This is a genomic window from Candidatus Clostridium helianthi (assembly GCF_045310795.1).
GTDB lineage: Bacteria > Bacillota > Clostridia > Clostridiales > Clostridiaceae > Clostridium > Clostridium helianthi.
On the sequence record NZ_JBJIAB010000023.1, the window covers coordinates 1 to 57,671 of the forward strand.

Below are 57,671 nucleotides of genomic sequence, written 5' to 3' on the forward strand. Positions count from 1 at the left end.
AATATAGAATTTTCGGATATATATAATTAAAAGTATAGATTTTAATATATATTGCAAAAATAATCCTTTATCATAATCCTAAAAATATTACAAGAAATTTAACAGTAATTGTGAATTATACATTGTACATTGTAAATTGCAACATATATATGCTTATGAAATATTTCTTTTATAATGTAAGTATATGTGAAAAAAAGTTAAGATAATATAGTAAAAAGATATTTTTACTTACTTTTTTTAAGAATTTTAAACAAATGTTGAATATAAAATTGATATTTGTTACTATATTAATGTGTTTAATAGGTTGGAGATAATGGGGTTTCAAACAATTAATGGGACTTTATTTATCTCTTTTTGATTGTTATAGGCAGTGAGAAATAAGAATTTAAACTATTTGCCCCCAAAAGGAATGTTTCTAGAGTGCGAGGAATAATTTGCTATTGCATATCTAATTATTCAAGTAATATAGTTTCCACACTTTATATGCTATGTTATTAGAAATATTACCTTTTAATAATATATGAACCTCTGTATTTATATAGCTTCATAAATACAGAGGCTTTTTAATTCAGTTCTTTATGTTATAATTTAAGCAAAAGAAATAAAATATAATGTGGAGGAAAAAGATGGGTAATAATAGGGATTTAATTAGATATTTAAAGATATTATTAAGCGCATACTTAATTATAGGACTAATTTTAATTTTTAGTAGTTCTATGGTTTTAGATTTAAGTCTTAATGTTTTAACAATAACAGGGATATTTGTGGCGTGTACACTGGTATATGGAGTATTAATTAGAAATAAAAAATATATATCTACGGCAATTATTGTTGCATTGTTATATGTTGTTGCAATTATCATATATAGTCCATTAATTAGCTATAATGCTCATAGAAATCTAATAGGAAATATAGAAGAAATGGATTTTTCTAGCCAAATAGAATATATTGATATAAATCAGTTGCCTATTATTGATAAAGAACTTGCATATAAGTTAGCTGATAAGAAATTAGGTGAAATTACGAGTCTCGGGAGTCAAGTGAGTGTTGGTCAATTGACATTACAAAGTGTAAATGGTCAACTGTGTTATGTTGGACCACTTGAGCATTCTTCTTTTCTTAAATGGATTAGTAATAGAGAGGGAACAATAGGGTATATTAAGGTAAGTGCTACAAATCAAAATGATGTAGAGTTGGTTACGCAGCTTGATGGAAAAGATATTAGGCTTAAATATTTAAATTCTGCATATTTTCTTAGTGATTTAAATAGAGCGGCTTACTTTAGAGATATGAAAGCAGGGCACACAGATTATACTTTTGAATTAGATGATAGCGGCAGACCATATTGGGTCATTACAAGATATGATACTGGCGTGGGCATTACAGAAGAGAAGGCCATAGGTGCATTAGTAATGGATGCTCAGACAGGTGAATCAACTATTTATAATACTGATAATCTACCAGAATGGGTAGATAGAATACAGCCAATGAAATATATTAATAGGTATATTAACAAATGGGGAGAATTAGTTCATGGTGTTTTGAATTTTACGGATAAAGATAAGCTTAAGACAACAACGGATGGTATGAACATTATATACAATAAGGGCGTATGCTACTATTATACAGGTATAACTTCAGTAGGAAGTGATGAATCACTTGTAGGATTTATGCTTACTAATACAAGGACAGGAGAAACTAAAATGTATAAAACTGCTGGTGCTACAGAAGAAGCAAGCATGAGATCAGCAGAAGGAAAGGTACAACAGTATGGGTACAAAGCTACTTTTCCATATCTGATCAACATACAAAATGAGCCGACATATTTTATGACGCTGAAAGATTCCAATGGATTAGTTAAGCAATATGCTATGGTGAATGTAAAAAAATATAACACTGTAGGAGTTGGAGATACTCTTCAAGCTACTCTAAATAAATATTTAGAGGGATTAACCAATACTAACATTTCTCTCGAAAGTGGAAACCAGGAAGAAGTTATAAGAGGAGAAGTAGAGAGGATAGGTCTAGTTATTAAAGAAGGTACGAGTATTTATGACATTAAGTTAAAAAATAATGAGAATATTTTCTCGGTTTCAACGGAGACATCTAGAGAGGTTGCATTAACTCAGGTTAACGACTCAGTGGAAATGAAGTTTATTAAAGTTGGAGATAATAGATATATTATAACTAATTCATTTAGTAATCTTTCTTTTGGTAACAGTGAGAAACAGAAAAAGGAATAGGAAGAAAATAATTAAAATTAAGTATTGCAATTAAAAGGGAGCTATGATATACTAAAATAGTTCCTAAAGGGAATAAAAAATATATCAAAGATTTAATTATATTAAAATTTCTCCTTATGAGAAAGTATTATTTAACTAAGTCTTTAAATTTGGAGGAATTGAAAATGGAAGATAAAACATTAGTATGTAAAGATTGTGGAAAAGAATTTATATTCACAGTTGGAGAACAAGAATTCTACAAAGAAAAAGGATTCGAAAATGATCCTGTAAGATGTGCAGATTGTAGAAGAGCTAGAAAGCAACAAAACAACAGAAGATAGTTTCTGTTTGCAAAGATAAGCTATAAGATATTATTCTTATAGCTTTTTTATTATATATTAGTATAATTAATGTTTTTGTGGTATATATAGGATATTATTAATTGACAAACCATACACTAATTTATATGGTCATTTTGAACCCCTTCTCTTTTAACTGAATGTCTTTTTCTGTTTGGATTGTGGTTCATATTTTCTTGAGTTATAGGAGTTTGATGATTGCATTTTTCCATTCTAGCATGTTTGTTATCAGGTTGACTATCTTTTGGCATAATAAAAACCTCCCTTAAACAATAAATTTACATATTAATTTTTTGCTAAGTGGTACAATATTATTCGTAAGCTGTAGAAAAAATAATAACAATATTGGTTATATTATTAATTAAATAGAAAATAAATAAACCTGCTAAATAATATATTAATTATACCTATATTATTTAGCAGGTTTATTCAAATCTATTTTCGGTATATAAATTATTTTGTAATAGTTAATGTAAACAAAAACTTAGTTAAGATTCAAATTTAAAAAATTTGTAGCTTCAACTTCGCTAATATTTTTTATAACTGAAACTTCTTCAACTAAAAATTTGTAAGCAGTATTAAATAATTGTTTTTCACTTGAACTAAGTGATTTTTTCTTATTCATAAGAATCAGATCGTAAACTACTTCTGCACTATCTTTAAGTAATCCAGATCTTATTTTTTTTGCATTAGCCTGATATCTTTCCTTGGATGATGCAAGTTCAAATTCACTACTTTTATTTTCAAGAGTGAGTAATATATGATCTAAGGTAGAGTTATCACAAACTTTTCGTAAATTTGAGTTAGATGCCTTATCACTTGGAATCATAATTTCTAAATTATTTGACATGATCTTTACGATTATGTATTCCTTGGTATTTCCTGAAAAAATCTTATTTTCTATTCTTTCAACAGTGCCTATGCCTTGCATTGGATAAACAACTTTATCTCCTATCAAAAACAAAAAACACACCTCCTTAAATGGTTGTTCTATTATTATAACACATTATTAAAAAAAATAAAACTTAAATATATCATATCTATTATTCTATGTCAATAATATTTGCAGTTTTTAAAATGTAATACTAATTCCTTGATAACTATGTTGTGTAAAAATTTATATGACAATTAAATGTAAATAATAAATTGAAAAATACATATTTAAAGAAATTATGACAAGTAATAATAATACAAAAAATAAAATAAATGTAAAAAATGTAAAAAAATATAGAAGCATGAGTGAAACAACAACTTGATAATAAATAATATGTGATGTAAAATTAAGGAAATGATTACAGAAAAGAGGGGGTTGCTGGCGTGGGGATTCATAATAAAAAAGTTATAAAAAGTGAAAGAAAAATAAAACGGAAAAATAAGAATTTGCTTGCTGATAAGATTTTGGCTTATAATCCCGAGTTGTTGGAGGGAATTGGAGTATATAAAGATGCAAGCAGAAACTTTATATTTTTAATATTTCTTGGAGCTTTGTTAATCGATTTTCCGATAATATCAGTGCCTTGTTGTATATTATCTATGTTTTTTATCATTAGAATGTTACAGTTTATAAAGTATAAAAGCATAAATAATATAGTAAATGAAATTGCGAAGGATTTATCTTTTAAAGGGATATATAATAAAGGTAAAGTGGATGATATGTTAAATGATTTTAAAGTTAAATATGGAGAAGATATTGTTGAGTATGAACAATTGGTAAGTATGTTGGATAAATACGAAGCTTTAGTAACAAATATTGAATTTGCTTTAAAAAGTATAACTGTCAAGGATAAAACAAATACAGATAACAAAGAAGAACTTATAATAGATAATAATGAAATTACTTTCTTTGAAAATGATAATAATATAAAATGTGAAATATATAATAGAGATGAGTATAAAAATAAGAGAGCAAATAATTATTATAGAAGTTTTAATGAAAAATTTTCTGTGCTTTATAAAAATGGTGATAGAGAGATTAAGAGAGTTAACAAAGCAATTGAGTTCTTTGACGATGGAGATAATGAAAACATTAACGAAAATGCCGTTGTCCTAAAAAATGTTAATAAAGAAAATAAAAATCTTACAGTATATTTATATAAAAAGTCATCGCCACTACAAAAAAATGTATTGTAATGAGCTATCATTTATAATAAATTTAGTAAAAAGTAAACTTCTATTGACTGTATTATATGATTTGAAATCGCAGTTATAGGAGTTGTCTTTTTTTTTATTTTGTAATAAAATCTAATGAGTGTAGTAATATGTATTTATTAAAATTAATTATAAGTATAATTATATTAGATTACTTATGGAGGAAAAAATGCAAGATATAATGATAATAGGTATAGCTGGAGGAAGCGGATCAGGTAAAACTACGTTGGCTCAAAATATAAGAGAAGCTTTTAGTGATGATATAGTAATTCTTTGTCATGATTACTATTATAAATCTAATGAGGGAATTTCTTTGGAAGAAAGAAAAAAACTTAACTATGATCATCCTAATTCTTTTGATACAGATCTACTAATAGAACAGCTTAGACAATTAAAAGCGGGAAATACCATATATCATCCGGTATATTCTTTTGTTGAACATACAAGATTAAACGAAACTGTAGAAGTAAAACCAGCTAAAGTTGTAATAGTTGAAGGTATATTAATATTTGAAAATGAAGAACTTTGCGATTTGATGGATATTAAAGTTTTTGTAGATACAGCTGGTGATGTTAGAATAATAAGAAGATTGTTAAGAGATGTAAAAGAAAGAGGAAGAGATTTAGACTCTGTGATCAATCAATATTTAGGCACAGTGAAACCTATGCATGAGGAGTTCGTTGATCCAAGTAAGAGAAGGGCGGACATAATAATTCCAGAGGGTGGTTGTAATGCAGTTGCTTTAAGCATGCTACTGGAAAGAGTAAGAAATTTTATATATAAAGAATAGCAGTACATAATTTTTAAGTAGTATTAAATAAAGTGTGTCTTTTTAAGTTTTAGTAAATTTAAAAAGGCATTTATTAATTATTATAGACAAGTGTGAGTAGTAATTTATAAAAAGGAGAAGATACGTATGAAAAAGGTGGATGCAGTAATATTTGATATGGATGGCGTATTAATAGATTCAGAAAGAATATCGCTCAAGTGTTATCAAGAAGTTTTGAAGGATTATGAGTATGAAATGGATGAAGAAATTTACGTAAAATTCATAGGAAGAAATGTTGAGGGGATAAAAGAGGCGTTGCAAGAGGAGTTTGGAAAAGACTTTCCTTTCGATGAGATATATAAGAAAAAATCTAAATTAGCATTGGAATTTACTGATAAAAATGGTGTTAAAATTAAGCCTGGAGTACATGAATTATTAGATTATCTAAATAGTGAAAATTATAAAATAGCAGTGGCTACTTCAACAAGAAGACAAAGGGCGCTTGAATTATTGGAAAGAGCAAAAATAAAGGAAAAAGTTAATTATATAGTTTGTGGAGATCAAGTTGAAAATTCTAAACCTGATCCAGAAATATTTTTAAGAGCAGCGGAAGGGCTGAATGTTAAACCACACAACTGCTTAGTTGTTGAAGATTCGGATGCTGGAATAACAGCCGCCCATGCAGCGAGTATGACAGGGGTTCATGTTCCAGATATGAAGATATTAGATGATAAGACAAAGAAGCTAGCGTTTAAAATATGTAAGGAATTGGTTGATGTTAAGAGTGTTTTAGAAGAAATCAAGGAGAATTGAATTTAATTAAGATTGAGAAAGGAACACTAAAATTATGAGTGGAGGATTAATAGGTTCTTATTGGGGAGTTAATTTAGAAAGTAAAGTAATAAGCCAATCTAGTACGACACTAGCTGTTTTGATGCCAGGAATTGGCTATACCTTAGATAGGCCTCTTTTAGATTATTCGAAGAAATTAGCTTTAGAGTTAGGTTATGATGTTCTTTCTTTAGAATATGGTTTTCAAATTGCAAGAAAAAACTTGCTTGTAGAAAAGGAGCTTAAGCACTTAATAAACGAATCTATATGTATCTTTAAATCAGCATTAAAAGGTAATTACACCAAGATAGTATTCATATCTAAAAGCATAGGAACTATTGTACATACTCTGCTTTGTGATGAGATTAGTGGTTATGAAGTTAAGCATATTTACTTAACTCCTATAGATAATACTTTAAAAGTTGGAATAAAGGAAAAGTCATTGGTGATAACTGGAACGGACGATCCGTTAATAAATAAAGAATCTATTGAAGAAATAAAAAGAATTAATGGTGTAGAGATGATTGAAATAGAAGGGGCCGATCATTCGCTAAATATAAGTAATGATATATTGAGAAGTATAGATGTTATTCATAAAGTAATTGAGGCTGAAAAGAAATACTTAATATAATAAAAAACATTTAAAGAATGTATTCTTTAAATGTTTTTTATTCTTTAGAAAATTATAATGTCAGATTTAAAGAACGGATGTGTGAAATCCATGACTCAACCACAGTCATCTGTAATTTCTGTGAATTTTATTGATAAATCATTTTAGGTTGAATAACTTTAGGATCATATCCGTTATCTTTGAGAGCTCTAATGATTGCTTCTTTGTGATCATGTCCGAAGGTTTCCATTGTGATATCAAGTTCAACTGCACTGTTACGATTAATGCTTACAAATTGATTGTGATCAAGTTTGATTATATTACCATGAGCTTCTGCAATTACCTTAGATACATTGGTTAACTCTCCAGGTTTATCTGGAAGTAAAACAGAAACTGTACAAATACGTTCTCTTTCTATTAAACCATGCTGCACTAGGGATGCAAAGGTAATTACATCCATATTACCACCGCTTATAATTGATACAATCTTTTTATCTTTTACATCTAAATGTTTTAAAGCTGCTACTGTTAATAAGCCTGAGTTTTCAGCAAGCATTTTGTGATTTTCGAGCATATCTAGGAATGCTCCTATAAGTTCGTGATCTTCAATGGTTATGATATCATCTAGATTTTGTTGTATATATGGAAAAATCTTAGAACCAGGGGTTTTAACGGCAGTACCATCGGCTATTGTATCTACTGAAGGAAGAGTAGTTACATCTCCATTCTTTAAAGAAACTTGCATGCAGTTTGCGCCAGCAGGCTCTACCCCTATAACTCTTATATTAGGGTTTAGAAGTTTTGCAAGTGTAGAAACACCTGTAGCAAGTCCGCCGCCACCTATTGGAACTAAGATTATATCAACAGTTGGCAATTCTTTTATGATCTCCATTGCTATTGAGCCCTGACCAGTTGCTACGTCTAAGTCATCAAAAGGATGAATAAAAGTATAACCTTCTTCTTCAGCAAGTTTTAAAGCGTAATTGCAAGCCTCATCATAAACATCTCCATGTAAAATAACTTCTGCTCCATAGGCTTTTGTACGATTAACTTTCATTAGAGGAGTAGTGGTTGGCATTACAATTATTGCTTTTGTGTTATAGGCTTTGGCAGCATAAGCTACCCCTTGAGCATGATTGCCAGCAGAAGCTGTCACAAGACCTTTGTTTCTATCTTCTTCTGAAAGCGTGCTAATTTTATAGTATGCCCCTCTGATTTTATACGCCCCTGTTTTTTGCATATTTTCAGGCTTAAAGTAGACTTTATTTCCTGTAATATCTGAATAATAGTCGCTAAATACTAACTTGGTTTTTAAGATTACCTTTTGCACGATTTCATATGCTTCTTCAAATTTATCAAGTGTCATCATTTTTGTAATATCCCCTTTATATGTATATTGCTTTTAGCTAATAGTTTTATGATAACATGTTAGCATTTTATGTCAAGTAAGAGTTTTAAGACAATAAGTTTTGTAAATTAAAAGGCAACTCTAGAGATAAGGAATAATAAAAAAATAACAAGTTAAGATAATGCTGCAATACTATAATGAAATAAATATATTTATCAAAAAGATATTTTTATTAGTATTAAAGTGTTAATAGCATTTTTAACTTGTTATTTCTGAGCATTTTAGATAGGAAAAAATTCATAACATATAGTTAAGACATATGATTTACATAAAGAACTTTTATTATTAATGTCCTTTATGCTTTTCAAGCTTTTTCTTTTTTCTTAACTCGAACTTTCTTTGTTCTTCTTGCTCCTTTTGTTCTTTTGATTTTTGTTTGCGTACAATTTTGCTTTGTTCATGCTGTAATTGTATTGCTATTTGGGCTTTGGTTCCTATGCCTTTAACATTAACCTCTTTTCTAATACTTCGTTGAAGCCTTTTAGGATTAGGTTTTGCTGGTGATTTAAAGTCATCAGACAATACTGGCAAACTAAAATTTAGACGATAGAATTTTTTCAGTATGAGCTCGTAAACTTCCTCGTCTTTTGGCTCTGAGCCGAAGGTAACTTTGCATACCTTATATTCGCCGTTTTCAATACTTTCAAAGACACCAATCCAAAATGGATCATCAAAAAGAACTGTTAATTTAATTATTGTTATCATAATTAAATCCTCCTGTAGTATATAAATTCACAGAGAATGGACAACCCCAGGAGGGCAGGTTACTGCTATATTATAATATAGGTTCTGACTACCAACAGAAACTGTGTTTTTATCTCTTAAATATTATTATAGTAGAAGAGTATACTAATGAAAAGAGAGGTTACTATTAATTATGCTTATATTATGTTTTCTATAAATTAGCAGATAATCTAGATAAAGCCTATAAAAATAGAATCATTGATAGATTTTTATAGAGAAATGTATGTTGAAACATAAAAAAATAGCCAGTTTTAATAAACTGACTACATTTTTTATTAACTGACTATATTATCTTAGTTGTCCAATCCTCATATACCTTTCCACACGTTTTAAACTTATTTTCAGATAGTCCATCTTCATAAGTTCCACACAAAAATAGCAAAAAAAATTAACAATATTCAACAATGAATTTATTTCCCTTATCAATTTTTATGAACTTAACCTTATCCATCAACTGATCTCTAGTTAGTTCTGCTGTATCAAGTGCTTTTAATTCATTTTTAATCTCTTTAATTTTGTTTTCTATTTCTAATTTATCACTATTAATATTATTTTTAGTTCTCTCAAGTTTTAATAACTCATTATTATTTTGTTCAATGCTGGCTTCTAAAACTTTTATTTTCTTATCAATTACCTTTTTCATAACATCAGAACACTCTAAAAAATTATCAATTAATTTGCTTAGTTGTTCTTCAATCTTCACAATATTAGCCATAATATCATCAATTTGTTTATTAATATCAACTACAGATTTTGTTTTAGCTTGCTTTAATTCATATTGCAGCTTGACCAATCTAGCTTTATTACTTAATCTAATATTTTTATAATAATTCTTGCATAGATTATCTATAAATAAATCTACTTTATTTAGTTTGATATTATCATTATCACAAACACTTTTTCCCTCTTTTTTCTTTGTAGCACATATATAATATGGATGTGAATTTATTGCACTACCTTTTTTTCTACTATGACAAATATAAAAGCTTTTACCACAACAATTACAAATAAGTTTCCCTTGTGTATCTCTTTTCTCTGTTGTTCCACCAGTATTTTGATGAAGTAGCCTTTTATTAATTTGTTCATGAGCTAAATTCCAAGTTTCCTCACTAATTATAGGTTCAATTCTATCATTCTTTTGAATAATCCAATTTTCTTTTTTTGTTCTTACATTAGTATGATTTTCAGAAAATAAATTTTTACTCTGCCATTGATTTCGAACATTAAATCCAGCGTATTTCTTATTATGTATCATATTTTTTATAGTAGACATAGCAAATGGTTGTCCATCATTATTAAATATCCCTTCACTAGCAAGTATTTCAGAAATTTTAACATATCCATTTCCTTGAATACATAGCTCAAACATTCTTCTAACAACGTCAGCTTCATCTTCTTTGATAATTAATGAATTACTTTCTCTAATAAAAGTGTAGCCATATAAAGAATTATTTCTTATTTTATTAGCTTTTGCAGTAGCCATATTACCAAATTTAGTTCTTTCACTAATATTTGCACTTTCTTCTTGTCCTAATGTTAATGATAAATTTAATACAAAGCTATCTGTTTTGCTTGAAGTATCTTTGTTTATATCTGTAAAATGAACATAAACACCTTTTTGCTCTAGCTCTTTCCAAATAGCTAATATATCAGTATTTCTTGCAAATCTAGTAACCGATTTAGTAACGATTTTATCAAAAATAGGATCTTTGTTTTCATCTGCAACAAAAATAAATTTTTTCTTAGTGATAAAATGTTGCTTTAATCCCGCATCTATCATCATTTGAATGAAGCTATCTCGTCCTGTTATCTTTGTTCCACTAATGCCAAAATCTTGATATACTATAATTTCATCATCTGGATATAAGGATTTTATATATTCCTTTTGATTTATAAGTGAACTTTCTTGCTCTTCTGTTGACACTCTTACGTATAATGCTATTTTCATGTTATGCAACCTCCTGTGTGGAAAGGCTGATATTAACAGTATATAAAATTCTATTTAGTAATTCAACTTCCCAAAGATCATTATTATTTTTAAGTAATGTAGTGGATATTTCTTTAATTTCTTCTAAACTTATACCTTCAATTATTAAAATTCCATCATTATATATTTCAATTTTATTTGTAGTTTGTAATATTTCCATTTTATTTTTCCTCCAAAAATTTATTTTTGAAGTTTTCTAGCTAAAAACCTTCTGATTATCTTTTGTGGTTATATTTTATAATTGTTATTTCTAGAGTAAACTTTCGAGCGATATGTAATTAATTCCATATAAAAAAAGCCAGTATCTTATTTGATACTAGCCATTGATTTACTTCGCAAATTAAATTATAATTTTAGTAATCACTTGGATATGTACTTTTCAAATAATCCAAGAGACTATCAACATATTGAGAAGGCTTGCTTTCGTCATTCGTGTCTAGTGGTATAGTGTGAATGATTGGTGTAGCTTTCTCTTTTGTTTTTGTACCATATTTACGTTGTACATATATATATTTCTTTTCTTCTAAAGAGATTATTAATTTTCTTAATGTAGGTCTTGTTATGCCTAATTCATTGCAAATAATCTCTTGACCCTGAAAACACTTTTCTCCAAATCCTCTGAGATAAATATAAAACGCTTTCTCTTGCAAGCTTAATTTACTTTTTCTCATAAATTTATTTGTTACTGGTGTGTAAAAAGTTTCTTTGGTATAATCTTTCTTTTTTTTCTGTCTTTCTGCTTCTAAGTCATAGAGTAACATTTTTTCACTTCCTTTCATTTATATTAATCATTATGTCGTGTATTCTATGAGTTGTAAGCAGATTTTTTCTTACCTCTGAAAAAACTTTTACTACGTATGAAAATAATTTTCCAACCTATGAAGTAAATCTTCGAACCTTAGAAAGAAAGTTTCAAAATAAAAATATAACATTAAAAATAAAATATTAAAAATATAAAACTATAACTATAAAATAAAATGATATGCCCCTATCTATTCTATTTTAAACAAAAAAAGAACTTAGGTTTTTCTAAGCTCTTTAAAACATATTGTATAAATTTCTTTAAGATAATCTAATCCTAACTTGTAAATAAAATATTATTTTTATTTTGAATTAGTTATCAGTAACTACTATAAAACTTTACGCAGTTTTATAGTATTGTTCATTAGATTAAACTTATGTTTTGAATATATTATTAACCTTAGCGCACATATTCTTTAAATGGTAATTGAATAATTCTTCCACTTTCATCACATTTGTATTCTTGTGTACAATCAAGACGTGTTTTACTAATCAGGTGTATTACAATTTTATAAAATGTTTCTGCCATAACATCAGGATACTGTAAAACAGTTCCTAACATATACCCTTTTTTTATGAAATCTAATGATTTTGGTATTGCATCCATTCCAACAACTGGTATAGTTTTTGTATTATCACCTTTATTATATCCATATTTTTGTAGTGCTTTTACAGCACCTACAGCCATAACATCATTATTAGCAATTATAATTTCAATTCTACCGTCATAATGTACAAACAAACCTTCTGTTTTCTCCCTTGCCAAATCTTCATCCCAATTGCAAAATTCTGATGCGAGTTGTTCTACTTTTATTCCCGTATCTTTAATTGTCATAATAGAGTATTTAGTTCTATCATTGGTTCCCGTACTACTAACTCCACCTTGTAACACAACATATTGGATAACGTCATCCTTATTTGTATCTATAGCGCTTTTATTTTTATTCCATATATCGGATATCATTTTTCCTTGCAATCTTTCTCCCTGCTCTGAATCTGGTAAGATATAATATGCCTTATCATAGGATTCAACAATGTTTTCATCTATTTTAAGTATTCGCTTACTAGCAAAAATTACTGGAATGTTTTTTTCTTTAACTTTATTAATAATTTCTTTTGGATCATTTACCAAATCCACTAAACTTAATACGAGAACGTCAACATTTCCACTTTCTAGTAGTGAATTAATATTTTGATTTTGTATAGCTTTATCATTTTTACTATCATAGAAACTAAATTTAATTTTTCCTTCATACTTTTTTTCGATATTTTCTAAACTTTGCTTTAATACAACAACATAAGGATCATCAAACCGATAAAAGACTACACCTACATTAATTGGATTCATTGAACTATAAGGAATATCGTTTGGAACAGCTTCTATTAATATTTCACTTACTGCAACTACAACTATAATAATTATTATCATTTTTTTTAACAATTTCATCATAAGACCTCCTATAGTATTCTATAAATTATAGGATTGTGTTTTAAAAATAAAATTATTCTAAATTAATTTTTTATCCAGAAGATTATGTCAGTATTTCTTTAAAATCTTTATCTTAAAATCTGCTACACTATATTCTCTACAGATTATGCATTAGCTATATATAATAATTATTTGATCCTTTTATTTTCTTCATATGCTTCATATCCTGAAAAGACCTTCATTCCAAAAATATTTGAAATCGCTACTCTTGCATGTACAGCTTCCCAACATTTATGACCAAGTCTTTTTCCTATTTTAAGAGCATCTATTTCGTTATCATAAAAACTTAAATATCTTTCCTTGATAGTACCAGGATATTCTAGTAATACGTACTTATCCTCAAGCACCTCATATGGAAAATCAGCCATATCTAATAATTGATTAGGATCATCTGGGTTATAATAGTCAGGTACTTTAGTTGGATCATATTCATAAGACATTTTATCACTCCAATTATTTAATTTTTTCAATCTCTTCATATTCTATTATCATTGGTATTGAACCAACAGCCGTTAAAACAACTTTTGCTTTGATTACACATTTATTATTATGGGGAATTGCTTTGTATTTCTTAAAAGCTTCAAGTTCTGAATTTCCTCTATAACGAACTTTTTCATTAAGAAATTGATTTTCTATTACTAATAGAGCTTCTTCTTCATATGGTTCTAAAAAATCTATATCCATATCTCCAAATACTTCTTTAATTTTATCTTCATAATTCATTTGTACACCTCATAGTGAATATAATATGTTTATTATACTACTGTATATGGCTCATAGACAAGCCGTAGGACTTATTTAACGGCTAAGTAGATAAATATGCTTAGATATGTCATCTTACTTGATACGGTTTGAATTTGGATTTCTTATAGATAACAATATTATATAACTTACTTTTGAAAAAACAATTATATAATATAAATACAAAAGATTGTGAGGTGATGTAAACAATAGGTCACTCCTACCTAAGAGGTCAATTTTAAATTGACTAAATAAAAAGGAGATTGATTAACTTGAAAAAATTTAAACCAGTAAAGTTTATAGATAAGGTTAATAGAAAGACTTTTTCAGCTGAACAGATGATAGTAGAATATGCAGTTGTTGAAAATAGCAAACCATCATATGGAGATTTTAAAAAATGGAATAATTTCATGAGTGAAAATCTAGGATATTATTTTCACTTACTATATGGAGATATTTTATGCTTAAATCTAGAACCACAAATGCTAGTAAGATTTTTAAAGCTATGCAGCTATCTAAATTATCAAAGTATTTTAGTTGTAGGAGAAACAAAAGGCCAAAAAAAGATTACTGAAAAAGAACTACAAACAATCTTAAATTTAAGCAGAAATGAAGCTTCAAGAACCAAAAGCTATCTAATACAAAATAACCTTATAAAAATAGAAAGAGATAATATTAAAATTTGTAGCAAGTTTATTAAACGTGGACAATTAAAAGGAGATGTAAAGAATATGAAGGTTGCTAGAATATTTAATGATGGAATACAGCAATTATATGATAGTGTAAAGCCAAATCAACATAAAAAACTAGCATCATTTATTCGATTACTTCCATATATAAATACTAGGTTTAATGTTATAGCTCATAATATAAATGCTATAAATTTTGATGAAAGTGAACCTATGAAAAGTACTGAAATAGCCGCAATATGTAATTATGAAAAGCCATCAAGATTTATAAAAGAATTAATGTCATTAAAAATAAATAATCAATTTGCTATAGTAAGAATAGTAAGAGGAGACAGAGATTTTTTTGTTGTAAATCCAAGATTATTTTATAAGTGTAACAATATAGAAGATTTAAAATATATAATGAACTTTTTTGATTATAAATAACAAACACCGTTAATTCGGTGTTTTATTTTTATTTAAAACTATAAAATCAGAGGACAAAATGGGTGCAAAAAGCTATAAAAAAGGGACAAAATGAGTGCAGAGAAACTAGCCTAAAGTATTAGTATATCTAACCCTATCAATTTTTTTACTTATAATATATGATACATTTCCTCTAACAATTAATATATAAATTTGTATTCATATATAGATATTTCGTAAAACTAAAAAAACTATCATTATGGACATGAACGAAGTGAATGGACATAGGTGTGGTCAACGTTAGTGACCATACCTAATATATAAATATTTATTAGTAATCTATTAAAGAAAAGTATTTAACTTCTAATCTTCTATTAATATAAATCTATAAAAAGTTATATAATAATAAATAATAATTTGGTAAAGTTATTCAAATGCACCATTTAAATTTGATTGTGAACAGTTTGTTAGCGTGATATAGTTTTTATGAAATTATAATTAGGGGGACAACTTAATGAGTAAAATGACAAATTGTAAAGCGTGTAGCAAAGAAATTGCAAAAGGTGTAAAGAAATGTGTTCACTGTGGTAAAGACCAAAGAAATTTTTTTATGAAACATAAAATATTAACTGGAATTATTGTATTGATTATTATAGGTAGTCTTGGTTCGGCTATGGGTGGTAATAAAGCTACTAAAGTAGGTGAAAATGCTAGTACAAATAGTACGGCTTCATCAAGTGAATCAAAAGCATTTAAAGTTGGAGATGTTATTCAATTAAAGGATTATAAAATAACTGTTAATAAGGTATATAATGTGCCAGGTGATGATTTTTCTAAGCCAAAAGATGGTAACGAATTTATGGCTATAGATTGTACTGTAGAAAATATATCAAAGGATGAAAAAGCACTTTCTTCAATCATGATGTTTAAAGTTGTAGACCAAGATGGTAGACAATGTGAATATTCAATGATGGGACAAACTGCAGCCAAGGCAGGACAATTAGATGGTACAATTGGAGCAGGAAGAAAAATAACAGGAGTATATGTAGTTGAAGTTCCTAAGGGTAAAACAGGATTAGAATTAGAATTTGATAGTTCATTACTTACTGGTGGTCAAGTTGTTGTTAATCTTAATTAAAAACAATATTAATGTATTTAAGCCCTTAGGGGCTTTTTATTTTTACTAAATTATTAGAAAATAAAAAGTGGCCTGTTAAAAGCCACTAAAATCTTATATATTTATTATCTAATGTTTTTTTGGCTACTATTAATGCTTTAGCCATTATGGTTTCTGGTGTATCTTCTTCAGTAGTTTTAATATATCCACCTGTCATTCTTATTTGAGGTAATACTTCATCAAATACCCATGTTTCAAATCTTTCAGCTCCAGGTAATTTACTTCTTACTATTAATCTATAAATATCACCTTCGGGTATTACCAACATTTCTTGTGAATTTCTTGCCTTAGTATCTGACATACCGTTTTGGGATGCCACATTTGTTCTTAAATAATTCTTACAGTGGGTTGTTATTGCTCTGTTAGTATTACTGTAACCAAGGGCTCTTGCAACATCTGAACCTACTGCATAAGGTTTTCCATTAATTTCTACAAATCTCACTTGGTCAAATAGTTCATTGTTAAAACTTTTAATTTGATTGGCATTATTTGTAGTTGTAATTACTTCTTGTGGTGCAGGATCTTGTATTATTTCTACTGGGTTAATATTATATATTGACAATTCATATTTCATGTTTATTTTCTCCTTTTCCATTTTATTTGTTTTACAGTGATATTATATAATCCTAAAATGGACAGTAAACTCGAGCTATAAATTTTTTTAAAATTATTATTCAAAACATGCAAACTTATGTTCTGCAACTGTATATTATATATTGTAGGGGTATAGATATTTTAGTACGTCTTGTCTTCTAAGATATTGTTCAATTCCTCTTATTTCTAAGTCGATTTTTTTCTATTTTAAGTTTTTATGAGCTAATGACGCTTTCACATTAGCTCTATTTTTTTTGCTAATAAAGTGTGAAAAAAGCACTTAAATATATAAATTCAGGAGGTTTAAATGAATAGAGAATATATAAAAAGTCAAATTTTAAAGCACACCTCAGAAACAAGGATAAAGGTCGCATGTGAGAAATTATCAAATGAAATAAATATCCCAGATTACATAATTTATAATTTCACAAGAGCATCGATTCCTAGAGAAAAAGATCTCGCGAAACTGATCACGATCTTAAAACTTGATTTGAAAATTTTATTTAATATTTAGAAATCCAATTATCAAAAAACGATAGTTGGATTTTTTTATGCCCAAATTTAATGATTGTAAAACAAATGGAGGATAACAAATGACAAATAAAGCTTTGAGGGAAAGAAAATGGGAACTCACAGAACAAATAGAAGCACTTCTAAATGCTTGTGAGAAGGAAACTAGAGATTTTTCACAAGAAGAGAACACTCAATACCTGGAATTTGAAAAAGAATTACGTGCTGTAATTGAGCAGCTTAACACAAATGAAAAAAATTTAGAAGAAAACAAAGGAGAAAAGAATATGGATAAGTTTGAAAAAAGAGAGTTTGGAATGGGATTAGCTAAAGGAGAAGTTAGAGCTGATACAACTACTCACAGTAACATTATTCCATCTGAAATGTATAATGAAGTTATTCAAAAGTTAAGTGAAATGTCTACCGTTGTAGCTGATGCACAAATGGTGAAGGCTACTGGAAAACTAGAATTTTTAGTTGAAAAAGAAGATGTTCTTGCAGAAGTTTTAGGCGAAACTGATGAAATTTCTCCAGTTGATTTAAAAGCTTTTGATAAAGTAGTTTTAGCTGATAAAAGGATTGGGACACTTGTATTAGTGAGTAAACAGTTGCTTCATAATAATCCAGTAATCGGAGTAGATTATATTACAAATACATTGGCAAAAAGAGTTTCTAGAAAGTTAGAGGAACAAGCATTTAAAGCTACTGGACAGGAAAGGGAATTTACATCTGGTATATTAACAGCTCCATCGCTTGCGTTAAAAACGGCTGGCACATTAGATATTGATGATGTTCAAAATCTTATATTAGATATGAATCCAGTATTATTAAATGGTGCAAAGATATACATAAATAGAGATACGTTCAAAAAATTATCATCTCTTAAAGATGGTCAAGGCCGATACTATGTTGTAAGAGATTATATAGCAGATAAACCTGTGTATAAGGTATTAGGTGTAGAAATTCAAATAACAGAAGCGATTATTGGATTACAAATAGTTTTAGCCAACGTAAATGAAGCATTAAAATTTAAATTAGCTGAAAATACAAATGTTCAAGTATTAACTGAAAAATTTTCGCTCAGTTCTCAAGTAGGTGTACTGGTAGAATTTTACGGAGACTGTGCACTTGTGAACGCTGCTGCTGCAAGAGTTTTGAAATAAAACCAATATAAATCTGGATAGGTGGATAAAAGTCCATCTATCTTTTTTATTTTGATAACTAAGGAGGAGAAAATGGGGCTATTCAATAGAAACAAAATAATTGAAGAACGTTCTATAAACATTGGCTTAGTAGAAATGTTTAAAACGAATGGAATATACATATCTGAAAAAGTAGTAGATAAAATTCCTGTAGTTGCTGAAAGTGTAGCTAAAATAGCTGGATCTATTGCTCAAATGCCAATTCTTTTATATGGTGAATCTAATTTAAGAGTTGAAAGACAATATAATGATTATAGAGAATTTATACTGAACCAAGAAATTAATGAGCAAGAAACCGCTTTTAAATTTAAATACGAATTAGTAAAAGACTTATTATATTATGGAAAATCCTATCACTATATAGAAAGGCAAGGAAATAAGATCAAAGCGCTTCATAGAATTGATCCAAGAGTGGTAACTGTTAAAGATTTTGTTGATGAAAAGGGAATCATTAAAGATATTGAGATACATTATACTCTTAATAACAAAGCTCTTATAGCAAATGTTTTTGATTTTATGATTATAGAAAAAGGTAATGGAATATTAAATTCTTCAGATTTATTAGAGCTTATGCTGCAACATAATCAAACATTAAAATATGCTTTAGAAAATTCAACATTACCATTAGGAATACTACAATCCAAAAGTAGATTGACTAAAGATGCTATAGATAGGTTAAGAGTTAGTTGGCAGAATTTATATTCAGGAACATCTAATGCGGGTAAGACGGTAATTCTTGAGGAAGGTTTGGAATATAAGTCTATGGACATTAATATAGAACAGCTTCAAATGATAGAGCAAAAAGAACAATTTATTGCTGATGTTCAAAGGTTATTTAATCTATATAATGTAACATCTGATGATGAATTTCTTAAAAGAACTTTAGCTCCAATAATTTGCTGCATTGAAAACTCTATAGATAAGAATTTGCTGCTTGAGCGTGAAAAGAAAGACAATTATTTTTATCGCTTTGATACGAAAGAACTTCTTAGACCATCAACTAAAGAACAATATGAAATTGGTGCTTTAGCAGTATCTAAAGGATTAATGACAATCAACGAAGTTCGCCAATATTTGGATTTGCCAATATTCTTTAATCAAAACAAAGACAAACTTATATTATCTCTAGGAAATTGCTTAACTGATAGAGATTTAAATATAGATATATTAAACATGGGATTGTCAGTAAACACTGAAAGCAATAAGAAACAGAATTATAAAACAGAAGATAATAAAGAATAGATAGATGATACGGATTAGGTGCAGCTTAAATTGGCTCATATGCTCGTCATATCATCTTTTTTATGTTTGTTAGGTGTAAATCTTAATAATTATATTATTGAGCTGTATGAGAGATTGTGGTGAGTTTTAAGAAGTGTATTTAGTATCCCCCCTATTAGAAGGGATGCGGAAAAAGAAGCTATGAGCGGAACAGTTGCAGATCTATATATAGCAGCCGCTACTTTATTTCATTTTTTTATATAAAAAAGACCCACTAACCATTTTTGTTAGTGAGTATTATTAACCAGCTGACATTTATTATTATATCGTCAATAAATCAGTTCGTAAGCCCCTTTTTTGAAAAAACTTTAAAAATTTTTAAGGAGTCGATATATATGAGTAGAAGAAATATGCCTGTTTCATTACTTGCAGATTCAACCAAAAGAAAATATTCAAAAGAAGAGTTAGAAATGAAGGGAAAAGATCAAGAAATGATTAAAAATAACTTTAATAATGCTACAAAATTAGAGAAAAAAGTAATAAAAGATTTAGATAAAATAGAAAAAATATTCTTTAATGAGATAAAACATATCATGGAGACAACAGGAACTTATACCTCTATGGATGGTATTACTGTTAGTTCTCTTGCTAACACTATGGCTATATTGCTTGAAGCAAGATTAATAGTGAAAAGAGATGGTTTAATGGTAGATTTTAAGCCACACCCACTATTAAAAACTATAACTCAGTACACATCACAACAAAATCAATTATTTAAAGAGCTTAGTTTAAGCATTTCAGAGAGAAATAAACTTGCAACAATGACTGCTGATGGAGATTTTGAAACTACCGACCTCAATAATTTAGATGCATTACTAGATGGATTTTTTAAGGAAGGTGCTTAATTATGTTAGAAATATATGAACAAATAAAAAGCATTGATAATGAAAGAGAGCGATTAAAATTTGCAGTAATACTATCTGAAAAAGGAATAGTCTTAGATCCATTATTGTGTGTATTGAATGATATAAACTGGACCTTTTACTATAAGCTATTCAAGGAAGTAAATAGAAAAAAGGCTCGTTTAATTAATGAACTAGAAGATAATTTTCAATATATTAATATAGATTAAACAAAGGAGAAATGCAACATATGGAAAAGCAAATTAATCAAGCTAAAATTGAAGTAAGGGAACTCGATAGTGGAAGACTGCAACTAGAAATTTTAGTTAATGATTTCAGAGAAAGCAGAATGCTACAAGGTAAAAATGGCAAATTCATTGAAAATATTAAACCAGAAGCATTTAAAAAAGCTATCGAATCTAATTCCAATATTGAACTCTATGTGGATCATGAAAACTATGTTAATTTAGCTGATAATATGATGTTAGAAGTCAGGGAAGATGGATTATATGCTATTGTAGATTTAATACCACAAGCTAGAAGCTTATATAATACCATAAAAGAAAAAGGTGCTAATGGTATATCTTTTGGCTTTGAGTGTTTAAAAGATGTTTGGAATGGTTGTAAGAGGACAGTTGAAGAGCTTAGATTATTTGAAATAAGTATATTACTTAGCAAATCACCTGCGTATTGGGGTGGATATGCTGAAATTCGTTCAATGGTGGAAGTTCCTCATAATCCACTTTATGATTTAAGAAAAAAACAATTGGATTTATATAAATTAATATAGAAAAAAGATACCGCAACTACATATTTTAAGTAATTTGCGGTATCCTCATCAACTAATATCTTTGGACTACTATAAATCTATCTGTTAATTGGTGTGACCCTGAACCTATATTTTCTATAGTTAAATTTCCACATTCAAAGCTTCTCATTAATTTATTCCAGTCTATATAATCTTCTAAGTGCTCTGGAATGTAATTATATAACAAAAGAGAATAGCCATTACAGCTATTCCAAAATAAAATGTTGATTTTAATTTTATAGAACAAAGAATGGTTGTGATTAATATAAGATTAAAATAACAAAGGCAGTCTTGAATAGCTGCCTTTGGTTTGTTGTATAAGAAAATTGGTCAAACTTAAATTCCATCTAATCGCTTAGAAATATTGGAATCTTCGCATTCACATTCTTACATTCGGATTTGTATATTGTCCATGATTCTTCGTCTTTTTTCCATATTGAATTGAAAACTTCGGACATCTATGCAAACATCCCAGGCACAACACGCATTTATCCTTAACCCATACAGGTTTTCCATTCTGTATCTGAATAGCTTTCACCGGACATTTTTTTTCACATAATCCGCATCCAACACAGTTGTCTTCTACTTGAAAATGGTCTGTTGTTCTTTTCTTTTCATAAGTCGGATAATATACTTTATACAAAAATTTAGGAATTTTATTCTTCATAAAATCTCCCAACTCTTTATTTTTAATTTTCTTAATCACTTCATCTATTATCGGTTCTGCATTGGAATTAATTTTACTCACTTTATTAGAATCAGATAAATCAAATGTCGGTGTCCATGTATCAGGCATTTTTACACTAAATCTAGCACTCAGTGAATATCCTTTTTCATTGATATATTTATCTGCCATGTAGCCTGTCTGACCACATGTTGTACCATAAGTTGCAATAAAATACACATATGGATTCTTTTCTGAAGATAGCTCCAGCTTACTAAAAAAATCACATACTATCGTTGGCAATCCAAAATCATAGGTAGGCGAGATAATTCCTATGCCTTCCCCTTCTCTTATAGTAAAGTAATAGGATTCACTTTTTATACAATCTGAGATAGATACGATTTCCTCTTTTGTTACCTTAGCAATTCTTGATGCAACATATTTACAATTTCCCGTTGCTGAAAAATAAAATATCATAACTAAATCCCTCCATTCATATGCCACCAAGTAAATATTTCAAGTAAGAAATCGCTTTCTCCTTGGGACTACATTTATTTTTTAGGAAACTCCATTCAATCAATAACAGAATCGTATTGCTGTAGTGTTCGGCAACCAATTTATAAGAAATAGGATATCTACTCGTGCAGGGACATTTTTCCATAACTGTATAAATCTGATTGCGAAAATACTGCTGAAAAGAATTGAACATTTTCCCATCTATTGTGTTCAGCCTTACAATGGCGTTTAGTGTTTCTTTTTGCAAATCCATGAAATCATATAGTCTTCCAAACAGAACATAAAGCCTTTCCTCTGGCTGCATATCTGCATAATCTTCTAACATGATTTCCTTTGATAGACAATACCAGCAATAATTAAGTAAATCAAAGATATCCTCAAAATAATTATAAAATGTCGCTCTGGGATAATTGCTTATCTTACACAGCTCATTGACGGTTATCTCTTCAAAGGGTTTCTTTGCAAGCATGGAAAATAGTGCATTCGATAAATCCAACAATGTTCTTTGTGCAAAACGATTGGATTTATTGTTCAAATCATACTTCATATTTTAGATCATCCTCTTTCGTATACAAAATTGCTAATTAGCACTGAAAAAATTCTTTGTTAATTTCATCATAAATGATGTCGGGAACACCTTTCCGAGTAGTCGATAAATCTTATAGAATGTACCCGGTGTATAAACAGACTTGCCGGACTCTGCTTTTTGCAATGCCTTGACTGTAAGCTTTTTCATGTCGAGATATGGCAGTCTACTGACCTTTGTCTTTTGCATTTTTGCTTCACTTCGGATATTCATTTCTGTGTCTATATTTCCCGGACACAGTAGACAAACATTTATACCTTTTTCTTTCACTTCCTCCCGAAGCGCTCGTGTGAGGAACTTGACATATACCTTGCTGCTACTGTAAACCGCCTGAGACGGAACCGGAACAAAGGAAGAAACTGATCCAGTTATAATTGCAAAGCTGCCTTTCTTCATATACGGAAAACAAAGCCTGTTCACAACAGTCATACCTTTGATATTAATATTGACCATATTTATAATATCTCCAACTTCCATTGCGTCAAAACGACCGTTTATATCTAAGCCGGCATTATTGATAAGAATTTTGATTTCCGGCTTTGCCTCAATTAAAATTCTATTCAATACATCATAAGAAGTATCATCAGATAAGTCAATGGGAATCACACGAATTTTGATATTTGGATAACTCTGTGCTATCTTTTCAAGACGTTCCTTGCGCCTCGCAACAATCCAAATTTCATCGAGCTTTTGGTATTTTGCAATAATTGCTTTAGTAAATTCCACACCAAGTCCAGAAGAAGCTCCAGTAATAATTGCTATTTTCATATGCCACCTCCATATTTTCAAGTGTTTGTACTTAGACGACTGTCTAACACATATGATTGTACTAATCTACAGATTGATAATCAAGCTACAATAATTCACAATCATCTATCTATGGACAGATTTCGAAAAGTGTCTAAGTTCTTAATGTGTCTTTTGAAATATTAACCTAAATAAAATATCTATTTTATTTTTATATTCTTAATTTAAGCTTTGTTTAAAAAGTTTTTGATTAATATATAATTATAAGTACAAGTTAAAATTTAATGCGTATTGTAAAGGGGAGATAACTATGAAAAAGATAAGAGCAATTGCCATTACTGATGTTCTATTCGAAGAATGTCCAGTTTTTGAATTAAAAGATAATGGTTATTTTGAAATGCTTAAAGATAATACTTTTAGATATGAAAAAGAATGTGTTGAGGAAGATCCAGATTGGCTAATATTTGAAGTGGAAGATGAAGATGTAGTATTAACTAATCGTTAATTAAAATTTTAATATACAAGTTAAAAGGCAATCTTGATGGTTGTTTTTTATTTTAACACTATTCTTAAATATAAAGATATAGAAATAATACTAGCTCTTCAAAATTAAACACAATAATAAAAAATAGCTTAAACACTACTGTTTAAGCCATTTATATTAATTAACTATTTTTGTGTGGAACCGCATATTTTAGTTGTCCAATCTTCACAATTCCAAGTTTCTGTTATTATATCTCTATAGAATTCAGGTTCATGCGAAACTAATAAAATTGTTCCTTTATATTCTTTAAGCGCTCTTTTCAACTCATCCTTTGCATCAACATCTAAGTGATTAGTAGGCTCGTCAAGTATTAATATATTAGTTTCATTGTTTATAATTTTACAAAGTCTAACTTTTGCAGCCTCACCACCAGATAGAACTCTTATTTGTGATTCTAATTGCTTAGTTGTAAGTCCGCATTTGGCAAGAGCAGCTCTTATTTGATATTGAGTGTATCCAGGGAATTCCTGCCATACTTCTTCTATACAAGTATTGCTGTTATTGCCTCTATCTTCTTGTTCAAAATAACCTATGTATTGATAATCACCTAAATGAACTTCTCCGCTTATTGGTTTTATTATACCAAGTAAACTTTTTAGAAGAGTAGACTTACCAAGTCCGTTAGCTCCAACCAATGCTATTTTTTGTCCTCTTTCCATATATAAATTTAATGGTTTTGTAAGAGGAGAGTCATAACCTATAACTAAATCTTTAGTTTCAAAAATAGCTTTACCTGAAGCTCTAGCAGATTTGAAGTTGAATTCTGGTTTTGGTTTTTCTTTTGAAAGTTCAATTATATCCATTTTATCTAGCTTCTTTTGTCTAGACTTAGCCATATTTGCAGTAGCGACATTAGCTTTATTTCTTGCTACGAAATCTTCAAGTCTTGCGATTTCTTTTTGTTGTTTTTCGTAAGCAGCTTCAAGCTTCTTTTTATTTTCTTCATATATTCTTTGGAATTCATCATAATTTCCTACGTATCTTGTAAGTCTTCGTTCTTCAACGTGATAAATTAGGTTAACTACTGAATTTATAAATGGGACATCATGGGATATTAATATAAACGCATTTTCATATGATTGAAGATATCTTTTAAGCCATTCTATATGTTCTTCATCCAAGTAGTTTGTAGGCTCATCTAAAAGTAAAATATCAGGAGATTGTAATAATAGTTTTCCTAGAAGAATTTTGGTTCTTTGTCCACCAGATAAATCATCAACGTCTTTATCTAACCCTAGGTCTAAAAGCCCAAGACCTTTTGCAACTTCTTCAACTTTTGGATCAATAACATAAAATCCGTTATGATCAAGCATGTCTTGAATTACAGCAGTTCTTTCTAGCATTTTATTTAACTCATCCTCAGTACAATCCCCCATCTTTTCATATAAAGAATTCATTTCTGCTTCTAGATCAAAAAGATATTTAAAAGCATCTCTTAAGGCATCTCTTATACTTTGACCTTTCATTAATGCTGCATGCTGATCCATGTAACCAACTCTAACATTATTAGACCAAATAACATTCCCTTCATCAGGCATTAGCTTACCAGTTACTATATTCATAAATGTAGATTTACCTTCTCCATTAGCACCGATAAGACCAACATGTTCACCTTTTAATAATCTAAATGAAACATCTTCAAAAATAGCTCTATCTCCAAATCCGTGATTCATATTTTTAACAGTAAGTATGCTCATCAATTACCTCCAAAAAACTTATAAAATTTGCAACAAAGTAAAAAAACTTCTAATAATAAGAGAAAAAATAATAAGCTTATAATCACTTTTTGTAGTTGCATATCCCTAATAGTTTAAAGGATAAAAAGCCAGTATGTCAAAGTAAATTTAAGAAAATTTGTGTATATTAAAAATATAAATGAGAAGAGTATTGAAACTAAAGAAATATTTCACAAAGTAGTAAAAATTATTAAAGTTGATATTTATTAATTGCTAAAAACACATTAGGTATAGATTATGGTGATATATTTACATAATATGTTATAATTTTAGTAATAAACTTCGTGTGTCTATAATTTAAATGATGTTAATAATTGTTTAGAAAAGTTACTTAATAAAACTTTTAATTTAATGTTGTTAGAAACGAAAAGAAGATATGTTAAAGGCATAATTAGATATTTGACCAATCTGTATAAGGGGGAAGCAAGATGGAGGATTTGGTTACTGATAGATTGATATTAAGAACATGGAAAGAAGAGGATTACGAGGATTTGTATGAATATGCCAAAAGTGAATTGGTAGGTCCTAACGCTGGTTGGATTCCACATAAAGATGAGGATGAAAGTAAAAAAATAATAAAAATGTTTATTAAAAACAATGAAACATACGCTATAGTTTTAAAATCAGAAAATAAAGTTATTGGTAGTATAGGGCTTCATGATAGAAAGCCTGATAATAATTTGTTGAAACTAAATCAGAAAGAAGTGGGGTATGTTCTTAATCCTAGATACTGGGGAAAAGAAATAGTTCCTGAAGCGGTAAAATCATTAGTGGACTATGGATTTAATAAACTAAACTTAGAATTGATTTGGTGCGCACATTTTGATTTTAACAACAACTCAAAAAGAGTAATTGAAAAGTGCGGATTCAAATATAAATTTAAAAAGTTAGAGAGATTAAAACTTCTGAATAATAAAGAGGTAACCACATTGTATTATTGTATTTTTAGAACTGAGTATAAAAATAACCTAAGAATATCCCAAAATATTATGAATTTACATGATTCTGATTACAATAAAATGTCTAAAGAACTTTTAGAATAATTAGTTAGTAAATTAACATTTTGTTTAATAGTAAGAGAAAAGGCATGAAATTAAGCTAATGGATAAGAAAATATCTATTGGCTTAATTTTTATATACAGATAAAAATTATTTTTGTCTGTAAGTAATTAAAAATTTTAAGTTAGCCAAATTCCTATAATAATATTCCTATTTTGGGGCAAACTTTTAGTATAAAAAAATTTTTTATTGATATTATTATAAATTGCGTAAATTATTATATGAAAGGAGATACTATGATGTTAGATTTAACTAAAGAAATAAAAGAAATGGCAGAAAAAATGGGTTATGAAATGAAAGGCTTGGCAGAAGATATGGGGAATGAAATGAGAAACGTGGGAGAATTAGTAAAGTCAAAAGCAGAAAAGTTGACTGATGAAATAAAGAATAGAATGACAAGATGAATATAAAGAAGATAGTAATTACATTATTAGTGTGAATGCTATCTTCTTTATATTTATTTAAAAGTAACATAAAAAAGTAGAAATCATATTATATAGTGGACATGGTTATAGGGTAAATAGACTACCTCGATCTATTAATTTCCCTTTTCTTAGTGCAATGGGTAAGACGTCATATTTAAAAAGAAATTTCTTTATTTGATCTCCCCATGTGTAACTATCTAAATCACCAAAGAAAGCCATCTTATTATTAGAGACCATACCGCCGACCCCGCCTATAAAACCATAATTTAGTGAAGGTAGTAGTATATCTCCGGGAGGAAGCAGAAGAATGTCAAAATCATAATTTTTAAGAGAATTAAAAATCCCTTTATCACTCGTGATTAAGGCTTTTTCTCTAACAGGGAGAATAGAACATTTTGTGTAACCTTGAGGAACATCAATGTGTATTTTTGAATTTTGAGAGTTTAAAAGATTTTCATCGCTATATTTTAAAGTATGTATAAAATAGTTTTCTAAAATTAAAGAATTTAAAATAATATCGTTTGGATATGTATTGGACAATGTGTTTTTTGAAACAATATAATTTATGTCGTTTAATTTAAGGATCTCTTTGAATTTTTCTGAGATATTTTGTTGGATAATTATCTTATTAAATGAATCATTTTTTAGTACATTTAATTGAATATCAGGATGACCATTTATGGCATAATAAACATCATTACATTTAGGGACTAATATTGGTTTTAGGTCTAGTTTGGAAAGGCTAAGTAATTCTTCTTTAGTAATTCTATAATCGACAAAACAATGCATATAAATTCTCCTTATAAGAATGTATGATTGATATTTAAAGGCAAAACAATCAATATTGAAATTATTATTTTAAATTATATTTTGCGCTTTAAAGACTGGTATGTCAATTAAGTAACTGCTAAAATGTATAAAAATTAATATTTTATCAACTAGAAATATATCATATGAATTTTGCATATCCTCAAATTTTTAATACATACTAATATTAAGAAGGGAGTGAAATCCATGCTTATTTTAAAATTAGCTTATAGTGAAGACTTGACTTTTTCCCATGACCTGCAAGAGCTAAAAGAGCTACTAAAGAAGAAGGAGATTTTAATAGGATTTGTTGAAAGTATAGAAGGAAAAACTCATATAATAAAGATAATTTGTGAAGAAAATTGTTATAATGAAAAAGTAAAAGAGATTATTAACTTATATGTTAGTAATATTTTATATAGAATAGTTATTGATAATTATAGAAAAAAGGAAATGTTTGAATTTATAACGGATAATTATTTTTTCTTAAAGCAATCTGAAATATTAGAGGTTGAAGATCAAATACTAAAGGTGTTAAAGTATGAAGAAGTAGATGCAAATGAGGATACTATATTTTGTTTAAATAAAATTAATTCTATGGTAGAAAAGATTAGAGACTGCATAAGTGAAAAACAAGAGATTAATATAGATGGATTTATAACTTTTAGGATGAGAAAATTAAGAGAGGATATAGAAAAAGTTATAGATAAAGTAGTAGAAAGATATATGGTGGAAAAAGAATATAAAGAATTTATAAAACTACTAAAGTACTTTGTAGAAATACAGGAATGCAAAATAGAAGAAATAAATATAATAGTAGAAGATAATAATTATATAGTAAGGGATAAGGAAGGAAAAGATTTATATTACGATTTTTTCAGTGAAATCGCAACAGATCAAAATAAAGCTGAATTAAATATGGAAGATATATTAATTAGCGGACTAATAACAAGTGCACCTGAAAATATAAATATTTATGGAAAAGAAAAATGTAGCAATAAAGAATTTATAGATACTATTCAAAATGTATTTGGAGATAAGGTTCATTTTTATGAAGCAAATAGCGACTATAATAAAATTGATCAAATAATAGCAAAAAAATATTGACATGGATTAACAACAATGATATACTCATACATGTTAAGAAGAAACAGCCGTTTCTCACCCTGCAGTGTTGAATCTACTAGTATGGGTTTATATGGATGTCTATACATTGAGTATTGATAATTTGAGACGGCTATATGCCGTCTTTTTATTATGTATGTAATTTTTCGGAGGTGAAAAATATTAATAAAGATTTTTCTATTAATGAAGAAATAAGAGAAAAAGAACTTAGAGTAATTGGAAGTGATGGGGAACAATTAGGTGTTATCTCATCAAGTGAAGCAAGAAGACTTGCTGAAGAAAAAGAAATGGACTTAGTTATGATTTCCCCAAATGCGAAGCCACCAGTTTGTAAGATTATGGACTTTGGTAAGTATATATATGAGCAATCAAAAAAGGAAAAAGAAGCTAAGAAAAAACAAAAAATAGTAAGTATTAAAGAAATAAGAGTAAGTCTAACTATTGAGGAACATGATATTGACATAAAAGCAAAAAATGCTAGAAAGTTCCTATTAGAAGGAGATAAAGTTAAAATCAGTGTTAGATTTAGAGGTAGAGAAATGGAACTTGGTCATATAGGACAAAAGATTCTTGATAATTTTGCATCTAAATTAGAAGACGTCTGCCTAATAGAGAAAAGACCTAAAAGAGAAGGCAGAAGTATGACAATGGTTTTAGGGCCTAAAAAGGCATAACTTGAGAGGAGGATTTTAATCATGCCAAAAATGAAGACTCATAGAGGAGCAGCAAAAAGATTCAGAAAGACAGGTACAGGAAAACTTAAGAGAGCTAAGGCGTTTAAGAGCCATATCTTAACAAAGAAGAGTTCAAAAACTAAGAGAAATCTTAGAAAAGCTGGATATGTTTCAGATTCACAAGTAAAAGTAATGAAGAAATTATTACCATACCTATAATATAGGGTAATGCAGGAGGTTTAAGTAATGGCAAGAGTAAAGAGAGCGAAGAATTCTCGTAAAAATCATAAAAAAGTTTTAAAACTTGCAAAAGGATACTACGGTGGAAAAAGTAAGTTATATAAAACTGCTAATGAATCAGTAATAAGAGCATTAAGAAATTCTTATGTTGGAAGAAAGAATAAGAAGAGAGATTATAGAAGTTTATGGATAGCTAGAATTAACGCAGCTACAAGAATGAACAACTTATCATATTCTAAATTCATGAATGGAATCAAATTAGCTGGAATAGACATCAACAGAAAGATGTTATCTGAAATAGCTATAAATGATCCAAAAGCATTTACTGAATTAGTAGAAGTTGCTAAGAAACAATTAAATGCTTAGTACATAAAATGCGGCTTATGCCGCATTTTATTTTTATATTCAAATATAAATAATAATATTATTATTTTTCCATAATCCTATAGTTTTGAGGTGTAAAACTTTGATATATATAGAAAGTAAAGAAAATAATTTATTTAAGAATACAAAAAAGCTTAAAGAAAGAAAAAATAGGACTAAAACAAGTAGGTATATAATTGAAGGATTTAGATTAGTTCAAGAGGCATTTAAGGCAAAGGTCGATGTGGATTACCTAATTGTGTCTGAAGATGCACAGGATAAAGTAGACGAATTTTTGGGCAAATATATAAATGATGAAATTAAGATTTATGAAATTTCTAGCAATTTATTTAAAGAACTTATTTCTACAGAAAATCCTCAAGGAATACTTGCAGTTATAAAAATGAATACAATGGAATCGAAATTCAATGGGGATTTTTACTTGCTTTGTGACAAGGTACAAGATCCAGGGAATTTAGGGACTATAATAAGAACTGCACATGCAGCTGGAGTACAAGAAATTATATTAACAAAGGGTACTGTAGATATATACAATGAAAAGACAATTAGATCTACAATGGGATCTATATTTTATATTCCTATTCATTATGATGATGAGAATCTCTCTTTAGTAAAAGAATTAAAGGGGAAAGGTTTTAATTTAGTAGTGACATCCTTAGATACAGATAAAAATTTCTTTCAAGCAGATTTAAGAGGGAGAGTTCTCTTAACTGTTGGGAATGAAGGAAATGGGGTAAGTACAGAAGTATTGGAGATGGCGGATACTAAAGTTAAGATACCAATGCCAGGCAATGCTGAATCTTTAAATGTAGCAGTAGCTTCATCTGTTATAATGTATGAGAAAGTAAGACAAAATCAATTGTGATTAAATCTTATTAAAATAGGAAAGTATATTAATAGGTTTCTAGGAAAATTTGAAACTATTTAAGAATTAAAGTAGATTTGAATATTTCTAGGAATCTATATTAATATGAAAATATTTTAAAATGTATATATTTATCTATGTAAATAGAAAAATATATAAATATTTATAGGAAACATCTGGTGTTCAGAGTCTTTAAATTTAAAATAATCATGTTAAGATGAAATATTTAATTTAATTTGGAAATATGCTTATGAATATGGTATATTAGAAAGCAGTGGATTTATATATAAATTTTGAAAATAGTATTGATATTTTATATATTTATTTGTATAATGAGTTGTATTAATTGAACATTGAAAAACTGTGAATGAGAGAGTAGATATTAGAAAAGTTTTAAGGGAGAGAAGGTCATAGACTGTAAGCCTTCTTAAATAATATAATATTGAAGTTCGCTCAGGAGTTCTAGCTGTGAAATTTATAGTAGTAGCTAGCGGCAAGAAGAGTCGTTAATTAAATTGAGTTGGGTACTTTTTTTTAGTTCCAATTAGGGTGGTAACGCGGATAATTCGTCCCTTTTTATGAGGTGGCGTTTTTTTTATGCAAAAAAGTCTTTTCGATTGCCAATTTACAATAAACAATTTTGAAAGAAATATTTCTTATATAAGGTGCAATCAAATAAAGCTTTATTTGGAGTTTTCTATAATTGAACACTGAAAATTGTGAATTGTGAATTGTGAATTGTGTATTGACGTTATTGAAAGGAGAAACAATGATGAAAGAAAAACTTAAAGAATTACAAGAACTTGCGTTAAGCAAAATTGAAGCTGTTAAAACTAGCAGCGAATTAGAAGAAATTAGAGTTAAGTTCTTAGGGAAAAAAGGGGAGCTTACTACAATATTAAGAGGTATGGGGAATCTTTCTCCAGAAGAAAGACCTATTGTAGGAAAATTGGTTAATGAAGCTAAAGCTGTTGTTGAAGAAAAATTAGAAAGCGTATTAAAGGCTATTAAAGATAAAGAAAAGGCTGAAAAGCTTGCAGGTGAAACTATAGATATTTCTCTTCCAGGAAGAAAGAAAGTTATAGGAAAGAGGCATCCGTTAGATTTGACTCTTCAAAGTATGGAAGAAATTTTCGTTTCAATGGGGTTCACGATTGAAGATGGACCTGAAGTTGAATATGATCATTATAATTTTGAAGCTCTAAATATACCTAAGGATCATCCGGCTAGAAGTGAACAGGATACTTTATATATAAATGATAATATAGTACTTAGAACTCAGACTTCACCAATTCAAGTTAGAACTATGGAAAATCAAAAGCCACCAATAAAGATGATTTCCCCTGGTAAAGTATATAGATCAGATTCAGTAGATGCTACACATTCACCTATATTCTATCAAATGGAAGGATTAGTTATAGATAAGGGAGTTACATTTGCTGATTTAAAAGGAACATTAGAATTATTTGCAAAAAAAATGTTTGGAGACAAGGTTCAAACTAAATTTAGACCACATCACTTCCCATTTACAGAGCCATCTGCTGAAATGGATGCAACATGCTTTGTGTGTGGCGGTGAAGGCTGTAGAGTATGTAAAGGCAGCGGTTGGATAGAACTTTTAGGCTGTGGAATGGTTCATCCAAACGTTCTTAAAAACTGTGGCCTTGATCCAGAAGTTTATAGTGGATTTGCTTTTGGTTTTGGTGTTGACAGAATGGTAATGCTAAAGTACGGAATAGATGATATAAGATTATTATATGAAAGTGATATGAGATTCTTAAATCAATTCTAAAAGCTTAATTTTATTTAAGAATTTAAGAATTTAAGAATTTAAGAATATACATTCTTAGGAATATTTATTCTTTAGAATATTACCATATATATTCTAAAGATATACACCTTAAAAAAAGCAGCTATGCTGCAATTAAGAACTTATTAACTTAAAAAAAGCAGCTATTCTGCAATTAAGATTTTTTGAATATTAAAAAGGGTGTAGCTATTCTACCAATTAAGAACTTTTGCACATGTAAAAATGAGGGGGAGTGAAGAAATTGGATTAAAATAAGATGCTATACCCAGCAATAAAAGGAGGAAACAAAATGAAAGTACCATATAATTGGCTTAAAGATTATGTTGATATAAATGTTAGTCCTAAGGAATTAGGAGATAAATTAACTCTAACTGGTTCACAACTAGAAGAACTTGTTATCCAAGGAGATGTAATTCAAAATGTAGTTACAGGAAAAATTACTAATATTGAAAAACATCCTGATGCAGATAAGTTAAGTATATGTCAAGTTGATATAGGAAGTGAACAAATACAAATAGTTACAGCAGCAACGAACATGAAAGAGCAAGATGTTGTGCCGGTTGCTCTTCATGGTTCAACACTTGCCGACGGAACTAAAATAAAAAAAGGAAAACTTAGAGGAGTAGTATCTAATGGTATGTTCTGCTCAGAAGAAGAATTAGGTACAGCTGGAGATGAGCCGGTTCATGGATTAATGATTTTACCTACTGATACTAAGCTCGGAGTTGATATCAAAGAAATTTTAGGATTAAATAAAGCAATTCTAGATTTTGAAATTACTTCAAACAGACCTGACTGTTTAAGCATGGTAGGTATGGCGAGGGAAACAGCAGCAGCGCTTAGAACAACTTATAGAATGCCAAGTTTAGAGTATGAAACTAAAAATTCAAAAAATATAAATGAAGAGTTAACTGTTGAAGTTAAAGATACTCTTTGTAATAGGTATATGGCAAGAGGCGTTAAAAATGTTAAAGTTCAGCCATCACCAGGTTGGATGCAAGAAAGACTTCTTGAAGCTGGTATAAGACCAATAAATAATATAGTTGATATAACAAACTTTGTTATGCTTGAAACTGGTGAACCAATGCATGCTTTTGATAAAAGAGAAATTGCTACGAATAAAATAGTAATTGAAAGAGCAAATCAAGGAGAAAAGTTTACAACTTTAGATGAAGTAGAAAGAGAATTAGATGATTCGATGCTTTGCATTAAAGATGGAGAAAATATTATCGGTCTTGCTGGAATAATGGGTGGTTTAAACTCAGAAATAAAAGAGGATACTACAGAAGTTGTTTTTGAATGTGCGAATTTTGATGGAACTAACATAAGAGTAAACTCAAAGAAATTAAATCTAAGAACAGAAGCTTCGGGAAGATTTGAAAAAGATATTGATCCTAATTTAGCTGAAATTGCATTAAATAGAGCATGTAGCTTAATCTGTGAATTAGATGCCGGAGAAGTTATGGAAGGTACTATAGATGTTTACAACAACAAGAAAGAAGTATCAACTGTAACTGTTGATTCCAATTGGGTAAACAGCTTCCTTGGAACAGATCTTTCTAAAGAAGAGATGAAGAGATGTTTAGATAGTGTTGACTTATTTACAGAAATAAATGGTGATAACTTAGTTGTGACTGCTCCAACTTTCAGAGTTGATATTGCAATTAGAGAAGATATAGCTGAGGAAATTGCAAGGATTTATGGATATGAAAAAATCCCTACAACAATTTTTAAAGTTTCTACAGAAAGAGAGCCAAGATATAGAAAAGGATTATTAGATAATAGAGTAGTAATGCTTGCTACAGGAAGTGGCTTAAATCAATCTATTAGTTATTCATTTGTATCTCCAAAGGTTTTTGATAAAATTAATTTATCAGAAGATAGTGAGCTTAGAAATGTAGTTAAGATAAGAAATCCATTAGGGGAAGATTATAGTGTAATGAGAACTTCAACACTTCCTTCAATGATGGAATCACTTGGAAGAAACTATTCTAGAAATAACTCATATGTAAGATTGTTTGAAATGGGGAAAGTTTACATTCCAAATGAGGATGAAACAAAACTTCCAACAGAAAAGAATATTTTAACTATAGGTATTTATGGAGAATGTGACTACTTAGATCTTAAAGGTGTTGTTGAAAATATAACTGATGGGTTAGGTATAAAGAGTGTTAAATATGAGAGAGAGAGCGAAAATGTAAGTTACCACCCTGGAAAAACAGCTAAGATAGTTGTTGGTAGAACTAATGCTGGAACTTTAGGAGAAGTTCATTTAGATGTATGTGAAAATTACGGTCTAGATGTACCTTGCTATGTAGCAGAATTAGATTTAGATGTTTTATATGAAAATGCTGATATGGATAAAAAATATAAAGCACTTCCAAAATTCCCAGCAGTAACAAGAGATATTGCATTACTTGTTGATGATAGTCTTTTAGTTCAAGAAATTGATGATACAATAAAAAGAGCTGGCGGAAATTTAGTTGAAAAAGTAGAATTATTTGATATATATAAAGGAAAGCAAATTCCAGATGGTAAAAAGAGCATAGCTTATGCAATCTGGTACAGAGATGAAAATAAGACATTAACAGATAAAGATGTTAATAAAGTTCATGAAAAAATCCTAAAATCTTTAGAATATAAGCTTGGAGCTACATTAAGAGATTAAGGTATAATAACTCAAGTTTTGCTAAATGAAAGCTGCTTCAGAAATAAGTTTTATTATTTTTGAAGCAGCTATTTTTATTTATGCAAAAAAATATAAGTTTAAAGAAGGAAATATCATGTTTCTATAGAATAAGTATAGATAAAGTGGTTAAAAGTGGTGTTAAGTGGTTTAAAATAGAGGGAAATTACCTAATCAATAAAAGTAGGAGCTGAGAATATTGTTCATTGGGGAATATCAACATGCGTTAGATCCTAAAAATAGAATAATTGTTCCAGCAAAACTAAGAGATGGACTTGGTAATAAATTTGTTATTACAAAGGGGCTTGATGGGTGTTTGTACGCTTATCCATTTGATGAATGGAAAATATTCGAGAATAAATTAAAAACTTTACCTTTAACAAATAAGGATGCTAGATCCTTTGTGAGGTTCTTTTTTTCTGGAGCTTGTGAAGTCGAGTTAGACAAGCAAGGAAGAGGATTGATTCCACAAAATTTAAAGGAATATGCAGGTATAGAAAAGGACATAGTAAGTATTGGAGTATTATCTAGAGTAGAAATATGGAGCAAAGAAAAGTGGAGCGAATATAACGAATCAAATATAGACTTTGATTCAATTGCAGAAAAAATGAATGATTTAGGAATATAAGGAGTTTTTATTATGGAATTTAAACATGTATCGGTCTTATTGAATGAATGTATAGAGGCATTAAACATAAAGGAGAACGGGATTTATGTTGATGGTACTTTAGGAGGAGCAGGACACTCATCTCATATCTTAAGCAATCTTTCCAAAGATGGTATGCTTATTGGGATAGATCAAGACCAAGATGCTCTAAAGGCAGCAAAGGAAAAACTTAAGGATTTTGAAAATGTAAAGTATGTTCATAGCAATTTTTATAATATTGATAGTATTTTAAACGATCTAGATATCGAAAAGGTTGATGGAATTTTGATGGATCTTGGAGTTTCATCATATCAACTCGATGAAGCATCAAGAGGCTTTAGCTATATGCAAGATGCTCCGTTAGATATGAGAATGAATAGAGAAAATGATTTCTCAGCGTACAATATTGTAAATAATTACGATGAGGACAGCTTATATAAAATAATAAAGAACTATGGTGAAGAAAGATTTGCTAAAAGAATTGCGAATTTTATTGTAAATAGAAGAATTGAGAAACCAATAGAAACAACTTTTGAACTTGTAGATATTATTAAAGCTGCAATTCCAGCAAAGATGAGAAGAGAAGGGCCACATCCGGCTAAAAGAACTTTTCAGGCCATTAGAATAGAGGTTAACTCAGAATTAAAGATACTTAATAAAACTATAGAGGATGGAGTGAATAGATTAAATAAAGGTGGAAGAATGGCTATTATAACCTTTCATTCTTTGGAAGATAGAATAGTGAAATTAAAGTTTAGAGAATTAGAGAATCCATGTACTTGTCCAAAAGAATTTCCAATGTGTATCTGTGGAAAATTACCATTAGTTAAAAATATAGCTAAAAAAGGTATTGCACCAACTAAAGAAGAGATTGAAGAAAATCCAAGGAGTAGAAGCGCTAAGCTTAGAGTAATTGAGAAATTATAATTATTATTATGTTATAAATGAGTTGGGATGTGAATAAATTGGGAAGAAGAGAATATGATTATATAAAAGGGAATACAGTATTAGCTCCAGAAAGAAAAACAAGAGTACGTAAACCGGATAAAAAATATAAACAAATACAAAGAAGAAAACAAATTATAAGCAAAAATATCCTATTAAAAAACAGGAGAAAAAATGATAGGAAATACTTACTAACTGTGGCAGTTGTCATATTTAGTTTAGGGTTTATTACTATTCACGGGGATAACAAGGTTTATACTATGGAAAGCAATGTGAGAAACTTGGATACTCAAATAAAACAAACACAAGAAGATAATGAGGCATTAAAAGTAAAAATATTGAAATTTTCTTCATTAAATAATATTCAAAAGAATGCTGAAAGTAAATTGGCAATGGCTATTCCAAAAAAAGAACAAACTATAAAAGTTGACTTTTCACAGAATTATTTTGAAGATTTAAAACCTAAAAGTTCCGAAAATACTGCTAAAAGTAAGAACATATTCTCTAAAATAATAAGCTACTTAAAATAATAAAAAATAAGTAATTATAGTTAGGAAATTAATGGCTTTATCTTGGTTCTTTCGGGTTTTATGTAAAAGAAAGTGTGCATGGGGGAAATAAAAGTTGAAAAAAAAGAATTATAAAGATAGGGCAAAAATGCGTCAAAGGATGAGTATAGCAGCTTTTGCGTTGACAATTGTTTTTGTAATATTAACTCTTAGACTTTCTTATATAATGATAGTTAAAAGAGCAGATTATGCAGCAAGAGCAGAAGAACAATGGACGAGTGAGGTAAAGATAGATGCCATAAGAGGAAGGATATTAGATAGGAACGGTAAAGAATTAGCGGTATCTGCTAATGTTTATAGAGTAGATTTCGATTTAAATTCTATAAGAGCATATTTATCAAGAGGGTTAAAGGATCTATCAAAAACAGATATAGATAATATGAAAAGTGTAGGAATTCCAATACCTTCTGGAGATGATGGATTAAAAACTGATGATATTGCGCCTGTTATTGCAAAGGCATTAGATTTAGATGTAGATAAAGTAAAAGATAAGCTTGAAACAAGACTTCCAAGTGGAGCAAAGGCTGGATCTGCTACTTTAGTTAGAAGAATAGAAAAAGAACAAGCAGATAAGGTAAAAGAACTTAATATAAGCGGAGTTTTAGTATCCCCAGATACTAAAAGATATTATCCGAATAATAATTTCTTAGCACATGTACTCGGAAGTACTAATGTTGATGGTAAAGGGCTTACAGGAGTAGAGCTTCAATACAATTCATACTTATCAGGAATTCCTGGAATGAAGATTGCAGAACTTGATAAAAATAATAGAGATTTACCTTATACAATATCTCAGTTTACAGCACCGGTAAACGGTAAAGATGTTACACTTACGATTGATGAAAATATACAAAATTTTGCAGAAAAAGCTGCCATACAAGCTTATAATGATACAAAGGCTAAAGCAGTATCAATTCTTGTTATGGATCCTAAAACAGGTGAAGTTTTAGCAATGGTAAATAAACCGGATTTTGATCCTAATAATCCGCGTGATGGTGCAGATAAATTTGATGGAGCAAGTTCAGATGACAAAGTACAAAAGATGTGGAGAAATAGGTTGGTAAATGATACTTTTGAACCTGGTTCAATATTTAAGGTAGTAACAGCTATTACTGGCCTTGAAGAAAACATTGTAAATAAGGATAGTAAGTTTTATTGTGGAGGTTCATTAAAAGTTGGAGGAATTACTCCTAAGTGCTGGAGAACTCAGGGGCATGGAGCAGAAGTATTCCCAGACATAATTCAGAATTCATGTAATGTAGGCTTTATGGAGCTTGGGGCAATGATTGGAAAAGAAAAATTATGTGAATATATTAATAAATTTGGTTTTGGAAAAGCGAGTGGGATTGATTTACCTGGAGAAGCAAAAGGAATTGTTAAACCAGTTGATAAGGTTTCTGAGGCAGATCTTGCTACAATTTCATTTGGACAAACTAATACAGTTAACTCAGTTCAATATATGACTGCGTTTAATGCTATTGCTAATGGCGGAACTTTGATACAACCACATGTGATGAAAGAAATCACTCATGAAGATGAAAATAATGTTAATATTGTTGATGAAACTTTTAAGCCTAAGACAACAACAGTTGCAAGTACTGAAAAGACAGCAGAACTTAGAAGTTATCTTGAAAGAGTTATTACAGGGGGATCTGGAACAGGAACATTTATAGAAGGTTACCATATAGGAGGTAAGACAGGTACTGCTCAGAAAGTTATTGATGGAAGATATCAAGAAGGTAAGTATATATCTTCATTTGTTGGAATGGCTCCTGTGGATGATCCTAAAATTACTATGATGGTAACTATTGATGAACCAAGTAATGGTGCTTATTATGCTGCACAAGTTGCTGTACCGCCAGCAAAACCATTATTTACTGATATTTTTAATTACCTTAATAACAAATTTTCAGATGAAAATATGGGACAAATTACTAGAGATGTTATTATCCCAGAAGTTAGAGGGATGAAAGTTGATGATGCTAAAAAAGCGTTGAAGGATGCCAAGTTAGATTTTAATATAGATGGTGATGGGGAGTCAGTAGTAAACTTAACACCATATCCAGGATATTCGGTAAAGGAAGGGTCAAAAATAAATCTTTATACAAGTAGCGATGGAACAAATAGTAATAATGTTGTAATGCCTGATGTTAGGGGATATTCAAAGGAAGATGCTAATACACTATTGAAGAAGCTGGGAATAGTGCCTGTCTTTGAAGGAAGTGGAGCAGTCTCAGAACAAGATATTTCTCAAGGTGAAGTTATAACAAAGGGAACAACTGTTAAGTTGACCTTAAGTTCAGACTATAAGGATTAAAAAAGTGAGAATAAATTAATACTAAAACTCTAAAACGAAGCGAGTATGTTTTGTAAGGAGCTTGGTATGAATTATACAAATGAAAAAATATTAGTATGTGAGAATTCTCGCATACTAATATTTTTTAGTAATAATATGCGTTATATATTTAGGTATCCTATTAGAACTGTTAAAACCAATACTTAGCTAATAGGTGAATATTTAAATTAGTGTTTTATTCAGAGGAAAATAAATGGAGGAACAGGCATTGAAAAAGAAAAAACATGTAAGTAAAGTAAAGATACGGAAGAGAACAAGAAGTGTTGCTTTTTCATTAACAGCTATTTTTGCTATATTAATAATTAGACTCTCTTATATAGTGATGGTTGATGGAAAAGACTATTCAGCAAGAGCAGAAGAACAGTGGACAAGTGAAGTGAAAATAGATGCTAAAAGAGGAGAAGTCTTGGATAGGAACGGAAATGAACTGGCTGTATCTGCTAATGTCTATAGAGTGGACTTTGATTTAAATTCAATAAGGAATTACTTGAAAAGACCAGCAAAATCTATTCCAAATAAAGAGCTTAGCCATATGAAAAGTGTAGGAATTCCAATCCCTACAGAAGGAAGTGGCCTAACAAACGATGATATTGCACCTGTAATTGCGAAAGTATTAAATATGGATGTGTCAGAAATAAAAGCGGATTTAGAAAAGAAGCTTCCAAGTGGTGCAGATGCATTTTCTGTGACTGTAGCACGAAAAATAGAAAAAGATATAGCGGATAAAGTAAAAGAACTTAATATAAATGGAATTATAGTTTCACAAGATACGAAAAGATATTATCCTAATAATAATTTTCTATCGCATGTTTTAGGAACTACTGATCCTGATGGCAAAGGATTAAGTGGTGTAGAACTTCAATATAATTCATATTTATCTGGAATTCCTGGAATGAAGGTTGCGGAGCTTGATAAAAATAATGAAGATTTGCCTTATACAGTTTCTCAATATACAGAACCTGTAAATGGCAAAGATGTTACTTTGACTATCGATGAAAATATCCAAAACATTGTTGAAAATATAGCACAAAAGGCCTATAAAGATGATAAGGCTAAAGAGGTTTCGATATTAGTAATGAATCCTAAGACTGGAGAAGTTTTAGGAATGGTAAATAAACCAGATTTTGATCCTAATAATCCATATGATGGAGCAAGTAAATTTGATGGAGCAGATCTAAATGATAAGATACAGAAAATGTGGAGAAATAGGTTGGTAAGTGATACTTTTGAACCAGGATCAATATTTAAAGTAATCACTACTATATCTGGTTTAGAAAACAATGTTGCAAATAAAGATACGCAATTTGTGGATAATGGATCAATATCTGTAGGCGGAATTGTAGTGAAGGATGCAGAACGGGAAAATAAACTTCAAAATTTACTTCAAATTATTCAGAATTCATCAAATGTGTGTTTTGTAAAATTAGGACAAATGATTGGTAAAGACAAATTATATGAATCTATTAATAAGTTCGGATTCGGAAAAGTAAGTGGAATCGACTTGCCAGGAGAGGCATCTGGAATTGTGAAACCAATTGATAAAGTTTCGGAAGCGGATCTTGCAACGATATCATTTGGACAGACTAATACAGTAAATTCGGTTCAATATATGGCTGCATTTAATGCTATTGCTAATGGAGGAACTCTAATTCAACCTCATGTAATGAAAGAAATTACTCATAATGATGAAAATAATGTTAAGATTGTTGATGAAACTTTTAAACCTACGACTGCTACAGTTGCAAGTGCAGAAAAGACAGCAGAACTTAGAAGTTATCTTGAAGGTGTTGTAACTGGGGGAACAGCAACTGGAACTTTTATAGATGGATATCACATTGGGGGTAAAACAGGAACTGCAGAAAAGGTTGTTGGTGGTAAGTATGGAGAAGGCAAATATATATCTTCATTTGTGGGAATGGCTCCAGCTAATGATCCTAAAGTTACAGTTATGATAACTGTTGATGAGCCTAGCAATGGTGAATACTATGCTTCACAAGTAGCAGTACCATATGCAAAACTATTGTTTACAGGTATCTTTGACTATTTAAATAGTGCATCTTCTAATGAGAAAATTGTTAAGGATATTATTATTCCAGAAGTTAGAAACATGAAAGTTTCAGATGCTGAGAAAGTATTAAAGGATAAAGGCTTAGATTGTAATATAGATGGAAGTGAGGAAACAATAGTAAGTATGAAGCCATATCCAGGTTCATCAGTAAAGGAAGGTTCTAAAATAACTCTTTACACAAGTGGGGATGCGACTTATAATAATAATGTTGTAATGCCAAATGTTAGGGGATATTCAAAAGAGGATGCGACTACTTTATTAAAAAATCTTGGAATAACAGCAACTTTTGAAGGAAATGGAGTTGTTTCAGTACAGAATATTTCAGAAGGTGAAGTTATACCTAAAGGAACAACTGCCGAGTTGATTTTAAGTTCGTATTATGAAGATTAAGAATAATGGTAGATATATAGGAAATTTAAATTAAAATCGCTTTTTGCGGAAAATTTAAAGTGAATTGGCGAATGATGAAATACTAGCATGTGGGGATGCTCGCATGCTATATTTTTTTATCATATAAGTTCTAATTAATAGCTTTCATAGTTCATAAAATCATTACATACAAAATAAATCATATTCGCTGAGATTAGATAATAATTGTGCATTTAATTTTCTTAAACGTAATAATTATTAATATAAAATATAAATTAAAATATTCATATACGATAAGTTAATTAGGAGGAATTCAATATGAATTTGAAAAGTATTTTAAAAGGAATAGATTTTGAATCAATTCAGGGTGATATTGATATTGAAGTTAACAAAATAAACTATGATAGCAGAAAAGCTGGCATTGATGATGTTTTTGTCTGTATAAAAGGATATGCAACTGATGGCCATAAATATATAGAAAAAGCTATTGAAACCGGAGCAAAAGTTATAGTAATCCAAGATGATATAGAAATAAAGGATGAGAATATTGCCATTATTAAATGCAATGATACAAGAAAAGCATTGGCATTAATGGGGGCAAATTATTATGATAATCCTAGTTCTAAAATGAAGATAATTGGAGTTACTGGAACTAATGGAAAAACTACTACTGCTTTTATGATTAAGCATATTTTAGAAGAAAGCAATAAAAAAGTTGGTCTTATTGGAACTATTGCAAATTTTATAGGTGATGAAAAAATTCATACTGAAAGAACAACTCCAGAATCCTTAGAGCTTCAAGAATTATTTTCTGAAATGGTTGATAAAGGTGTAGAGTATTGTGTTATGGAAGTGTCTTCTCATTCATTAGCATTAGATAGAGTTTATGGTATTGAATTTCAGGTTGGAATATTTACTAATTTGACTAGAGATCATTTGGATTTTCACAAGACTTTTGAAAATTATTACAAGGCAAAGTTTAAATTGTTTGAAAAATCTAGAATAAAAATTGTTAATGTTGACGATAATTACGGGAGACAAGTAATTAGTGATTTAAACAATTTGAAATGTAATGATATATATTCATTCTCAGTAAAAAGCATTTCAGATTTTAAAGCTTTTGATGAAGAAATGGGAAGTAGAGAAATCAAATTTAAGCTCAACTTGAAAGAAGATGAGCAATTTATTTTAAATATACCAGGTGAATATAATATATATAATGCGTTAGGTGCAATAGCAGCATGTTTTAAATTAGGTATGCCTATAAAGTATATTAAAAGCGGCATTGAAAATGTAGTAGTTTTAGGAAGATGTGAAAGAGTAGCAAAAGAATATAATTTAGGTTATGAAATCATCATAGATTATGCACATACTCCAGATGGTTTAGAAAATATATTAAAGACAGCTAAGGCTTTTACAAAAGGAAGATTGATATCTGTATTTGGTTGTGGGGGAGACAGGGATAAGGTAAAAAGACCTGAAATGGGTAAAATATCTACAGATATTGCAGATATTACAATTGTAACATCCGATAACCCTAGAAGTGAAGAACCTCTAAGTATAATAAAAGACATTGAAGCTGGAATTGACAAAGATAATTATTTTGTAATAGAAAATAGAAAAGAAGCAATAAAAAAATCTATAGATATAGCTCAAGATAATGACGTAATAGTTATTGCAGGTAAGGGGCATGAAACTTATCAAGTATTGAGAGATGAAACTATACATTTTGATGAAAGAGAAATTGTAAAAGAAATATTAGATAGCATGAACAATTAGGGATCTTATTCATAATGTAACAATGACGGATTTAAGCGATATTTAGGATTGTTATTTTGTTGATGAAGTTAACAGGAAAATAAGGGGTGGATGAACTTGGATTTAAATTTAGCGGAAATAATTAAGGCAGTGGATGGGGAAATAATAGTTAAAAATAACGAAGGTATTTTTAATAAGATTTCAACTGATACTAGAAAAATTCAGAAGGATAATTTATTCATTGCATTAAAAGGAGAGAATTTTAATGGTAATGATTATACAATACAAGCTATCGAAAAAGGGGCATCTATAATAATAATTGATGATGTGAAGTTTAAAGTTGAAGATTTAAATAATAGGGGAACTATTATTAAAGTAAACGACACTAAAGAAGCTTTAGGAGATTTGGCTAGATTTTACAGAAAGAAAATTGGAGTAAAAGTAGTTGGAATAACAGGATCTACTGGTAAAACTTCAACAAAAGATTTAGTAGCTGCATTTCTAAGTGGAAAATACAAAGTTTTTAAAACTCAAGGAAATTTCAATAACGAAATTGGATTACCACTTATGATATTTGAACTTTCTAAAGATTATGATATAGCTGTCCTTGAAATGGGAATGAGTAATTTTGGAGAGATAAATAAGTTAGCGAGTATTGCACTTCCGGATGTTGGTGCAATAACTAATATTGGAGTGGCTCATATAGAATATTTGAAGACTAGAGAAAATATACTTAAAGAGAAGATGTCTATAACAGATTTCTTTGAAAACAAAAACTCATTAATAGTGAACTGTGAAAATGATATGCTAAAAACAATAGTTGAGTGTGATAAGTTTAATTTAGAGAGAGTAGGTTATGATTCAAGTTATAATCTTTACGCTAAGAATATAAAATTAACATCTGAAAATACTTCATTTGATGTAGTTACTGATGATAATAAAAATTATAGATTTACTCTAAATATGGTCGGAGAACATAATGTTTTAAACGCACTTATAGGAATACAAATAGCAAGAAATTTTGGGTTGACTTTTGAAGAGATGGAAAAGGGGTTAGGGAATTTTAATGCTACTTCTATGAGACTTGAAGTTATAAATAAAGATAAGTTTACTATTATAAATGATTCTTATAATGCTAATCCAGATTCAATGAAAGCTGCACTTGAAGTGCTAAAAAATTATTCTGGATCGAGAAAAATCGCGGTACTTGGAACTATGGGTGAACTTGGAGATTATGCAGAAGAAGCACATATCCAAGTTGGTGAATTTGCGAAAGATAAAGCAGATATTTTATTGACTACTGGTGAATTTAAAGAGTATTATAAGAAAGGCTTTGGAGAGCGTACAATGGTGTTTGAGAGTAAACAAGAATTAATGCAGAGGTTAACTGATATGATTAAAGTAAATGATACTATTTTAATTAAAGCATCTAGAAGTGCAAAATTTGAGGAAATAACCAAATATCTATAGAATTTAAAATAACACGAAGGAGGTGACTTGCCTTAATTAGGATCTTCAAGAAAATAATTACCTAGCATGATTATTTTCTTTCGGATATTTTAGGCAACACTGGATGGGGGAAGCAATAAACTTATTAATTAACTCAAAAATTTTAGCACCACTAATTATGGGGTTCGTATTTTCAATAGTACTTGGACCAATATTTATACCGATATTACACAAGTTGAAATTTGGTCAAAATATAAGAAAAGAAGGGCCTAAAAGTCATCAGAAAAAATCTGGAACACCAACAATGGGAGGGCTTATATTTTTTATAGCTACAGCTACAGCTATATTAATCATGGGTCAAAAACCTATGAGTAGAGAAATGATATTACTTTATTCATTTTTAGCTTTTGGATTTATTGGATTTTTAGATGATATTTTAAAAATAATTCATAAAGATAATCTAGGATTAAGAGCAGCGCAAAAGATGATTTTGCTAGTCTTATTTTCAGTAGCTTTAGCATGGTATGGATATACAAATGTGGGTACAGATATTTTGATTCCATTTATAAATCAAAATTTTAGATTGAATTTAGGAATGCTATACATACCATTTATAGTAGTATATTATGCAGCAGTAACTAATGCTGTAAACTTAACTGACGGAATAGATGGACTTGCAACTTCAGTTACGGTTATAGTGTTAACTTTCTTTGCTATCATTGGTTTTAGAACACAGAATGTTGAAGTAGCAGTTTTTGCAATAGCATTAGCTGGAGCATTACTTGGATTTTTAAAATTTAATGCTTTCCCTGCAAAGATATTTATGGGTGATACAGGTTCGCTAGCTCTAGGGGGAGTTATCGGAACAATAGCATTAATGTTAAAAATGGAGCTGTTTGTGATTATAGTTGGTGGAATATATTTAATTGAAACATTATCTGTTATAATTCAAGTTACATCATTTAAATTAACAGGTAAAAGAGTATTTAGGATGTCTCCAATCCATCATCACTTTGAGCAAGTTGGGTGGAGTGAAGTAAAAATAGTAACGATTTTTTCAAGTATTACAGCGATTTTATGTATAATTGGCTTTGTAGCACTTTAGTTAAGTAGTAGATTTGGAGGATTTATGTATGAAGGTCATTGGGTCCAAAAGAAAATCAAAAATGGGTGAAATAGATTATGGAATATTTTATACCGTAGCATTACTTTTAACAATTGGTGTGGTTATGGTATATTCTGCAAGTTCTTATTATGCTATGTTTATGTATAAAGATAGTATGTTTTTTCTGAAAAAAGAATTAATGGCAGGTGTTGTTGGAGTTATAGCAATGGCAGTAGCGATGAGTGTTGATTATCATAAGATAAAGAAATATACGGCTATAATAATGATAGCAACTATACCTATACTATTAGCAGTGTTTCTTTTTCCAGGAACTAATGGAGCGCAAAGATGGATTAATTTAGGGCCATTAAGCTTTCAGCCATCTGAGCTTGCGAAATATGTTGTAGTACTCTTTTTAGCAAGAAGTCTTGAAGTAAAAGGGGAAGGTGTAAAAGATTTTAAAACTGGAATAGTTCCTTATTTAGCTACATCAGGATTTTATGCAGCTATTGTATTAGCTGAGAAGAATTTAAGTATAGCTTCGGTTATAATGATAGTTACATTTCTTGTTTTATTTGCAGCTGGTGGAAGAATAAAGCACTTATTTGGAATTGTTGCGCCAGCATTAGTTGCAGCAGCAGTTGCATTTACAGTATTAGAACCATATAGAATGAAAAGATTAATGAGTTTTACAAATCCATGGAAAGATCCAATAGGAGATGGATATCAGCTTATACAATCATTTTATGCATTAGGTGCTGGAGGAGTTACAGGGCTTGGCCTTGGCCAATCAAGGCAAAAAACTTTGTATATGCCAGAGCCACATAATGATTTTATTTTCTCCATTATCGGCGAGGAGTTAGGGCTTATTGGGTGTATATGTATAATATTGCTTTTTGTAATATTTGTTTGGAGGGGAATAAGTGTGGCGATGAAAGCTAGAGACACATATGGTACTCTTCTTGCAATAGGCATAACTGGAGTTGTAGCAGTTCAATCTTTAATAAATATTGCAGTTGTTACAGGATCGATGCCAGTTACAGGGGTTCCGCTACCGTTTATTAGCTATGGGGGAACTTCATTAGTAATAAATATGACGGCAATAGGAATACTTTTAAACATATCAAGGCAAACTGAAGGAAAAGATGAATTTAAGGAAATATAAGAAAATACAGGGCAAAGAATTAGAATACAAATCTTTGCCCTGTATTTTTTAGGTAATTATTTAAAGTAGTTTTAAATTTTAGATGAAAATATATCGTTAAAGTGGTATTATTATATATGAAATTTATACTAAATATTATAAAATAATAAGTGTTTAAATATATAAGGCATAGATAAGAATAGGGATGAGTATGGTAAAAACGAATAATAATAAATTGATTTTGAGGTCACAAAGAAGAAGACTAATAAGGAAAATAATTATGACTATTATAGTCCTATTTATAGTGGGAACAATTTTTGCAATAAAATCGAATTTTTTCATTATTAAGAAGGTTTCTATTTTAGGTAATCCAGTAATGAGTGGAGAAGATGTTAAGAATAGTACAGAGAATCTAATAGGACAGAATATTCTATTCATAAATAAACAAAATATAATAAGCAATGCTAAAAAGAATCCATACGTAGAAAATGTTGAAATAAGCAAGTCGTATCCCAAACAAGTTAATATAAAGATTTCAGAAAAAGAAGGGATATATTATGTTGAAAAAGATGGATATAAATATGTTTTAGATAATGATGGGAATTTGCTTGAAAAAACAGATAGCGTTGAAAATAGAAGTTTAGTTAATGTTAAAGGAATTGATTTAAAAGATGTAGCGCTAGGACAAAAGATGATAGATGACAGTAGAGTATTAGATTTTTTAGATATTTTTTATCAAATTATAAAAATCAATCCGACAAATTATAAAATAGATTATGTTGATATAAGTGATTTTACTAACATAAAAGTATATGTTGGTAAAGTAGAAGGAAGACTTGGTAATGATGAAAATATACCAGATAAGATGAATAAATTATTACATATAATTCAAAATCCTGATATAGGGATTGTTAAGGGATATGTAGATGTAGGATTTAACGGTGCGCCTGTATATTATAAGGAAGAAAGGTAGGTAATTAATGAAGATATCTAGATCACAATTATTTATAGCAATTGTTTGTGGACTTTTAGGTTTTTTATTAGCATATCAATTTAAGGTATTATCAAATAAGAATATAGAGTCAAAAATCAGTAATTATGATAAAAACGATATTATTTCAGAAGTTGAATCTCTAAAAAAAGAAAAAGAAGAATTAGCGTCAACAAATTCAAAATTATCTGATCAGTTAAAACAAATGGAAGAAACAGCAGCCAAAAATGGTGACATGGGGCAAGATATAAAAAATCAACTTGATGAGGCTAGAATGCATTTAGGGATAGTTGATGTTAAAGGGCAGGGCATTGTTCTTACAATAACACCTAAAACATCTATTTTTGGCTCTACGACAAATGATAGTAGCAGAGATCTAGGAGAAGATGAATTGGTTCATATAGTTAACTTACTTTGGTATTCAGGAGCTGAGGCAATATCTATAAATGATATTAGAATAACACCGCAAACAGGAATAAAAACTGCTGGAAATGGAGTGGCCATAGGTTCGACTGGGAAAGTTTATCCTAGAGATAAAATTACAATTAAGGCAATTGGAGACAAGGGCAGACTTAACGTTGGAATTTCTTTCCCGGGTTCATTAGAATATCTTGCTCTTCCTAACTATAATAATGAAGTTAAATCAGAAGATGATATATTTATAGGAAAATCAAAACAGTCATTAAAGAGTGACTTTATTAAATCAGTTAAAGAATAGGAGAGAGTTAAGTTGATAGCAATTATAGGACTACTAATCGGAATAATACTTGGATTTGTATTAGATGTTAATATATCTGATAAATTGTCACCATATATGTCTGTCGCAATACTAGCATGTTTAGATTCAGTTTTTGGAGCAGTCAGAGGAAATCTCTCTAAAAACTTTCAAGCAGATATATTTATATCTGGCTTTTTTGGAAATGCATTGCTTGCAGCAGGACTTGCTTATTTAGGTGATAAGCTTGGAATACCTATATATATGGCGGCGGTAATAGTTTTTGGAGGAAGAATATTTGATAACTTCGCAATAATACGAAGGCTATTATTAGAAGAATTTAAAATAAGAAGAAGAAATAGGTCTAGAAATAATTCTATAGATAAAGAAAATCATGATGATAAATAGAGAGGTGATGTGATGAAAAATAATAAAGGTTTTTTCTTTGTTTTCATTGCAACCATAATATTAGGGGTTTTAATATCAATGAATTTTAATTTTAAAGGTATTCAGTCCTATAGTCAATTAAATGCAACAGAGTACCAAAATGCCGTTGAAGAAAGGGCAGCATTATATAGAGACATTGGAAATCTTCAAGAAGATAATAATGAGAAAAAAGATAAGATTAGGAATTATGCTCAGAATGATAAAAAGAATGATAAGATCCTTGATGATATGAAAAATCAAATTAGTGATTATAAATCATTTATTGGATCAAATAACGTAGAGGGACCAGGAATTATACTTAAGATAAATGATGGAACTACAAATGCTCTTGAAGAAAATACAGATGAAATAAATAATAAGCTTTTACATGATAATGATATGGCTCTTGTTTTGAATGAACTTAGAGTGGCTGGAGCTGAGGCGATTAGTGTTAATAATCATAGAATACTTCCGTGGTCTGGAGTAATTTGCAACTGGGCATTCTTGGGGTTTGATGATGGTGGAATGGAGTATGCTCCTTTTAATATATATGCCATAGGAGATCCGGAGAAATTGAAGGCGGCTTTACTTGAAGATGGAAGCCATGTTAAACAATTAATGCTTAGAAAACTTTATGTTGATATTAAAGTTGTAGATAAAATAATCATGCCACCAACAACAGCAAATTCAAATGTAAAATATATGAGTAGAGATGAAAGTAAAAAATGAAATTAATTGATATTTAGGAAGGAAATTTTAAGTTTATATAGAATATTATACAAAGTGATAAAGAAAGGAATAATTTAGTAAGGTGTTATAGTATGGGAATTAAGCAAAATATTGAAGAACTAAGATCCAAAATTCCAGAACAAGTAACGCTCTTAGCTGTTTCAAAAACAAAGCCATTAGAGGATCTAGAAGATGCATATATGGCAGGAATGAGAGATTTTGGGGAAAATAAAGTTCAAGAATTAGTAAAAAAATCCGAAAATTTTCATGAGGATGTACGATGGCATTTTATTGGACAGCTTCAAAGTAATAAAGTTAAGTATTTAGTAGATAAGGTGCATTTGATACATTCTTTATCTAGTATTAGTTTGCTAAATGAAATTGAAAAGCAGTTTAGTAAAGTTAACAAGGTTGCTAATACTTTAATCCAAATTAATATTGGAAGAGAGGAAAGCAAAAGTGGAATTTTGGAAGAAGATTTATATGAATTCATAGAAGCAATTGAAAAATGCAAATTTGTTTCTGTAAAAGGTATAATGGTTATTATTCCAATAGGGGATGAAGAAAGCAATAGAAAATATTTTAAGAAAACAAAAAAAATATTTGATGAGCTTAAGGAAAAAAATTATAATAATATTAGTATGAAAATATTATCAATGGGGATGACTCATGATTTTATGACAGCTATAGAAGAAGGTTCTAACTTAGTAAGAATAGGAACAGGAATATTTGGAGAAAGAAATTATAATTTAGGAGGCGAAAATAATGGGTAATGTTATATCAAAAGTTAAATCTTTATTAGGGTTTGAGGATTACGAGGAGTATGATGAATACGAAGAAGAACAATACGAAGAGCAGGTGAAGGATGAAGATGAGATAGAACCTGTTATTACCAATAAGAAGAATAGCAAGGTTGTAAATATCCATACATCTTCAACTACAAAAGTAACAATAACTAAGCCAGTGGATTATGAAGAGGCAACTGAAATTTGTGAAGCACTTAAGAATAGAAGAATAGTTTTAGTAAATACAACAGTTTTAGAACTAAAGATTGCACAAAGATTATTAGATTTTATCAGTGGTTCATGTTATGCTTTAGGCGGAGAATTACAACAAATTGAAAAGGGAGTATATATTCTTTCACCATCAAACGTAGAAGTAACAAATGAATTAAAAAATGAACTAAGTTCAAAAGCTCTATTTAATTGGTCAAAATAGGAGGTATAAATTATGATATATAGTGTTTACATAGTTATTGATATGTTTCTAAGCATATTAGAGCTAGCTATATTCATAGAATGTATAGTTTCGTGGATACCACAAATTCAAGGGAATAAATTTATTGATTTACTACACAGTTTTGTTAATCCCGTTTTAGAACCAATTAGAAAGTTACAGTATAGATTAAGTCCTGGATTACCATTGGATTTTTCACCTATATTTGCATTGATTATTATAAATTTTTTACAAAGGATTATACCATAAATTATGAAAGAAAAAATAGCAAAGTATTTTACAGATGATGATAGAAATGATGCATTGAATTTATATGAGAAATATTTACTGGCTAGAGATAAAAACATAACTGTATTTGGGAAAAATTTTTATACACCAAATATATGGATGTGGTTTGAGAAAAACCTCTCTAGCAATGATTTGAAAATTGAAAGTAATGGGCTTTTAGATGATTCTGAAAGAAGGATGGTTTCTTTTAATAACATATATAAAAGTCCATTTCCTATGAAATTGATTAAAATTGAAAGTACTTCGAAATTTTCTAATCTTACTCATAGAGATTTTTTGGGCGGAATTTTATCTCTAGGAATAGAAAGAAATAAAATAGGTGATTTGTTAGTAAATAATAATACATGTTATGTGCCAGTTCACGAAGAAGTAGAAGATTTTATTATATATAATTTAAACAGAATTTCTAAGGTTATTTGTAATGTAAAAGTGGTGGATGATTTTGAATTTTTACCAAAAGTTAATTTTGAAGAAGTAGTAGTTTTGGTTTCTTCTTTGAGAATTGATGGAATTGTTTCTAAGATTATAAATATATCTAGATCTAAAGCTCAAGCAATGATTGAACAGGGTCAAGTGCTTATAGATTACGTTAAGATAAAAGATAAAAGTTATGAACTAAAAGGAAAAGAAAGAATTACTATAAGAGGTTTTGGAAAATTTATAGTGGGTAATTCTGTTGGAAATAGCAAAAGTGGAAGGATAAAAATTATTATCAAAAAATATACATAATAGAGGTGAAAGTATGAAATTGACACCAATGGATATAAATAACAAGGAATTTAAAAAGGGATTAAGAGGATACAATTCTGATGAAGTTGATGAATTTTTAGATGAAGTAGTAGATAATTATGAAGAGCTCTATAAAGAAAATGCAAATCTAAAAGAGAAACTTGCTAATTTGAATGAAAAGATAGAGCACTATTCTAAAATCGAAAGCACTATACAAAATACATTGTTATTGGCTCAAAATGCTGCAGAGCAAGCAAAAAGTTCGGCTAAAAAAGAAGCTGAATTTATGATAAAAAATGCTAACGAAACTGCTCAGAAGATTATGGATAAGGCACATAATGATGTTATTCAAGTAAATGATGAATATGAAAGAGTTAAACAAGAATTTATTAAATTTAGAGCAAAATATAGAAATTTCATGAATGCACAATTAGAAACATTTGATGATTTAGAGAAGGATTTTATAAAAAATTATAATGTATCTGATCCAATAGAAGATGATGAAGTAACTAATATAGAAAAAATAGTTGAAAAAGAGGTTGCAAGCATTACGAGTGGAGTAAGTGAAAATATAGAGACTCAAGAAAATGATCCTTCATTAAATGATGAATTAAATGAGATTAAAAGTTTTTTTGTTCAAGGTGAATAAATTTACTATCGTACAAAAATAATGAATAAAAATTATACATATTTTATTTACATAACGTAATAAAATGAAGATTATGTATTTTTTGAATAATAGAAAAGCTATCCTGAAGCGTTTAAGGATAGCTTTTCTATATTTGCTTAATTATAGATAACTAAACTAAGACCTGAACTTATGCATATAACTCGCCGAAATGAATAACATACTTTTGTTCCAGTTTCTAGGCAATTCTGATGGGTGATTCTAAGGCTATAAAGTTGCACCCAAAGTGCTAGCATCAAAGAACAAGCTTTGAACTAGCACATTTGGAACAACTTATAGCCAAAGAATCACATCCATCAAAATTATCAACGAAACATTCCACAGAAGTATATTACTCATTTCTGGTTGCAATATATTTCGTACTCTAAGTAGAGTTTATGATTGTGTTATCAATAATATTATTCTTTTGGAATTTCAGAATCATTAAATTTAGTGTTTAATATCACTATATCAACTCTTCTGTTTGCAGCTCTGCCATCTTCGGTATTGTTATCTTTAACAGGTCTATACTCTCCATAACCGACTGAAGATAATCTTTCGGGTTTAACGTTTCCCTTAGAAATTAAAAACTCTACTACATTTGCGGCTCTTACAGCTGAAAGCTGCCAGTTAGAATGAAAATAATCATTATTAATAGCAACATTATCAGTATGTCCTTCAACATGAATATAGTTATCGATATCGTTTAAAATCTTTGAAATGGATATTAATTTACCTTGCCAATCAGGTTTGATAGTAGATTGTCCACTATTAAAGAATACGCTATCATTGAAGCTTATTATGAGTCCTCTTTCTTGAATGGATGTAGTAACACTTCCTTTTAGCTCGGAATTATTGACAAGATCATCTACTTTCTTTTTTACATCAGATAGTTTTTCTTCTTCTGCTATAGAGTCTGAATTATTCTGAGTATTTTGTTGATCAATTACAGTAGGAGGAGAATTTGAGCTATCAGATACTGCTATTACGTTTTCTCCATTACCACTATTAAATCCAATTTTTAACGAATTTGCTAGGGTTTGAGATTTTTTAGTATCTACATTAGAAATAGCATACATCATTAAAAAGAAAATCATCATTAATGTTATAAAATCCAGGTAAGATAACATCCATCTCTCAGTATCATCTTTTTCTTTTTTTGTATTCTTTTTCATAATTATACCTCTTTAAATTTCTTCTAAATCTTTAGCTTCATCTTCGGTTAGATAACTAACAAGCTTACTAACCAAGGTATTTGGATTAACTCCTTCTTGAATTAGCAATACTGCTTCAATAATCATTTCTTTTTCAGCAATCTCTTCTTTATTTATTTCTCTTAATTTACTTGCTATAGGAAGCCAAAAGAGATTTGCTGTAGCAAGACCATATAGAGTAGCTACAAATGCAACAGCAATTTTTTCACCCATTGCAGCTACATCACTTAAAGCGCTCAGTATTATAACTAAACTTGTTATGGTTCCTACTATTCCCATAGTAGGAGCATAGCCACCTGCAGAGGTGAACATTTCAATACAATTTTCATGCCTTGTAGAAAGCTGTTCGAGCTTGGTATTTAAGATGCTTTTTACAGAGGATGGATCTATACCATCCACAACCATTTGCAGCCCTTTTTTTACAAATGGATCTAGGGCATCATCTGTTAGTTCAGATTCTAAACTCAAAAGCCCATCCCTTCTCGTTTTAATTGACACTCCTTTGAAATAGTCTATATACCCCTTAAGATCAATGTCTTTCTTTTTGAAAGCTATTGATAATACTTTTGGGAACTTTTTCAATGTTGAGGAAGGAAATGAAATTCCTACGGCACCTAGTGTTCCACCAATAACTATCATTGCTGCAGTTGGTTGCAGTAAAGCTATAGGTTTTCCCCCTTCAATAATAAAGCCTACTATAATACAAATAAATGCAAATAGTACACTTAAAATTGTCATAATATCCATAAAATTATCCCCCTTGAATATATGAAATTTTAGCTCATATGTAGCACTTTTCATACTGGTTAATATATATTTATGTAAATTTAATACAGTATATGAATTTATATACTTATACAAAAATAATAGCATATTATAAAAAATATGTAAAATAATTATATATTTAGGGGAGAAGTTTATATATGACCGCTAATTCATACAAATTAATCTAATAAATTTCAGGTGTTAAGTAATTGTAAAGTCTAAGTTATTATATTATAATGTTGAAAGAATATGCTAAATAGGAAGGGATATTGATTTATGGAGAAAAATGTTTTTATAGTTGATGAAAAAGATAGAGGAGAGCGAATCGATAAGTATTTAGCTGAAATTTTTGTTGATAAATCAAGATCTTTTATCCAAGGACTTATTGAAAAGGATGGTATTAAGGTTAATAATAAAACTCCTAAGAGTAATTATAAACTAAGAGCTCTTGATGAAATAGAAGTAACATTTAGCGAACCTGAGGTATTAAAAGTAGAGGCTGAAGAAATACCTATTAATATACTTTACGAAGATAAAGATGTAGTAGTTGTTAATAAACCTCAGGGGATGGTTGTGCATCCTGCGCCAGGAAACTATAATGGAACATTAGTTAATGCTCTGCTTCATCATTGTAAAGATTTATCCAGCATAAATGGAATTATAAGACCAGGAATAGTTCACAGAATTGATAAAGATACATCTGGAGTTTTGGTTGTAGCAAAAAATGATGAAGCCCATAATAAACTTTCAGAGCAATTAAAAGATCACTCAATGAAGAGAGAATATTATGCTTTGGTTGAAGGAAGACTAAAAAATGATAAAGGTATAATTGATAAACCTTTGGCTAGAAATAAGAGAGATAGGTTAAAGATAGGAATTGTAGAGGGAGGCAAAAGAGCTGTAACACATTATGAAGTTTTAGAAAGATTCAATGGCTACACATTGATAAAATGTATATTAGAAACTGGAAGAACACATCAGATAAGAGTTCATATGGCATCTATCGGATTTCCGCTA

At 29.3% G+C, this 57,671-nt stretch carries 61 protein-coding genes and 1 other annotated feature (1 of these 62 running past the window's edge); of the genes, 43 read left to right on the top strand and 18 right to left on the bottom strand.

Going from position 1 to position 57,671, the window contains the following annotated elements; all coding sequences use genetic code 11:
• The first annotated feature begins 626 nt into the window (after positions 1-626).
• Together ACJDTP_RS16680 and ACJDTP_RS16685 are read left to right on the top strand one after the other, a co-directional pair.
• On the top strand, positions 627-2,243 hold the full coding sequence (locus ACJDTP_RS16680; RefSeq protein WP_406761878.1) for a cell shape-determining protein: 1,617 nt from the start codon (positions 627-629) through the stop codon (positions 2,241-2,243).
• Positions 2,244-2,407: 164 nt separating this feature from the next.
• Entirely contained in the window at positions 2,408-2,563 is a 156-nt protein-coding gene (locus ACJDTP_RS16685) for a zinc-ribbon domain-containing protein (protein ID WP_011968881.1), read from the top strand.
• 116 nt (positions 2,564-2,679) lie between these two features.
• Here the strand turns inward: ACJDTP_RS16685 and ACJDTP_RS16690 are convergent, their stop codons facing one another.
• Both ACJDTP_RS16690 and ACJDTP_RS16695 read right to left on the bottom strand, forming a co-directional pair.
• Complete coding sequence (locus ACJDTP_RS16690; RefSeq protein WP_011968882.1) at positions 2,680-2,832, bottom strand: hypothetical protein; 153 nt, start codon at positions 2,830-2,832, stop codon at positions 2,680-2,682.
• Between the two features lie 233 nt (positions 2,833-3,065).
• Complete coding sequence (locus ACJDTP_RS16695; protein ID WP_077837495.1) at positions 3,066-3,545, bottom strand: CarD family transcriptional regulator; 480 nt, start codon at positions 3,543-3,545, stop codon at positions 3,066-3,068.
• 353 nt (positions 3,546-3,898) lie between these two features.
• Here ACJDTP_RS16695 and ACJDTP_RS16700 point away from each other — a divergent pair, with 353 nt between their 5' ends.
• The 4 genes from ACJDTP_RS16700 (at position 3,899) to ACJDTP_RS16715 (ending at position 6,960) form a co-directional block, all read left to right on the top strand.
• On the top strand, positions 3,899-4,711 hold the full coding sequence (locus ACJDTP_RS16700; RefSeq protein WP_406761879.1) for a hypothetical protein: 813 nt from the start codon (positions 3,899-3,901) through the stop codon (positions 4,709-4,711).
• Positions 4,712-4,898: 187 nt separating this feature from the next.
• On the top strand, positions 4,899-5,519 hold the full coding sequence (gene udk / locus ACJDTP_RS16705; RefSeq protein ID WP_011968885.1) for a uridine kinase: 621 nt from the start codon (positions 4,899-4,901) through the stop codon (positions 5,517-5,519).
• A 126-nt stretch (positions 5,520-5,645) separates the two neighbouring features.
• Positions 5,646-6,311 (top strand): HAD family hydrolase, encoded by a 666-nt coding sequence (locus ACJDTP_RS16710; RefSeq protein WP_077837497.1) that lies wholly within the window; start codon positions 5,646-5,648, stop codon positions 6,309-6,311.
• A gap of 34 nt (positions 6,312-6,345) precedes the next feature.
• Positions 6,346-6,960: an alpha/beta fold hydrolase gene (locus ACJDTP_RS16715; protein ID WP_406761880.1), complete on the top strand. Its 615-nt coding sequence runs from the start codon at positions 6,346-6,348 to the stop codon at positions 6,958-6,960.
• A 127-nt stretch (positions 6,961-7,087) separates the two neighbouring features.
• On the opposite strand, the gene ilvA is transcribed toward ACJDTP_RS16715, so the two are convergent.
• The 8 genes from ilvA to ACJDTP_RS16755 all read right to left on the bottom strand — a co-directional run bounded on the left by ilvA (position 7,088) and on the right by ACJDTP_RS16755 (position 14,091).
• The gene (gene ilvA / locus ACJDTP_RS16720; protein ID WP_078115186.1) at positions 7,088-8,308 is read right to left on the bottom strand and encodes a threonine ammonia-lyase; all 1,221 of its coding nucleotides are present in this window, start codon (positions 8,306-8,308) and stop codon (positions 7,088-7,090) included.
• A gap of 324 nt (positions 8,309-8,632) precedes the next feature.
• Complete coding sequence (locus ACJDTP_RS16725; protein ID WP_078115187.1) at positions 8,633-9,052, bottom strand: YjdF family protein; 420 nt, start codon at positions 9,050-9,052, stop codon at positions 8,633-8,635.
• 427 nt (positions 9,053-9,479) lie between these two features.
• The gene (locus ACJDTP_RS16730; protein WP_406761881.1) at positions 9,480-11,039 is read right to left on the bottom strand and encodes a recombinase family protein; all 1,560 of its coding nucleotides are present in this window, start codon (positions 11,037-11,039) and stop codon (positions 9,480-9,482) included.
• Position 11,040: 1 nt separating this feature from the next.
• Positions 11,041-11,238, bottom strand: coding sequence for a hypothetical protein (locus tag ACJDTP_RS16735; RefSeq protein ID WP_406761882.1), 198 nt, complete (start codon positions 11,236-11,238; stop codon positions 11,041-11,043).
• 193 nt (positions 11,239-11,431) lie between these two features.
• Positions 11,432-11,839, bottom strand: a complete 408-nt coding sequence (locus ACJDTP_RS16740; RefSeq protein WP_406761883.1) for a helix-turn-helix domain-containing protein — start codon at positions 11,837-11,839, stop codon at positions 11,432-11,434.
• 440 nt (positions 11,840-12,279) lie between these two features.
• Positions 12,280-13,326: a galactose ABC transporter substrate-binding protein gene (locus ACJDTP_RS16745; protein ID WP_406761884.1), complete on the bottom strand. Its 1,047-nt coding sequence runs from the start codon at positions 13,324-13,326 to the stop codon at positions 12,280-12,282.
• Positions 13,327-13,496: 170 nt separating this feature from the next.
• Entirely contained in the window at positions 13,497-13,808 is a 312-nt protein-coding gene (locus ACJDTP_RS16750) for a hypothetical protein (protein WP_406761885.1), read from the bottom strand.
• A gap of 13 nt (positions 13,809-13,821) precedes the next feature.
• Positions 13,822-14,091, bottom strand: coding sequence for a hypothetical protein (locus ACJDTP_RS16755; RefSeq protein ID WP_406761886.1), 270 nt, complete (start codon positions 14,089-14,091; stop codon positions 13,822-13,824).
• A gap of 290 nt (positions 14,092-14,381) precedes the next feature.
• Between ACJDTP_RS16755 and ACJDTP_RS16760 the strand changes: the two genes are divergently transcribed.
• Both ACJDTP_RS16760 and ACJDTP_RS16765 read left to right on the top strand, forming a co-directional pair.
• Complete coding sequence (locus ACJDTP_RS16760) at positions 14,382-15,224, top strand: hypothetical protein (RefSeq protein ID WP_406761887.1); 843 nt, start codon at positions 14,382-14,384, stop codon at positions 15,222-15,224.
• Positions 15,225-15,813: 589 nt separating this feature from the next.
• Positions 15,814-16,341: a DUF4352 domain-containing protein gene (locus ACJDTP_RS16765; RefSeq protein WP_406761925.1), complete on the top strand. Its 528-nt coding sequence runs from the start codon at positions 15,814-15,816 to the stop codon at positions 16,339-16,341.
• Positions 16,342-16,426: 85 nt separating this feature from the next.
• Here ACJDTP_RS16765 and ACJDTP_RS16770 read toward each other — a convergent pair whose 3' ends face one another.
• Positions 16,427-16,954, bottom strand: a complete 528-nt coding sequence (locus tag ACJDTP_RS16770) for a BRO-N domain-containing protein (protein ID WP_406761888.1) — start codon at positions 16,952-16,954, stop codon at positions 16,427-16,429.
• A gap of 327 nt (positions 16,955-17,281) precedes the next feature.
• Here ACJDTP_RS16770 and ACJDTP_RS16775 point away from each other — a divergent pair, with 327 nt between their 5' ends.
• The 6 genes from ACJDTP_RS16775 to ACJDTP_RS16800 all read left to right on the top strand — a co-directional run bounded on the left by ACJDTP_RS16775 (position 17,282) and on the right by ACJDTP_RS16800 (position 21,599).
• On the top strand, positions 17,282-17,488 hold the full coding sequence (locus ACJDTP_RS16775; protein WP_406761889.1) for a hypothetical protein: 207 nt from the start codon (positions 17,282-17,284) through the stop codon (positions 17,486-17,488).
• A gap of 79 nt (positions 17,489-17,567) precedes the next feature.
• A complete protein-coding gene (locus ACJDTP_RS16780) occupies positions 17,568-18,647 on the top strand; it encodes a phage major capsid protein (RefSeq protein ID WP_406761890.1) in 1,080 nt (359 codons plus the stop codon).
• A 72-nt stretch (positions 18,648-18,719) separates the two neighbouring features.
• Positions 18,720-19,928, top strand: a complete 1,209-nt coding sequence (locus tag ACJDTP_RS16785) for a phage portal protein (protein ID WP_406761891.1) — start codon at positions 18,720-18,722, stop codon at positions 19,926-19,928.
• Between the two features lie 374 nt (positions 19,929-20,302).
• On the top strand, positions 20,303-20,812 hold the full coding sequence (locus ACJDTP_RS16790) for a P27 family phage terminase small subunit (protein WP_406761892.1): 510 nt from the start codon (positions 20,303-20,305) through the stop codon (positions 20,810-20,812).
• Positions 20,813-20,814: 2 nt separating this feature from the next.
• Positions 20,815-21,039, top strand: coding sequence for a hypothetical protein (locus tag ACJDTP_RS16795; RefSeq protein WP_406761893.1), 225 nt, complete (start codon positions 20,815-20,817; stop codon positions 21,037-21,039).
• Between the two features lie 20 nt (positions 21,040-21,059).
• Positions 21,060-21,599: an HK97 family phage prohead protease gene (locus ACJDTP_RS16800; protein ID WP_406761894.1), complete on the top strand. Its 540-nt coding sequence runs from the start codon at positions 21,060-21,062 to the stop codon at positions 21,597-21,599.
• 397 nt (positions 21,600-21,996) lie between these two features.
• Here ACJDTP_RS16800 and ACJDTP_RS16805 read toward each other — a convergent pair whose 3' ends face one another.
• The 3 genes from ACJDTP_RS16805 to ACJDTP_RS16815 are packed head-to-tail and all read right to left on the bottom strand — an operon-like array spanning position 21,997 to position 24,151.
• Positions 21,997-22,758, bottom strand: a complete 762-nt coding sequence (locus tag ACJDTP_RS16805; RefSeq protein ID WP_406761895.1) for an EFR1 family ferrodoxin — start codon at positions 22,756-22,758, stop codon at positions 21,997-21,999.
• A gap of 16 nt (positions 22,759-22,774) precedes the next feature.
• A complete protein-coding gene (locus ACJDTP_RS16810) occupies positions 22,775-23,344 on the bottom strand; it encodes a TetR/AcrR family transcriptional regulator (RefSeq protein WP_406761896.1) in 570 nt (189 codons plus the stop codon).
• A 33-nt stretch (positions 23,345-23,377) separates the two neighbouring features.
• On the bottom strand, positions 23,378-24,151 hold the full coding sequence (locus tag ACJDTP_RS16815) for an SDR family NAD(P)-dependent oxidoreductase (protein WP_406761897.1): 774 nt from the start codon (positions 24,149-24,151) through the stop codon (positions 23,378-23,380).
• Between the two features lie 289 nt (positions 24,152-24,440).
• Between ACJDTP_RS16815 and ACJDTP_RS16820 the strand changes: the two genes are divergently transcribed.
• Positions 24,441-24,635, top strand: a complete 195-nt coding sequence (locus tag ACJDTP_RS16820) for a hypothetical protein (RefSeq protein WP_406761898.1) — start codon at positions 24,441-24,443, stop codon at positions 24,633-24,635.
• Between the two features lie 164 nt (positions 24,636-24,799).
• Here the strand turns inward: ACJDTP_RS16820 and abc-f are convergent, their stop codons facing one another.
• Positions 24,800-26,371 carry a ribosomal protection-like ABC-F family protein gene (abc-f, locus tag ACJDTP_RS16825; protein ID WP_406761899.1) on the bottom strand — a complete coding sequence of 524 codons (1,572 nt, stop codon included), beginning with the start codon at positions 26,369-26,371 and terminating at the stop codon, positions 24,800-24,802.
• 467 nt (positions 26,372-26,838) lie between these two features.
• Here abc-f and ACJDTP_RS16830 point away from each other — a divergent pair, with 467 nt between their 5' ends.
• Positions 26,839-27,453, top strand: coding sequence for a GNAT family N-acetyltransferase (locus ACJDTP_RS16830; protein WP_406761900.1), 615 nt, complete (start codon positions 26,839-26,841; stop codon positions 27,451-27,453).
• Between the two features lie 255 nt (positions 27,454-27,708).
• Entirely contained in the window at positions 27,709-27,873 is a 165-nt protein-coding gene (locus ACJDTP_RS16835) for a hypothetical protein (RefSeq protein ID WP_236886733.1), read from the top strand.
• Positions 27,874-27,978: 105 nt separating this feature from the next.
• Here the strand turns inward: ACJDTP_RS16835 and ACJDTP_RS16840 are convergent, their stop codons facing one another.
• Positions 27,979-28,683: a DUF6873 family GME fold protein gene (locus ACJDTP_RS16840; RefSeq protein ID WP_406761901.1), complete on the bottom strand. Its 705-nt coding sequence runs from the start codon at positions 28,681-28,683 to the stop codon at positions 27,979-27,981.
• Positions 28,684-28,908: 225 nt separating this feature from the next.
• Here ACJDTP_RS16840 and ytxC point away from each other — a divergent pair, with 225 nt between their 5' ends.
• From ytxC to ACJDTP_RS16965, 25 genes are all read left to right on the top strand, one after another.
• Positions 28,909-29,808 carry a putative sporulation protein YtxC gene (gene ytxC, locus ACJDTP_RS16845; RefSeq protein WP_173707408.1) on the top strand — a complete coding sequence of 300 codons (900 nt, stop codon included), beginning with the start codon at positions 28,909-28,911 and terminating at the stop codon, positions 29,806-29,808.
• Positions 29,809-29,942: 134 nt separating this feature from the next.
• The gene (gene infC / locus ACJDTP_RS16850; protein ID WP_017208854.1) at positions 29,943-30,500 is read left to right on the top strand and encodes a translation initiation factor IF-3; all 558 of its coding nucleotides are present in this window, start codon (positions 29,943-29,945) and stop codon (positions 30,498-30,500) included.
• Between the two features lie 21 nt (positions 30,501-30,521).
• A complete protein-coding gene (rpmI, locus tag ACJDTP_RS16855) occupies positions 30,522-30,719 on the top strand; it encodes a 50S ribosomal protein L35 (RefSeq protein ID WP_017208855.1) in 198 nt (65 codons plus the stop codon).
• A 27-nt stretch (positions 30,720-30,746) separates the two neighbouring features.
• Positions 30,747-31,106, top strand: coding sequence for a 50S ribosomal protein L20 (gene rplT / locus ACJDTP_RS16860; protein ID WP_017208856.1), 360 nt, complete (start codon positions 30,747-30,749; stop codon positions 31,104-31,106).
• A gap of 100 nt (positions 31,107-31,206) precedes the next feature.
• Complete coding sequence (locus ACJDTP_RS16865) at positions 31,207-31,989, top strand: TrmH family RNA methyltransferase (RefSeq protein ID WP_406761902.1); 783 nt, start codon at positions 31,207-31,209, stop codon at positions 31,987-31,989.
• 354 nt (positions 31,990-32,343) lie between these two features.
• Positions 32,344-32,566: a binding site (T-box leader), on the top strand.
• A gap of 195 nt (positions 32,567-32,761) precedes the next feature.
• Positions 32,762-33,781: a phenylalanine--tRNA ligase subunit alpha gene (pheS, locus tag ACJDTP_RS16870; protein ID WP_077837507.1), complete on the top strand. Its 1,020-nt coding sequence runs from the start codon at positions 32,762-32,764 to the stop codon at positions 33,779-33,781.
• A gap of 307 nt (positions 33,782-34,088) precedes the next feature.
• Positions 34,089-36,467 carry a phenylalanine--tRNA ligase subunit beta gene (pheT, locus tag ACJDTP_RS16875; RefSeq protein WP_271810282.1) on the top strand — a complete coding sequence of 793 codons (2,379 nt, stop codon included), beginning with the start codon at positions 34,089-34,091 and terminating at the stop codon, positions 36,465-36,467.
• Positions 36,468-36,684: 217 nt separating this feature from the next.
• Complete coding sequence (gene mraZ, locus ACJDTP_RS16880; RefSeq protein WP_406761903.1) at positions 36,685-37,113, top strand: division/cell wall cluster transcriptional repressor MraZ; 429 nt, start codon at positions 36,685-36,687, stop codon at positions 37,111-37,113.
• A 12-nt stretch (positions 37,114-37,125) separates the two neighbouring features.
• Positions 37,126-38,058: a 16S rRNA (cytosine(1402)-N(4))-methyltransferase RsmH gene (gene rsmH / locus ACJDTP_RS16885; RefSeq protein WP_406761904.1), complete on the top strand. Its 933-nt coding sequence runs from the start codon at positions 37,126-37,128 to the stop codon at positions 38,056-38,058.
• 29 nt (positions 38,059-38,087) lie between these two features.
• Positions 38,088-38,606, top strand: coding sequence for an FtsB/FtsL family cell division protein (locus ACJDTP_RS16890; RefSeq protein ID WP_242958718.1), 519 nt, complete (start codon positions 38,088-38,090; stop codon positions 38,604-38,606).
• 94 nt (positions 38,607-38,700) lie between these two features.
• The gene (locus ACJDTP_RS16895) at positions 38,701-40,962 is read left to right on the top strand and encodes a stage V sporulation protein D (RefSeq protein WP_077837511.1); all 2,262 of its coding nucleotides are present in this window, start codon (positions 38,701-38,703) and stop codon (positions 40,960-40,962) included.
• A 247-nt stretch (positions 40,963-41,209) separates the two neighbouring features.
• Positions 41,210-43,459 carry a stage V sporulation protein D gene (locus tag ACJDTP_RS16900; RefSeq protein ID WP_479723087.1) on the top strand — a complete coding sequence of 750 codons (2,250 nt, stop codon included), beginning with the start codon at positions 41,210-41,212 and terminating at the stop codon, positions 43,457-43,459.
• Between the two features lie 297 nt (positions 43,460-43,756).
• Positions 43,757-45,217 carry a UDP-N-acetylmuramoyl-L-alanyl-D-glutamate--2,6-diaminopimelate ligase gene (locus tag ACJDTP_RS16905; protein WP_406761905.1) on the top strand — a complete coding sequence of 487 codons (1,461 nt, stop codon included), beginning with the start codon at positions 43,757-43,759 and terminating at the stop codon, positions 45,215-45,217.
• Positions 45,218-45,313: 96 nt separating this feature from the next.
• Positions 45,314-46,666 carry a UDP-N-acetylmuramoyl-tripeptide--D-alanyl-D-alanine ligase gene (locus ACJDTP_RS16910; RefSeq protein ID WP_078115199.1) on the top strand — a complete coding sequence of 451 codons (1,353 nt, stop codon included), beginning with the start codon at positions 45,314-45,316 and terminating at the stop codon, positions 46,664-46,666.
• A gap of 103 nt (positions 46,667-46,769) precedes the next feature.
• The gene (mraY, locus tag ACJDTP_RS16915) at positions 46,770-47,750 is read left to right on the top strand and encodes a phospho-N-acetylmuramoyl-pentapeptide-transferase (RefSeq protein ID WP_168981199.1); all 981 of its coding nucleotides are present in this window, start codon (positions 46,770-46,772) and stop codon (positions 47,748-47,750) included.
• Positions 47,751-47,778: 28 nt separating this feature from the next.
• The gene (gene spoVE / locus ACJDTP_RS16920; protein WP_017208869.1) at positions 47,779-48,915 is read left to right on the top strand and encodes a stage V sporulation protein E; all 1,137 of its coding nucleotides are present in this window, start codon (positions 47,779-47,781) and stop codon (positions 48,913-48,915) included.
• A gap of 190 nt (positions 48,916-49,105) precedes the next feature.
• Complete coding sequence (locus ACJDTP_RS16925) at positions 49,106-49,867, top strand: cell division protein FtsQ/DivIB (RefSeq protein WP_077837516.1); 762 nt, start codon at positions 49,106-49,108, stop codon at positions 49,865-49,867.
• 7 nt (positions 49,868-49,874) lie between these two features.
• Positions 49,875-50,603, top strand: coding sequence for a DUF881 domain-containing protein (locus ACJDTP_RS16930; protein WP_077837517.1), 729 nt, complete (start codon positions 49,875-49,877; stop codon positions 50,601-50,603).
• Positions 50,604-50,615: 12 nt separating this feature from the next.
• On the top strand, positions 50,616-51,008 hold the full coding sequence (locus ACJDTP_RS16935) for a small basic family protein (protein ID WP_011968912.1): 393 nt from the start codon (positions 50,616-50,618) through the stop codon (positions 51,006-51,008).
• Positions 51,009-51,020: 12 nt separating this feature from the next.
• A complete protein-coding gene (locus tag ACJDTP_RS16940; protein WP_077837518.1) occupies positions 51,021-51,755 on the top strand; it encodes a DUF881 domain-containing protein in 735 nt (244 codons plus the stop codon).
• 92 nt (positions 51,756-51,847) lie between these two features.
• Positions 51,848-52,528 carry a YggS family pyridoxal phosphate-dependent enzyme gene (locus tag ACJDTP_RS16945; protein WP_077837519.1) on the top strand — a complete coding sequence of 227 codons (681 nt, stop codon included), beginning with the start codon at positions 51,848-51,850 and terminating at the stop codon, positions 52,526-52,528.
• A complete protein-coding gene (locus ACJDTP_RS16950) occupies positions 52,521-52,973 on the top strand; it encodes a cell division protein SepF (protein ID WP_017208873.1) in 453 nt (150 codons plus the stop codon). The genes ACJDTP_RS16945 and ACJDTP_RS16950 overlap by 8 nt, the downstream gene beginning before the upstream one ends.
• 12 nt (positions 52,974-52,985) lie before the next feature.
• On the top strand, positions 52,986-53,240 hold the full coding sequence (locus ACJDTP_RS16955; RefSeq protein WP_103698478.1) for a YggT family protein: 255 nt from the start codon (positions 52,986-52,988) through the stop codon (positions 53,238-53,240).
• 3 nt (positions 53,241-53,243) lie between these two features.
• On the top strand, positions 53,244-54,008 hold the full coding sequence (locus tag ACJDTP_RS16960; RefSeq protein WP_077837521.1) for a YlmH family RNA-binding protein: 765 nt from the start codon (positions 53,244-53,246) through the stop codon (positions 54,006-54,008).
• 13 nt (positions 54,009-54,021) lie between these two features.
• Positions 54,022-54,657 carry a DivIVA domain-containing protein gene (locus ACJDTP_RS16965; RefSeq protein ID WP_406761906.1) on the top strand — a complete coding sequence of 212 codons (636 nt, stop codon included), beginning with the start codon at positions 54,022-54,024 and terminating at the stop codon, positions 54,655-54,657.
• Between the two features lie 437 nt (positions 54,658-55,094).
• Here ACJDTP_RS16965 and ACJDTP_RS16970 read toward each other — a convergent pair whose 3' ends face one another.
• Positions 55,095-55,850, bottom strand: a complete 756-nt coding sequence (locus tag ACJDTP_RS16970; RefSeq protein WP_406761907.1) for an OmpA family protein — start codon at positions 55,848-55,850, stop codon at positions 55,095-55,097.
• Positions 55,851-55,862: 12 nt separating this feature from the next.
• Positions 55,863-56,636: a motility protein A gene (locus ACJDTP_RS16975; protein WP_078115205.1), complete on the bottom strand. Its 774-nt coding sequence runs from the start codon at positions 56,634-56,636 to the stop codon at positions 55,863-55,865.
• Positions 56,637-56,930: 294 nt separating this feature from the next.
• Between ACJDTP_RS16975 and ACJDTP_RS16980 the strand changes: the two genes are divergently transcribed.
• Positions 56,931-57,671, top strand: the 5' portion of a protein-coding gene (locus ACJDTP_RS16980) for an RluA family pseudouridine synthase (protein WP_078115206.1). It continues 177 nt past the right edge of the window; the window shows 741 of its 918 coding nt (coding positions 1-741); it begins with the start codon at positions 56,931-56,933; its stop codon lies beyond the right edge, outside the window.

Excerpts from the sequence above, each read along its gene's own strand:
- ACJDTP_RS16680 (WP_406761878.1), top strand. The coding sequence starts at position 627 with ATGGGTAATAATAGGGATTTAATTAGATATTTAAAGATATTATTAAGC.
- ACJDTP_RS16685 (WP_011968881.1), top strand. The coding sequence starts at position 2,408 with ATGGAAGATAAAACATTAGTATGTAAAGATTGTGGAAAAGAATTTATA.
- ACJDTP_RS16690 (WP_011968882.1), bottom strand. The coding sequence starts at position 2,832 with ATGCCAAAAGATAGTCAACCTGATAACAAACATGCTAGAATGGAAAAA.
- udk (WP_011968885.1), top strand. The coding sequence starts at position 4,899 with ATGCAAGATATAATGATAATAGGTATAGCTGGAGGAAGCGGATCAGGT.
- ACJDTP_RS16710 (WP_077837497.1), top strand. The coding sequence starts at position 5,646 with ATGAAAAAGGTGGATGCAGTAATATTTGATATGGATGGCGTATTAATA.
- ACJDTP_RS16715 (WP_406761880.1), top strand. The coding sequence starts at position 6,346 with ATGAGTGGAGGATTAATAGGTTCTTATTGGGGAGTTAATTTAGAAAGT.
- ilvA (WP_078115186.1), bottom strand. The coding sequence starts at position 8,308 with ATGATGACACTTGATAAATTTGAAGAAGCATATGAAATCGTGCAAAAG.
- ACJDTP_RS16725 (WP_078115187.1), bottom strand. The coding sequence starts at position 9,052 with ATGATAACAATAATTAAATTAACAGTTCTTTTTGATGATCCATTTTGG.
- ACJDTP_RS16730 (WP_406761881.1), bottom strand. The coding sequence starts at position 11,039 with ATGAAAATAGCATTATACGTAAGAGTGTCAACAGAAGAGCAAGAAAGT.
- ACJDTP_RS16735 (WP_406761882.1), bottom strand. The coding sequence starts at position 11,238 with ATGGAAATATTACAAACTACAAATAAAATTGAAATATATAATGATGGA.
- ACJDTP_RS16740 (WP_406761883.1), bottom strand. The coding sequence starts at position 11,839 with ATGTTACTCTATGACTTAGAAGCAGAAAGACAGAAAAAAAAGAAAGAT.
- ACJDTP_RS16745 (WP_406761884.1), bottom strand. The coding sequence starts at position 13,326 with ATGAAATTGTTAAAAAAAATGATAATAATTATTATAGTTGTAGTTGCA.
- ACJDTP_RS16750 (WP_406761885.1), bottom strand. The coding sequence starts at position 13,808 with ATGTCTTATGAATATGATCCAACTAAAGTACCTGACTATTATAACCCA.
- ACJDTP_RS16755 (WP_406761886.1), bottom strand. The coding sequence starts at position 14,091 with ATGAATTATGAAGATAAAATTAAAGAAGTATTTGGAGATATGGATATA.
- ACJDTP_RS16765 (WP_406761925.1), top strand. The coding sequence starts at position 15,814 with ATGAAACATAAAATATTAACTGGAATTATTGTATTGATTATTATAGGT.
- ACJDTP_RS16770 (WP_406761888.1), bottom strand. The coding sequence starts at position 16,954 with ATGAAATATGAATTGTCAATATATAATATTAACCCAGTAGAAATAATA.
- ACJDTP_RS16775 (WP_406761889.1), top strand. The coding sequence starts at position 17,282 with ATGAATAGAGAATATATAAAAAGTCAAATTTTAAAGCACACCTCAGAA.
- ACJDTP_RS16780 (WP_406761890.1), top strand. The coding sequence starts at position 17,568 with ATGACAAATAAAGCTTTGAGGGAAAGAAAATGGGAACTCACAGAACAA.
- ACJDTP_RS16785 (WP_406761891.1), top strand. The coding sequence starts at position 18,720 with ATGGGGCTATTCAATAGAAACAAAATAATTGAAGAACGTTCTATAAAC.
- ACJDTP_RS16790 (WP_406761892.1), top strand. The coding sequence starts at position 20,303 with ATGAGTAGAAGAAATATGCCTGTTTCATTACTTGCAGATTCAACCAAA.
- ACJDTP_RS16795 (WP_406761893.1), top strand. The coding sequence starts at position 20,815 with ATGTTAGAAATATATGAACAAATAAAAAGCATTGATAATGAAAGAGAG.
- ACJDTP_RS16800 (WP_406761894.1), top strand. The coding sequence starts at position 21,060 with ATGGAAAAGCAAATTAATCAAGCTAAAATTGAAGTAAGGGAACTCGAT.
- ACJDTP_RS16805 (WP_406761895.1), bottom strand. The coding sequence starts at position 22,758 with ATGATATTTTATTTTTCAGCAACGGGAAATTGTAAATATGTTGCATCA.
- ACJDTP_RS16810 (WP_406761896.1), bottom strand. The coding sequence starts at position 23,344 with ATGAAGTATGATTTGAACAATAAATCCAATCGTTTTGCACAAAGAACA.
- ACJDTP_RS16815 (WP_406761897.1), bottom strand. The coding sequence starts at position 24,151 with ATGAAAATAGCAATTATTACTGGAGCTTCTTCTGGACTTGGTGTGGAA.
- ACJDTP_RS16820 (WP_406761898.1), top strand. The coding sequence starts at position 24,441 with ATGAAAAAGATAAGAGCAATTGCCATTACTGATGTTCTATTCGAAGAA.
- abc-f (WP_406761899.1), bottom strand. The coding sequence starts at position 26,371 with ATGAGCATACTTACTGTTAAAAATATGAATCACGGATTTGGAGATAGA.
- ACJDTP_RS16830 (WP_406761900.1), top strand. The coding sequence starts at position 26,839 with ATGGAGGATTTGGTTACTGATAGATTGATATTAAGAACATGGAAAGAA.
- ACJDTP_RS16835 (WP_236886733.1), top strand. The coding sequence starts at position 27,709 with ATGTTAGATTTAACTAAAGAAATAAAAGAAATGGCAGAAAAAATGGGT.
- ACJDTP_RS16840 (WP_406761901.1), bottom strand. The coding sequence starts at position 28,683 with ATGCATTGTTTTGTCGATTATAGAATTACTAAAGAAGAATTACTTAGC.
- ytxC (WP_173707408.1), top strand. The coding sequence starts at position 28,909 with ATGCTTATTTTAAAATTAGCTTATAGTGAAGACTTGACTTTTTCCCAT.
- infC (WP_017208854.1), top strand. The coding sequence starts at position 29,943 with ATGCCGTCTTTTTATTATGTATGTAATTTTTCGGAGGTGAAAAATATT.
- rpmI (WP_017208855.1), top strand. The coding sequence starts at position 30,522 with ATGCCAAAAATGAAGACTCATAGAGGAGCAGCAAAAAGATTCAGAAAG.
- rplT (WP_017208856.1), top strand. The coding sequence starts at position 30,747 with ATGGCAAGAGTAAAGAGAGCGAAGAATTCTCGTAAAAATCATAAAAAA.
- pheS (WP_077837507.1), top strand. The coding sequence starts at position 32,762 with ATGAAAGAAAAACTTAAAGAATTACAAGAACTTGCGTTAAGCAAAATT.
- pheT (WP_271810282.1), top strand. The coding sequence starts at position 34,089 with ATGAAAGTACCATATAATTGGCTTAAAGATTATGTTGATATAAATGTT.
- rsmH (WP_406761904.1), top strand. The coding sequence starts at position 37,126 with ATGGAATTTAAACATGTATCGGTCTTATTGAATGAATGTATAGAGGCA.
- ACJDTP_RS16905 (WP_406761905.1), top strand. The coding sequence starts at position 43,757 with ATGAATTTGAAAAGTATTTTAAAAGGAATAGATTTTGAATCAATTCAG.
- mraY (WP_168981199.1), top strand. The coding sequence starts at position 46,770 with ATGGGGGAAGCAATAAACTTATTAATTAACTCAAAAATTTTAGCACCA.
- spoVE (WP_017208869.1), top strand. The coding sequence starts at position 47,779 with ATGAAGGTCATTGGGTCCAAAAGAAAATCAAAAATGGGTGAAATAGAT.
- ACJDTP_RS16925 (WP_077837516.1), top strand. The coding sequence starts at position 49,106 with ATGGTAAAAACGAATAATAATAAATTGATTTTGAGGTCACAAAGAAGA.
- ACJDTP_RS16930 (WP_077837517.1), top strand. The coding sequence starts at position 49,875 with ATGAAGATATCTAGATCACAATTATTTATAGCAATTGTTTGTGGACTT.
- ACJDTP_RS16940 (WP_077837518.1), top strand. The coding sequence starts at position 51,021 with ATGAAAAATAATAAAGGTTTTTTCTTTGTTTTCATTGCAACCATAATA.
- ACJDTP_RS16945 (WP_077837519.1), top strand. The coding sequence starts at position 51,848 with ATGGGAATTAAGCAAAATATTGAAGAACTAAGATCCAAAATTCCAGAA.
- ACJDTP_RS16950 (WP_017208873.1), top strand. The coding sequence starts at position 52,521 with ATGGGTAATGTTATATCAAAAGTTAAATCTTTATTAGGGTTTGAGGAT.
- ACJDTP_RS16955 (WP_103698478.1), top strand. The coding sequence starts at position 52,986 with ATGATATATAGTGTTTACATAGTTATTGATATGTTTCTAAGCATATTA.
- ACJDTP_RS16960 (WP_077837521.1), top strand. The coding sequence starts at position 53,244 with ATGAAAGAAAAAATAGCAAAGTATTTTACAGATGATGATAGAAATGAT.
- ACJDTP_RS16965 (WP_406761906.1), top strand. The coding sequence starts at position 54,022 with ATGAAATTGACACCAATGGATATAAATAACAAGGAATTTAAAAAGGGA.
- ACJDTP_RS16970 (WP_406761907.1), bottom strand. The coding sequence starts at position 55,850 with ATGAAAAAGAATACAAAAAAAGAAAAAGATGATACTGAGAGATGGATG.
- ACJDTP_RS16975 (WP_078115205.1), bottom strand. The coding sequence starts at position 56,636 with ATGGATATTATGACAATTTTAAGTGTACTATTTGCATTTATTTGTATT.